Origin of the sequence: Streptomyces sp. MK37H (genome assembly GCF_018035285.1) — a bacterium.
GTDB lineage: Bacteria > Actinomycetota > Actinomycetes > Streptomycetales > Streptomycetaceae > Streptomyces > Streptomyces endocoffeicus.
Window position 1 is genome coordinate 1 of record NZ_JAAAYH010000003.1, and the last position, 57,671, is coordinate 57,671.

43 protein-coding genes, 2 tRNA genes and 2 pseudogenes (1 of these 47 running past the window's edge) are annotated in these 57,671 nt (G+C 70.8%); 11 read left to right on the plus strand and 36 right to left on the minus strand.

Going from position 1 to position 57,671, the window contains the following annotated elements; all coding sequences use genetic code 11:
• Positions 1 to 163 precede the first annotated feature (163 nt).
• The 5 genes from GWI24_RS01105 to proB form a co-directional block, all read right to left on the minus strand.
• Positions 164 to 1,246 carry a hypothetical protein gene (locus GWI24_RS01105; RefSeq protein WP_210943982.1) on the minus strand — a complete coding sequence of 361 codons (1,083 nt, stop codon included), beginning with the start codon at positions 1,244 to 1,246 and terminating at the stop codon, positions 164 to 166.
• A 331-nt stretch (positions 1,247 to 1,577) separates the two neighbouring features.
• Positions 1,578 to 2,204: a hypothetical protein gene (locus tag GWI24_RS01110; RefSeq protein WP_308343298.1), complete on the minus strand. Its 627-nt coding sequence runs from the start codon at positions 2,202 to 2,204 to the stop codon at positions 1,578 to 1,580.
• Positions 2,205 to 2,310: 106 nt separating this feature from the next.
• Positions 2,311 to 3,609 carry a glutamate-5-semialdehyde dehydrogenase gene (locus GWI24_RS01115; protein WP_210943986.1) on the minus strand — a complete coding sequence of 433 codons (1,299 nt, stop codon included), beginning with the start codon at positions 3,607 to 3,609 and terminating at the stop codon, positions 2,311 to 2,313.
• A 91-nt stretch (positions 3,610 to 3,700) separates the two neighbouring features.
• Positions 3,701 to 4,162, minus strand: a complete 462-nt coding sequence (locus tag GWI24_RS01120) for a hypothetical protein (protein WP_210943988.1) — start codon at positions 4,160 to 4,162, stop codon at positions 3,701 to 3,703.
• Between the two features lie 274 nt (positions 4,163 to 4,436).
• Positions 4,437 to 5,639, minus strand: coding sequence for a glutamate 5-kinase (gene proB / locus GWI24_RS01125; RefSeq protein WP_374103251.1), 1,203 nt, complete (start codon positions 5,637 to 5,639; stop codon positions 4,437 to 4,439).
• A 302-nt stretch (positions 5,640 to 5,941) separates the two neighbouring features.
• Between proB and GWI24_RS01130 the strand changes: the two genes are divergently transcribed.
• Positions 5,942 to 8,029, plus strand: a complete 2,088-nt coding sequence (locus GWI24_RS01130; RefSeq protein WP_210943990.1) for a hypothetical protein — start codon at positions 5,942 to 5,944, stop codon at positions 8,027 to 8,029.
• Between the two features lie 177 nt (positions 8,030 to 8,206).
• On the opposite strand, the gene obgE is transcribed toward GWI24_RS01130, so the two are convergent.
• The 17 genes from obgE to GWI24_RS01215 all read right to left on the minus strand — a co-directional run bounded on the left by obgE (position 8,207) and on the right by GWI24_RS01215 (position 33,210).
• Positions 8,207 to 9,640 carry a GTPase ObgE gene (obgE, locus tag GWI24_RS01135; protein WP_210943991.1) on the minus strand — a complete coding sequence of 478 codons (1,434 nt, stop codon included), beginning with the start codon at positions 9,638 to 9,640 and terminating at the stop codon, positions 8,207 to 8,209.
• A 141-nt stretch (positions 9,641 to 9,781) separates the two neighbouring features.
• Positions 9,782 to 10,039 (minus strand): 50S ribosomal protein L27, encoded by a 258-nt coding sequence (gene rpmA / locus GWI24_RS01140; RefSeq protein WP_020871349.1) that lies wholly within the window; start codon positions 10,037 to 10,039, stop codon positions 9,782 to 9,784.
• Positions 10,040 to 10,053: 14 nt separating this feature from the next.
• Positions 10,054 to 10,374, minus strand: a complete 321-nt coding sequence (rplU, locus tag GWI24_RS01145; RefSeq protein WP_164429553.1) for a 50S ribosomal protein L21 — start codon at positions 10,372 to 10,374, stop codon at positions 10,054 to 10,056.
• Positions 10,375 to 10,611: 237 nt separating this feature from the next.
• Positions 10,612 to 14,787 carry an Rne/Rng family ribonuclease gene (locus GWI24_RS01150; protein WP_210943993.1) on the minus strand — a complete coding sequence of 1,392 codons (4,176 nt, stop codon included), beginning with the start codon at positions 14,785 to 14,787 and terminating at the stop codon, positions 10,612 to 10,614.
• Positions 14,788 to 15,009: 222 nt separating this feature from the next.
• Positions 15,010 to 15,786, minus strand: coding sequence for a TIGR03936 family radical SAM-associated protein (locus tag GWI24_RS01155; RefSeq protein ID WP_210944038.1), 777 nt, complete (start codon positions 15,784 to 15,786; stop codon positions 15,010 to 15,012).
• Positions 15,787 to 16,022: 236 nt separating this feature from the next.
• On the minus strand, positions 16,023 to 17,945 hold the full coding sequence (locus GWI24_RS01160) for a TIGR03960 family B12-binding radical SAM protein (protein ID WP_210943995.1): 1,923 nt from the start codon (positions 17,943 to 17,945) through the stop codon (positions 16,023 to 16,025).
• 93 nt (positions 17,946 to 18,038) lie between these two features.
• Entirely contained in the window at positions 18,039 to 19,676 is a 1,638-nt protein-coding gene (locus GWI24_RS01165; RefSeq protein WP_210943997.1) for a CYTH and CHAD domain-containing protein, read from the minus strand.
• A 63-nt stretch (positions 19,677 to 19,739) separates the two neighbouring features.
• Positions 19,740 to 20,942: a rod shape-determining protein RodA gene (gene rodA / locus GWI24_RS01170; protein ID WP_210944000.1), complete on the minus strand. Its 1,203-nt coding sequence runs from the start codon at positions 20,940 to 20,942 to the stop codon at positions 19,740 to 19,742.
• Entirely contained in the window at positions 20,939 to 23,083 is a 2,145-nt protein-coding gene (gene mrdA / locus GWI24_RS01175) for a penicillin-binding protein 2 (RefSeq protein WP_210944001.1), read from the minus strand. The genes rodA and mrdA overlap by 4 nt, the downstream gene beginning before the upstream one ends.
• Positions 23,084 to 23,161: 78 nt before the next feature.
• Positions 23,162 to 23,869: a rod shape-determining protein MreD gene (gene mreD / locus GWI24_RS01180; protein WP_138916133.1), complete on the minus strand. Its 708-nt coding sequence runs from the start codon at positions 23,867 to 23,869 to the stop codon at positions 23,162 to 23,164.
• Positions 23,870 to 23,875: 6 nt separating this feature from the next.
• Positions 23,876 to 24,820, minus strand: coding sequence for a rod shape-determining protein MreC (gene mreC / locus GWI24_RS01185; RefSeq protein WP_210944003.1), 945 nt, complete (start codon positions 24,818 to 24,820; stop codon positions 23,876 to 23,878).
• A gap of 143 nt (positions 24,821 to 24,963) precedes the next feature.
• A complete protein-coding gene (locus tag GWI24_RS01190) occupies positions 24,964 to 25,983 on the minus strand; it encodes a rod shape-determining protein (protein ID WP_037946248.1) in 1,020 nt (339 codons plus the stop codon).
• Between the two features lie 321 nt (positions 25,984 to 26,304).
• Complete coding sequence (ndk, locus tag GWI24_RS01195; RefSeq protein WP_020871339.1) at positions 26,305 to 26,718, minus strand: nucleoside-diphosphate kinase; 414 nt, start codon at positions 26,716 to 26,718, stop codon at positions 26,305 to 26,307.
• Positions 26,719 to 26,792: 74 nt separating this feature from the next.
• Positions 26,793 to 27,146, minus strand: coding sequence for a DUF4233 domain-containing protein (locus GWI24_RS01200; protein ID WP_037945949.1), 354 nt, complete (start codon positions 27,144 to 27,146; stop codon positions 26,793 to 26,795).
• A 1-nt stretch (position 27,147) separates the two neighbouring features.
• A complete protein-coding gene (locus GWI24_RS01205; protein WP_210944005.1) occupies positions 27,148 to 28,653 on the minus strand; it encodes a folylpolyglutamate synthase/dihydrofolate synthase family protein in 1,506 nt (501 codons plus the stop codon).
• 238 nt (positions 28,654 to 28,891) lie between these two features.
• Positions 28,892 to 30,346 (minus strand): penicillin-binding protein 2, encoded by a 1,455-nt coding sequence (locus tag GWI24_RS01210; RefSeq protein WP_210944006.1) that lies wholly within the window; start codon positions 30,344 to 30,346, stop codon positions 28,892 to 28,894.
• Between the two features lie 230 nt (positions 30,347 to 30,576).
• The gene (locus GWI24_RS01215) at positions 30,577 to 33,210 is read right to left on the minus strand and encodes a valine--tRNA ligase (protein ID WP_210944008.1); all 2,634 of its coding nucleotides are present in this window, start codon (positions 33,208 to 33,210) and stop codon (positions 30,577 to 30,579) included.
• A gap of 118 nt (positions 33,211 to 33,328) precedes the next feature.
• On the opposite strand from GWI24_RS01215, the gene GWI24_RS01220 reads away from it, so the two are divergent.
• The 3 genes from GWI24_RS01220 (at position 33,329) to GWI24_RS01230 (ending at position 36,244) form a co-directional block, all read left to right on the plus strand.
• Positions 33,329 to 34,273, plus strand: coding sequence for a hypothetical protein (locus tag GWI24_RS01220; RefSeq protein ID WP_210944010.1), 945 nt, complete (start codon positions 33,329 to 33,331; stop codon positions 34,271 to 34,273).
• 53 nt (positions 34,274 to 34,326) lie between these two features.
• Positions 34,327 to 35,316 (plus strand): hypothetical protein, encoded by a 990-nt coding sequence (locus GWI24_RS01225; RefSeq protein WP_210944012.1) that lies wholly within the window; start codon positions 34,327 to 34,329, stop codon positions 35,314 to 35,316.
• A 76-nt stretch (positions 35,317 to 35,392) separates the two neighbouring features.
• A complete protein-coding gene (locus GWI24_RS01230; RefSeq protein WP_210944014.1) occupies positions 35,393 to 36,244 on the plus strand; it encodes a hypothetical protein in 852 nt (283 codons plus the stop codon).
• Between the two features lie 106 nt (positions 36,245 to 36,350).
• Here GWI24_RS01230 and clpX read toward each other — a convergent pair whose 3' ends face one another.
• The 5 genes from clpX to GWI24_RS01255 form a co-directional block, all read right to left on the minus strand.
• Positions 36,351 to 37,637, minus strand: coding sequence for an ATP-dependent Clp protease ATP-binding subunit ClpX (clpX, locus tag GWI24_RS01235; RefSeq protein WP_210944016.1), 1,287 nt, complete (start codon positions 37,635 to 37,637; stop codon positions 36,351 to 36,353).
• A gap of 181 nt (positions 37,638 to 37,818) precedes the next feature.
• Positions 37,819 to 38,475 carry an ATP-dependent Clp protease proteolytic subunit gene (locus GWI24_RS01240; protein ID WP_059145703.1) on the minus strand — a complete coding sequence of 219 codons (657 nt, stop codon included), beginning with the start codon at positions 38,473 to 38,475 and terminating at the stop codon, positions 37,819 to 37,821.
• Between the two features lie 61 nt (positions 38,476 to 38,536).
• The gene (locus GWI24_RS01245; protein WP_198548849.1) at positions 38,537 to 39,139 is read right to left on the minus strand and encodes an ATP-dependent Clp protease proteolytic subunit; all 603 of its coding nucleotides are present in this window, start codon (positions 39,137 to 39,139) and stop codon (positions 38,537 to 38,539) included.
• Between the two features lie 289 nt (positions 39,140 to 39,428).
• The gene (gene tig, locus GWI24_RS01250; RefSeq protein WP_210944017.1) at positions 39,429 to 40,865 is read right to left on the minus strand and encodes a trigger factor; all 1,437 of its coding nucleotides are present in this window, start codon (positions 40,863 to 40,865) and stop codon (positions 39,429 to 39,431) included.
• Positions 40,866 to 41,020: 155 nt separating this feature from the next.
• Positions 41,021 to 41,097, minus strand: a tRNA-Pro gene (locus GWI24_RS01255).
• A 179-nt stretch (positions 41,098 to 41,276) separates the two neighbouring features.
• Here GWI24_RS01255 and GWI24_RS01260 point away from each other — a divergent pair.
• Positions 41,277 to 41,350: transfer RNA gene (locus GWI24_RS01260), tRNA-Gly, on the plus strand.
• A gap of 133 nt (positions 41,351 to 41,483) precedes the next feature.
• Here the strand turns inward: GWI24_RS01260 and GWI24_RS01265 are convergent.
• Positions 41,484 to 41,678: a hypothetical protein gene (locus GWI24_RS01265; protein WP_037945927.1), complete on the minus strand. Its 195-nt coding sequence runs from the start codon at positions 41,676 to 41,678 to the stop codon at positions 41,484 to 41,486.
• Positions 41,679 to 42,294: 616 nt separating this feature from the next.
• On the opposite strand from GWI24_RS01265, the gene GWI24_RS01270 reads away from it, so the two are divergent.
• The gene (locus GWI24_RS01270; protein WP_210944018.1) at positions 42,295 to 43,476 is read left to right on the plus strand and encodes an acyltransferase family protein; all 1,182 of its coding nucleotides are present in this window, start codon (positions 42,295 to 42,297) and stop codon (positions 43,474 to 43,476) included.
• A 92-nt stretch (positions 43,477 to 43,568) separates the two neighbouring features.
• Here the strand turns inward: GWI24_RS01270 and GWI24_RS01275 are convergent.
• From GWI24_RS01275 to GWI24_RS01290, 3 genes and pseudogenes are all read right to left on the minus strand, one after another.
• Positions 43,569 to 45,186, minus strand: a pseudogene (locus GWI24_RS01275) (FtsX-like permease family protein); the annotation flags it as partial.
• A 16-nt stretch (positions 45,187 to 45,202) separates the two neighbouring features.
• A pseudogene (locus tag GWI24_RS01285) lies at positions 45,203 to 45,721 on the minus strand (ABC transporter ATP-binding protein); the annotation flags it as partial.
• Positions 45,722 to 45,944: 223 nt separating this feature from the next.
• Entirely contained in the window at positions 45,945 to 47,087 is a 1,143-nt protein-coding gene (locus GWI24_RS01290) for a PP2C family protein-serine/threonine phosphatase (RefSeq protein ID WP_044575252.1), read from the minus strand.
• A 128-nt stretch (positions 47,088 to 47,215) separates the two neighbouring features.
• On the opposite strand from GWI24_RS01290, the gene GWI24_RS01295 reads away from it, so the two are divergent.
• On the plus strand, positions 47,216 to 48,448 hold the full coding sequence (locus GWI24_RS01295) for a GNAT family N-acetyltransferase (RefSeq protein WP_210944019.1): 1,233 nt from the start codon (positions 47,216 to 47,218) through the stop codon (positions 48,446 to 48,448).
• A gap of 89 nt (positions 48,449 to 48,537) precedes the next feature.
• Here the strand turns inward: GWI24_RS01295 and GWI24_RS01300 are convergent, their stop codons facing one another.
• On the minus strand, positions 48,538 to 49,347 hold the full coding sequence (locus GWI24_RS01300) for an Fpg/Nei family DNA glycosylase (protein ID WP_210944020.1): 810 nt from the start codon (positions 49,345 to 49,347) through the stop codon (positions 48,538 to 48,540).
• On the minus strand, positions 49,347 to 49,835 hold the full coding sequence (locus tag GWI24_RS01305) for a ribose-5-phosphate isomerase (protein WP_201849549.1): 489 nt from the start codon (positions 49,833 to 49,835) through the stop codon (positions 49,347 to 49,349). Before GWI24_RS01305 ends, GWI24_RS01300 begins: the two co-directional genes overlap by 1 nt.
• Before the next feature lie 181 nt (positions 49,836 to 50,016).
• Here GWI24_RS01305 and GWI24_RS01310 point away from each other — a divergent pair, with 181 nt between their 5' ends.
• Complete coding sequence (locus GWI24_RS01310; RefSeq protein ID WP_210944021.1) at positions 50,017 to 51,489, plus strand: amino acid permease; 1,473 nt, start codon at positions 50,017 to 50,019, stop codon at positions 51,487 to 51,489.
• Between the two features lie 105 nt (positions 51,490 to 51,594).
• On the opposite strand, the gene GWI24_RS01315 is transcribed toward GWI24_RS01310, so the two are convergent.
• Positions 51,595 to 52,428 (minus strand): alpha/beta hydrolase, encoded by an 834-nt coding sequence (locus GWI24_RS01315; RefSeq protein ID WP_210944022.1) that lies wholly within the window; start codon positions 52,426 to 52,428, stop codon positions 51,595 to 51,597.
• Between the two features lie 128 nt (positions 52,429 to 52,556).
• A complete protein-coding gene (locus GWI24_RS01320; RefSeq protein WP_210944023.1) occupies positions 52,557 to 53,675 on the minus strand; it encodes a DUF5937 family protein in 1,119 nt (372 codons plus the stop codon).
• A 152-nt stretch (positions 53,676 to 53,827) separates the two neighbouring features.
• On the opposite strand from GWI24_RS01320, the gene GWI24_RS01325 reads away from it, so the two are divergent.
• The 3 genes from GWI24_RS01325 to GWI24_RS01335 are packed head-to-tail and all read left to right on the plus strand — an operon-like array spanning position 53,828 to position 57,035.
• On the plus strand, positions 53,828 to 54,802 hold the full coding sequence (locus GWI24_RS01325) for a tripartite tricarboxylate transporter substrate binding protein (RefSeq protein WP_308343305.1): 975 nt from the start codon (positions 53,828 to 53,830) through the stop codon (positions 54,800 to 54,802).
• A complete protein-coding gene (locus GWI24_RS01330; RefSeq protein ID WP_247615702.1) occupies positions 54,799 to 55,518 on the plus strand; it encodes a tripartite tricarboxylate transporter TctB family protein in 720 nt (239 codons plus the stop codon). The genes GWI24_RS01325 and GWI24_RS01330 overlap by 4 nt, the downstream gene beginning before the upstream one ends.
• 2 nt (positions 55,519 to 55,520) lie before the next feature.
• Positions 55,521 to 57,035, plus strand: coding sequence for a tripartite tricarboxylate transporter permease (locus GWI24_RS01335; RefSeq protein ID WP_210944025.1), 1,515 nt, complete (start codon positions 55,521 to 55,523; stop codon positions 57,033 to 57,035).
• Positions 57,036 to 57,122: 87 nt separating this feature from the next.
• On the opposite strand, the gene GWI24_RS01340 is transcribed toward GWI24_RS01335, so the two are convergent.
• Positions 57,123 to 57,671: the 3' portion of a class II aldolase/adducin family protein gene (locus GWI24_RS01340; RefSeq protein ID WP_210944026.1), read on the minus strand. The gene runs 234 nt beyond the window's last position; only the last 549 of its 783 coding nucleotides appear in the window; its start codon lies off the right edge, out of view; its stop codon occupies positions 57,123 to 57,125.

Sequence of the window (57,671 nt, forward strand, 5' to 3'; positions counted from 1 at the left end):
GAACGACGGGCCCGGGGACACCCCGCCGCAGCGCTGAGACGGCCCCTGAGGGCCTCCTTGCAGCCTCTTAGGAGTCCTGGAAGCCCCACTCAGGCCCCCACTCAGGGGCCCAGGAGGCCCCCAGGCCAGGCAGGCCCTCTGGGCCCCAGGCCCCTGGCGGCCCTCAGGACCGCCCGTTGACGGCCGGCTGGGTCCCGGGGGCCAGGACGCCGCACAGCGAGACCGTGGTCCGGCCCGTGGTGTACGGGTCGGTGCCCGTCGGGGCGTCGCCCTTGGCGCTCTGGCCGGCGAGCATCGGCCGCAGATAGCCGGAGGCGTTCGCGGCGCATGCCTGCGGGCCCGCCAGCACGGTGCTCTGCACCAGCTCCAGATGGCGGTCGCGCAGATCGTCCCGGTCGAAGCGGAACCGCGTCTCACGGCGCACGGTGAACAGCGAGGCATGGTCCGGTCCGCGCTCATGGGCCGGCTGGAGCGCGTAGACGAAGACGTGGTCGGCGGCGACCTCCAGGGTCGCGGCGCTGCGCTCGATGACCGTAAGGGTGCCGCGGACCCGCACCGGGGTGTCGGCCAGGGTCACCTCGGCCGGGTTGAAGCGGTTCAGCCAGCCGGTGGCCGCATGCCGCCCGTCGTCGACCGGGTGTTGGAAGCTCTGGTCGAACTGGGTCTGCTGGGCCGGGTCCAGCAGCAGCCTTACGGCCTGCACCGGGCCGCCCGTGAGCACACCCGGGTCGATGGCGGACTTGACCAGGTAGTCCTTGGCGGTGGTGAGCGCCGTCATCACCTGGCTCTCGGAGAAGTTCTGGGTGCGGCGGGCGCCGGGCACAGTGACCCCTTCGGCGCCGGTGCGGAACTCGGCGGCCGGGCTGCCACGGAACAGCCGGTCCGGCGGCCCTCCGGGCACCTCACCGCGCGGCGCGAGCGGCACCACGCTGCTGTGCAGCGGCTCCACGGTCTGCGGCTGCGGCGTCTGGTACGGGTGGCGCACCCCCATGTAGACGGCCGCGGCGAATGCGATGGCGATCAGCAGGACGAGCGCGACGGCCTGGCGGGACGCCCCGGCCCTGGCCCAGGCGTGCCGACTGCGCACCGCCCGCGCGTGCTCGCCCATGCGCTCGTCGGCGGAGAACTCCTGGAGCCGGGCAGCACGGACGAACGACTCGTCGAACACGACGGAGCGGTACTCGTCCTCACCACCTCCCGGGACGCCCTCGGGTGTCCCCTCGGGAGGGTCTCCACGCCCGGCCATACCTCAAGAGTAGGTCGCCAGGGGCGACGGTAAACGCGGTGGTACTCCACAACTTGGGAGGCGAGTGCGGAGGAAACGCCCCATAGGCCGCGACGTGCTAGTGCCGCGTCAGTCAAGGTTTGCCCGGTAGCGAGGCGTCCTGGTGCGGTCAGCTGCAAGGCGCCGAATCGGCCTCGAGGGGCACCGCCCGGACGAAGTCCGGGGGAGGGCCTACTCGGCCGGTTCGGCAACGCCGCCGGGGGCACCTCCCAGCGGTAGCTGGGGGCGGCCGTGCCAGGGCGGCGAGCGGGGCAAACCTTGGCTGACGCGGCACTAGCGAGGTCCGAGGACGTCACCGCGACGGCGGTACGGCGGAGGCGGTCGAGCCCTTGGCGCCGGTCGGCTCCGGGGCCGACTCCGACCCCGAGGGCTCCAGGCGCGGCTGCCCCGAGGGCGAGCCGTCGACACCGCTGGTGGCGGGCGGCGGGGCGGGGTCCTGGCGGTTGCCCGAGGCGCCCCGGTAGACGGCCGTGAAGGCCAGGGCGACCACGCCGATGCCCATCAGGACGGCCAGCAGCCAGGCCACCGGGCGGTGCCAGCGGGCATGGCCGCGGTAAGGGCGCCCCGCGCTGCCGTAACGCCCATAAGGGCCGTAGGCGTCGTCCCCGTCCCGCCCCGGGCCGAAGCGCCCGTCGGGGTCGTCCGCGCCGTAGAAGTCGGCCTCCGCGCCGTACCCGTCGTCGAAGAGCTCGTCCTCGGGCGGGACCCCGGCCCTGCGGCGCCGGGACGCCTCGGCCTCGGCACGGGCCTCGGCTGCGGCCAGCATCCGCTCGATGGCGGTGGGCTCATGGATCGGGGCCGACCGTACGAAGTCCTCGTCGAAGACCACGGCGGCGAACTCGTCGTTCGTCTCGCCGTGGCTGCGGTCGTCGGGCTCGTCGCCGTCCGGGAACGGCTTGCCCCCCACGTCGTCCGGCACCCATTCAGAGTAGACCGGACGGGTCAATTTGGGCAGGGTGAAATGGTATTCGGGGGAAGATCCACCCCAGCGGCGCCGGAAATCGACCATCCCCCGAACGGGTGAGTCAGCGGGTGTGGCCGTCGCCGGTGACGATGTACTTCGTCGAGGTCAGCTCGGGCAGCGCCATGGGCCCCCGGGCGTGCAGCTTCTGGGTGGAGATGCCGATTTCGGCGCCGAAGCCGAACTGCCCGCCGTCGGTGAACCGCGTGGAGGCGTTCACGGCGACCGTGGTGGAGTCCACGAGCTGGGTGAAGCGGCGGGCGGCCTGCTGGGACGACGTGACGATGGCCTCGGTGTGCCCGGAGGACCACAGGCGGATGTGGCTCACCGCGGCCTCCAGGGAGTCCACGACGCCCGCCGCGATGTCGTACGAGAGGTACTCGGTCTCCCAGTCATCGACCACCGCCGGGACCACGGTGGCCTTGGAGCCCTCCGCGAGCGCCATCACCCGCTCGTCCGCGTGGACCGTGACCCCGGCCTCGGCCAGCGCGTCCAGGGCGCGGGGCAGGAACCGGGCGGCGATGTCCTGGTGCACCAGCAGCGTCTCCGCCGCGTTGCACACGCTCGGCCGCTGGGCCTTGGAGTTCACCAGGATCTCGACCGCCATGTCGAGATCGGCCTCGGCGTCCACGTACACATGGCAGTTGCCGGTGCCGGTCTCGATGACCGGGACCGTGGACTCCTCGACGACCGTACGGATGAGGGACGCGCCGCCACGCGGGATCAGCACGTCCACCAGACCACGGGCGCGCATCAGCTCGCGCACCGACTCCCGGCTCTCGCCCGGCACCAGCTGCACCGCGTCCGCGGGCAGCCCCGCCCCGCCGACGGCGTCGCGCAGGACCTTCACCAGCGCGGCGTTGGAGTGGGACGCCGACGAGGAGCCACGCAGCAGCACCGCGTTGCCCGACTTCAGGCAGAGCGCCGCGGCGTCCACCGTCACATTGGGCCGGGCCTCGTAGATGATCCCGACGACGCCGAGCGGAACGCGCACCTGGCGCAGGTCGATCCCGTTGGGCAGCGTGGAGCCGCGCACCACCTCGCCGACCGGGTCGGGCAGCGCGATCACGTCGCGGACGTCGGAGGCGATGGCCCGCACCCGCTCGGGGGTGAGCGTCAGCCGGTCCACGATGGCGTCGCTGGTGCCGGCCTCGCGGGCCCGCTCCACATCGGCCGCGTTGGCCTCCACGATCTCCTTGGTGCGCACCTCCAGGGCGTCGGCCATCGCGAGCAGCGCGTCGTCCTTGACGGCGCGCGGCAGCGGCGCGAGATCGGCGGCCGCGACCTGGGCCCGGTAGGCGGCCTGGAGGACCGGGGACTTCGGCCAGGGGTCGGTGAGCGGCGACGTGGGTGCGCTGGTCATGCCCGAAGCGTACTGAGCCGGGAGCGGAGATCCACGCCCTATTCCGCGATTCGAGATGGCATTCTCACATCTCGGCACCGCACATCCGTCCTCAGAACGGATGCACGCCCACCGGGGAGGCCGGTGGCGGCCCGTACCCCTCCGCGACCCGCTGGTGATACGTATCACGGTCGATGACCTCGAGCCCCACGATCTCCCAGGGCGGCAGCTTGGCCGAGGCCCGGTGCTCGCCCCACAGCCGCAGCGCGACCGCCGCGGCGTCGTGCAGATCACGGGCCTCTTCCCAGTAGCGGATCTCGGCGTGATCGTTGGCATAGCGGCTGGTCAGCAGGAACGGATGGTCATGGGCCAGCTGCTCGAGCGCCCTGCGGACCTCTGGCAGCGGCGCCTCGCTCCCCGAGACGCTGAGGGTGATGTGCCACAGCCGGGACGCCTCGCCACGCCCGGCATGGTGCGCCACGGCGTCGCCGGACCCGGCGTCGCCCGCTCCGACACTGGTCAGGGTGCGCTCCGCCGCCCCTCTGGGCGACGCCCCCGGGCGCCCTCGTCTCACCGGCGGCCTCCTGTAACTCGCTGCTCCGCTCACGCGCGGGCGGAGCATCTCGTGACGGTGCCATGGCCGCGGCCTTCCGCTCGGACTCCGCCGCGTCTCCCACAGCCGGCGCGCTGCCCCGCGCGACCCCGTTGAACAAAGTTGACCAGCCCACGCCCGCCCGCGGGGCGCTTTTGAGGTTTTTCGGAGGGGGGTTATTTTCCGGCGGCTCGGTTGTCCCCCCAGCTACCGCTGGGAGGTGCCCCCGCGAGGGTGCCCGTGCCGTCGGAGCGGCTCACTCCAGGACGACGAGGTCGTCGCGGTGGACCACCTCGCGTTCATAGGCCGGGCCGAGCTCGCGGGCCAGGTCCCTGGTCGAGCGGCCGATCAGCTGCGGGATCTCCTTGGCGTCGAAGTTGACCAGTCCACGGGCCACGGGGCGGCCCCCGGTGTCCCTCAGCTCGACCGGATCACCGGCGGTGAATTCGCCCTCCACGGCGGCGATCCCGGCGGGCAGCAGCGAGGTGCGGCGCTCCACGACGGCCCGTACCGCGCCGTCGTCCAGGGTGAGGGCGCCGCGTGGCGCGGAGGCGTGGGCGAGCCAGAGCAGCCGGTTCGCCGAGCGGCGGCCGGTGCGGTGGAAGAACGTGCCCGTATGGCGGCCGAGCAGGGCGTCCCCGGCCCGGCTGGCGGAGGTGAGCACCACCGGGACCCCGGCCGCGGTGGCGATCCGGGCCGCCTCGACCTTGGTGACCATGCCACCGGTGCCCACCCCGGAGCGGCCCGCGCTGCCGATGGAGATGCCGTCCAGGTCCTGAGGGCCCCGGACCTCGTCGATCCGGGAGGTGCCGGGAGTCCTGGGGTCCCCGTCGTACAGACCGTCCACATCGGAGAGCAGCACCAGCAGATCCGCCCGGACGAGATGGGCGACCAGGGCCGCGAGCCGGTCGTTGTCGCCGAACCGGATCTCGTCCGTGGCCACCGTGTCGTTCTCGTTGACGATCGGCAGCGCCCCCATGGCCAGCAGCTGGTCCAGGGTGCGGGTGGCGTTGCGGTAGTGGGCGCGGCGGCTGGTGTCGTCCGTGGTGAGCAGCACCTGGCCGACCCGGCGCCCGTAGCGCGCGAATGAGGCCGTGTAACGGGCCACCAGGAGCCCCTGCCCGACACTCGCGGCCGCCTGCTGGCGGGCGAGGTCGCGGGGGCGCCGGTCCAGGCCCAGCGGCGCCAGCCCGGCGGCGATGGCGCCGGAGGAGACCAGGACTATCTCCTTGCCGTTCGTGCCGCCCTTACTGTCGCCGCCCTTACCGTCGCCGTCCCTGCCGCCGTCGCCCTTACCGTCACCGTCGAGCACCTTGGCGAGCACGTCGACCAGCGCGTCCACGCGGTCCGCGTCCAGGCCCCCCGCCGCGGTGGTGAGGGAGGACGAGCCGACCTTGACCACGATCCTGCGGGCGGCGGCCACCTCGTCCCGTACCGCCGACCCGTCCTGCTCCGCCACGCCGCTCCCTCGCTCGTCCCCGGCCCATCACACGCCCCGAAAAACGCATGCCTTACACACTCATCATGACAAGGGGGCAATCTACGACAGCCGGTCCTCGCCCGCCTCGGCATTTCACCCCCCGGACACCGCCCGCGCACATCGCCTCACGCACCGCCATCAGCGCCCCGCGGACACCTCTCGGGGGACCTTTGACACCGATTGCGACCGGTTGGCACCGGCGCGGATTGTCACCGGGCGGGGCGTCGGCATACGGTCAGGGGTCCCCCCAGTCCGTTGCCCTCCTGCCAGGAGCCCTCCCCGTGCCCTCTGCCGGAATCGCCCCACGCCGGGTCGTACAGCTGACGGCGCTGCTCGCGATGCTCGTGTTCTTCGCCACACAGCTCGTCGGCGCCGTGCTTCCGAACGTACCGCTTTTCATCGCCGCCTCGGCGTGCGGTCTCGCGCTCGATCTCTTCCTGCAGCACAAGCAGCCCGGTCTGCTGTCGCTGCTGGGGAAGATCCGCCTCGACGTCACGGTGCGCCAGCTGTTCCGCGACATGCTCATCATGGTCGGGCTGCTGCGCATCGAGGGCATCAATCCCCTGCACGAGCAGGCGCCCCTGACCGTGGGGCTGCTGCTCTTCTACCTGGTGCACTTCGCCTGCCAGGCGGCGGCCATCCTGGTCCGCCGGAGCCGCCAGCTGCCGTTCGTCACGCGCAACATCGACGCGTCCGCGCTGCGCCTGAGCGAGGCCCCGCCGCGGCTGTTCGCCCGCCAGCACGGGCGTCGTCTGCTGCGGCTGGCCGCGCCGGTCACCGCCGGTCTGCTGGTCACCGCCGCCACCAAGAACGCCGTCTGGGGCGGCGTCGGCCTGACGATCGCGCTGGTGATCGGCATCGGCGGCACGGCCCACCTCGCCGGCTGGCTGCTGCCGCGCAAGCGCGTGGCGAACGAGGCCACGGCCCTGCGCTGGCTGGACCAGTGGCTGGCCGACTACCAGCCGACCGTGGGCATGTACTTCTCCGGCGGCAACTCCTCCGCGTACCAGGCGAACATGTGGCTCTCCACGCTCGCCGCGCTCGACGGCAAGCCGATCATCGTGCTCCGTGAGCGGTTCATGGTGCAGAAGGTGGAGGCGACGGACGTGCCGATCGTCTGCCTCCCCAAGGTCGCTCATCTGATGCGGCTGGAGCACTCGACGCTCAAGGTGCTGCTGCACCCGGCGAACTCCGGCAAGACCTCGCAGGTGCTGCGCATCCCCTCGATCAAGCACGCGTTCATCAACCACGGCGAGAGCGACAAGCTCTCCAGCTGCAACCCGTACGCCAAGGCGTACGACGAGGTGTGGGTCGCGGGCCCGGCGGCGCGCGAGCGCTACCAGCTCGCCGACATCGGCGTCGAGGACAAGGACGTCGTGGAGGTCGGCCGGCCGCAGCTTGCCCCGATCCGCCCCTACGCGGGCGTGCCCACCGGTGAGTTGACGACGGTGCTGTACGCGCCGACCTGGGAGGGCTGGGACGGGAACCCCGGCAACACCTCGGTGATCCTGGCCGGTGAGAACATCGTCCGCGAGCTGCTCGCCGACCCCAAGGTGCGCCTGCTGTACAAGCCGCACCCGATGACCGGCTCCGTGGACCCGCGCGCGGGTCGTGCCAACGACCGCATCAAGGCGATGATCGCCGAGGCGAACACCAAGCGCACCGGCGACCGCCCCGGCGCGGAGGCCGCCGCCGAGCTGGCCCGGTGCGCCGATGAGCTCAACCGGCTCACCAGCACCTCCTTCCGCCCCAGCGCGGACGAGATCGAGCGCATGAAGCTCCAGGGGGCCCCGGACGGCGACCGCGCGGCGGCCGTCGCCGCGGCCACCGCCGCCTGGGAGAGCGCCTACTGGGCCTCGCTGCCGGTCTGGGAGCACCAGATCATCACCGGTCCGCGTCCGGCGATCTTCACCTGCTTCAACCAGGCCGACGTGCTGATCAGCGATGTCTCCAGCGTGGTCTCGGACTACCTGACGAGCGAGAAGCCGTACGCCGTGGCGAACACCAGCGGGATGACGGAGGAGGAGTTCCGGGCGGGCTTCCCGACCGTGCGCGCCGCCACGATCCTCACGCCGGAAGCCGCGGGCGTGACCGGACTGCTGGAAGCGGTCCGCGACCCCGAGAAGGACACCCTCGCGGGCGCCCGCGCCGAGCTGAAGGTGCATCTGCTCGGCCCGTCCGACCCGCCGTCGCTGGTGCGCTTCGACCGGGCCACGCAGGACCTGTGCCGCAAGGCCGACGAGCGGCGGGCCCGGATGGCCACCCGGCTCACCGACGAGATCCCCTCGCAGCGTGAGGCCCGGGACGCGGCGGAGGAGATGGAGCTGGAGGCCGGCTCGCCGGAGCCGGAGGAGACCGCGACGGTCTGACGTCCGACGGTCCGGGCCGACGGCAGGCACCGAGAGCATGACGAAGGGCCCGGGAGATCCCTCCCGGGCCCTTCGTCATGCCACCTGCCGGGCGGCGCCGAGAAGCGCGCTCAGAGCCCGCGCAGGGGTCCCGGAGCAGACATGGCGCCCCAGGCCCCCGCTACGGCCGCGCGGCCCTCAGAACGGTTTGAACGTGTCGAACTCCTCGTCCGCCTCGTCCCGCTCGGCGTCCCGGTCCCGCCGCCGCTGCGCGGCCGGGCGCGGGGTGTCGAAACGGTGGTCCTCGCCACGGCGGCCCAGCATCTCCGCGCCGGTCGCGAGGCTCGGCTCCCAGTCGAAGACGACCGCGTCGTCCTCGGGGCCGATGACGACCTCGTCGCCCGAGTGGGCGCCCGCCTTCATCAGCTCCTCCTCGACGCCGAGGCGCGCCAGGCGGTCGGCGAGGTAGCCCACGGCCTCGTCGTTGGCGAAGTCGGTCTGGCGGACCCAGCGTTCGGGCTTCTCGCCCAGCACGCGGTAGAAGCCCTCCTCGACGACGACCCTGAAGCCCGCGTCGTCCACGGCCTTCGGCCGGATGACGATCCGGGTCGCCTCCTCCTTCGGCTTCGCCGCCCGCGCCTCCGCGACGATCTTCGCCAGGGCGAAGGACAGCTCCTTGAGGCCGAGATGGGCAACCGCCGAGGCCTCGAGGACCTGGTAGCCGCGGGCCTCCAGATCGGGCCGGATGATGTCGGCGAGGTCGTTGCCGTCGGGGATGTCGACCTTGTTGAGCACGACGACCCGCGGCCGGTCGTCCAGACCGCCGTACTGGGCCAGCTCCGCCTCGATGACATCGAGGTCGGTCAGCGGATCGCGCTCGGACTCCAGCGCCGCGGTGTCCAGCACGTGCACCAGCACCGAGCAGCGCTCGACATGGCGCAGGAACTCCAGGCCGAGGCCCTTGCCCTGGCTGGCGCCGGGGATCAGGCCGGGGACGTCGGCGATGGTGTAGACGGTCGAACCGGCCGTGACCACACCGAGGTTGGGCACCAGCGTGGTGAACGGATAGTCGGCGATCTTCGGCTTGGCCGCCGAAAGCACCGAGATCAGCGAGGACTTGCCGGCGCTCGGGTAGCCGACGAGGGCCACGTCCGCGACGGTCTTCAGCTCCAGGATGACGTCCCCGGAGTGACCCGGCTCGCCCAGCAGCGCGAAGCCGGGGGCCTTGCGGCGGGCTGAGGCGAGCGCGGCGTTGCCGAGGCCGCCGCGGCCGCCCTGGGCGGCGATGTAGGTGGTGCCCTCCCCGATCAGATCGGCCAGGACGTTGCCCCGCTTGTCGAGGACGACGGTGCCGTCCGGGACCGGCAGGACCAGGTCGGTGCCGTCCTTGCCGGAGCGGTTGCCGCCCTCGCCGGGCTTGCCGTTGGTGGCCTTGCGGTGGGGGCTGTGGTGGTAGTCGAGCAGGGTGGTGACGGACTGGTCCACGACCAGGATCACATCGCCGCCCCGGCCGCCGTTGCCGCCGTCCGGTCCTCCGAGCGGCTTGAACTTCTCGCGGTGCACGGAGGCGCAGCCGTGGCCTCCGTTACCCGCGGCGACATGCAGTTCGACGCGGTCCACGAAGGTGGTCATGACGGGTGCCTCCAGTTACATACGGGTTCAGGGGTGTTCTGATGTGCCTCACGCTCGTAACGCGCCGAGGGCGGACCCGCTTCCCGTCACGGGAAGAGCGGTCCGCCCTCGGAAAAGGCTGTGCGATATCGCCCGGGCTGATTACTCAGCGACCGGAACGATGTTCACGACCTTGCGGCCACGGCTGGTGCCGAACTGCACCGCACCGGCGGCCAGCGCGAACAGCGTGTCATCGCCGCCGCGGCCGACACCCGTGCCCGGGTGGAAGTGCGTGCCGCGCTGGCGGACCAGGATCTCACCCGCGTTGACGACCTGGCCGCCGAAGCGCTTGACGCCGAGCCGCTGGGCGTTGGAGTCGCGACCGTTCCGAGTGGACGATGCGCCCTTCTTGTGTGCCATCTCTCCTCAGTCCCTTACTTCGCAGCCGAGTCGATGCCGGTGATCTTCAGCGCGGTGTGCAGCTGGCGGTGGCCGATCCGCTTCCGGTAACCGGTCTTGTTCTTGTACTTCAGAATGTCGATCTTGCCACCCTTGTGGTGGTCGACGACCTCGGCGTGAACCTTCACACCGGCCAGGACCCACGGGTCGCTGGTGACGGCATCGCCGTCGACAACGAGCAGAGTGGAAAGCTCGACGGTGTCGCCGACCTTGTTGCCGGCCAGACGGTCGACCTCGATGACATCGCCCACGGCCACCTTCTGCTGGCGGCCGCCGGTGCGCACGATTGCGTACACGCGGTTCTCACTCTCTCGCTAGAAATCGGGACCTCTGATGCCAGCCGCCCAACACGGCCCACGAGGGTCGTGACAACCGAGTGATCATGCGATTCAGCATCGGCCGAACGGCCTCTTCCGGCGAAGCGGAAGGGATGTGCTCAGGGGTTTGGCGTACAGACGCCAAGCGTCAAGGTTACCAGAGCCTCGAAGGGCGCCTGCGCGGGTACGCGGGCGCCCCTCGGGGGCCGGGTGCCGTCAGTCGTCGGCGGCGGCCGAGACCGACTGCGGAGTCTGCTGCTCCGCCGCCGCGGTCTTCTTCGCCGCCGACTTCTTGGCGGTCGTCTTCTTGGCCGTGGTCTTCTTGGCGGCCGTCTTCTTCGCCGCCGTCTTCTTCTCGGCGGTCTTCTTGGCCGCCGCCTTCTTGGCGGGAGCCTTCTTGGCCGCCTTACGGGCGGTCTTCTTCGCCGGTGCCGCGGTCTCGGCCTCGCCCTCGGCGGACGCGCTCTCGGGCGCCGCCTCCGGCTCGGGCTTCGACCCGGACTCCGGCTCCGACTCCGCGGAAGACCCGCTCACGACCACCACGGCCGCCTCCTCGGAGCCCGTCGGCGAGCCCGCGGGGGCGCTCACCTTACGGGTCGCACGGCGGCGCGTACGCGGCGCGGGCACGCCCTCGAGCGGGGCCGGCTCCTCGGCGGGAGCGGCGGCGGGGGCCTCGGCGGCCGCCCCCGGCTCCGCCTGGGCCGCCTCCCGACGCTCGTCGGCCACCACGACCACCACGCCCTCCGGCTCCTTGGCGGCCTTCGGGGCGCCCGCCGGGGCGGACACCTTACGGGTGGCACGGCGGCGCGTACGCCCACGGGTCGCGGCGGCCTCGGCCTCCGCGGCGCTGCTGTACAGCTCCTCGTCGGCCGCGAAGACCGGCTCGGGCAGCGGCTTGGGCTGGGTGGCCTCCGCCGCGATCTCGGCCGCCGCCTCGGTGACGTCCTCGGACTCCGCCTCGGCTTCGGCCTCGGCCTCGGCCGCTGCGGCCCGCTCCTGCTGCTGAGCGCCACCGGCAGCGGACTTCTTCTTCTTGCGCTTGCCGCCACCGCCGCCGGCGGACGACGCCAGGTCCATGTGGACGATCACGCCGCGGCCGTTGCAGTGCACACAGGACTCGGAGAAGGACTCCAGCAGCCCCTGGCCGACCCGCTTACGGGTCATCTGGACCAGGCCGAGCGAGGTGACCTCGGCCACCTGGTGCTTCGTACGGTCCCGGCCCAGGCACTCCAGCAGCCGCCGCAGCACCAGGTCGCGGTTGGACTCCAGCACCATGTCGATGAAGTCGATCACGATGATGCCGCCGAGGTCGCGCAGCCGCAGCTGGCGCACGATCTCCTCGGCCGCCTCCAGGTTGTTCCTGGTGACCGTCTCCTCGAGGTTGCCGCCCTGGCCGGTGAACTTGCCGGTGTTGACGTCGATGACGACCATCGCCTCGGTCCGGTCGATCACCAGCGAGCCGCCGCTGGGCAGCCAGACCTTGCGGTCCAGCGCCTTCATCAGCTGCTCGTCGATCCGGTAGGTGGCGAAGACGTCGACGTCCGAGGTCCACTTCTGGAGCCGGTCCGCGAGGTCGGGCGCCACGTGCGAGACATAGCCGTGGATGGTCTCCCAGGCGTCGTCACCGCTGACGATGACCTTGGAGAAGTCCTCGTTGAAGATGTCGCGGACGACCCGGACGGTCATGTCGGGCTCGCCGTAGAGCAGCGACGGGGCACTACCGCTCTTCGCCTTCTTCTTGATCTCCTCCCACTGCGCCTGCAGCCGGGCGACGTCGCGGGACAGCTCCTCCTCGCTCGCGCCCTCGGCGGCGGTACGGACGATCACGCCCGCGTCCTCGGGAACGATCTTCTTGAGGATCTGCTTCAGCCGGGCCCGCTCGGTGTCGGGCAGCTTGCGGCTGATGCCGGTCATCGAGCCCTCGGGCACGTACACCAGGTAGCGGCCGGGCAGGGAGACCTGGCTGGTCAGCCGGGCGCCCTTGTGGCCGATCGGGTCCTTGGTGACCTGCACCAGCACGGACTGGCCGGACTTCAGGGCGGTCTCGATGCGACGCGGCCCGTTGGAGAGCCCCAGCGCCTCGAAGTTGACCTCGCCCGCGTACAGCACGGCGTTGCGGCCCTTGCCGATGTCGACGAAGGCGGCCTCCATCGACGGCAGCACGTTCTGGACCTTGCCCAGATAGACGTTACCGACGTAGCTGGTGGCCTGCTCCTTGTTCACGAAGTGCTCGACGAGGACGTTGTCCTCCAGCACGCCGATCTGGGTGCGATCGCCGTTCTGCCGGACGACCATGACCCGCTCGACCGCCTCGCGGCGGGCCAGGAACTCGGCCTCGGTGATGATCGGCACACGGCGGCGGCCCTGCTCACGGCCCTCGCGGCGGCGCTGCTTCTTGGCCTCCAGACGCGTCGACCCCTTGATCGACTGCACCTCGTCGGCACCGGACTCGGCTTCCTTGCCGCGCCGCTCCCGGGGCTCGCGGACCTTGACGACCGTGCGCTCCGGGTCGTCACCGGCCGCATCGGTCTCGGCGGCGTCGCCGCTGCGACGGCGCCGACGGCGACGACGACGGCTGCTGCTGGAGCCGCCGGGCTCACCGGCCTCGGCGCCCGACTCGTCCCGGCCCTCGCCCTGCTCCTCGGCGCCCTCGCCCTCGGCGGCCGACTCGTCCTCGTACCGCTCACCGGTCTCGGAACGCCCCTCGGCGCCCTCGGCCTCGGCGGTCTCGCCCCGGCGGCGACGCCGTCCGCCACGGCGGCGGCGACGGGCCGGACGGTCGCCGGACTCCTCCTCGCCGGACTCGCCCTCGGGCTGACCGGCCTCGGCCTCGGGCTCGCTCTCGCTCTCCTCGGCGGCCTCGGTCTCCTCGGCCTCCGGCTGCTCCTCGGCGGGCGCGGCGCCACGGCGGCGGCGCCGGCGGCGGCCGGCGGGCGCCTCGGGCTCGACGGCCTCGGCCGTCGGCACGGCCTCGGCCGTCGGCTGCTCCTCGTCCTCCTCCTCGGGCTCCTCCAGCGCGGCGGCGGCCTCGGCGGCGGCGCTCTCCGGCGTCTGGAAGACCGGCTCGGTGAAGACGGGCGCCTGGAACACGGCCGTCGGCGGGCGGACCGCCCGGCGCCGCGAACGGGGCGCGGGCTCCTGCTCGGCGGGGGCCTCGGCCTCGGCGGCCTGCGGCTCCTGATCCTGAGCGCCGCTCGGCTCCTCGGCGGCGGGGGCGGTGCTCCGGGTGGCGCGGCGGCGGGTGCGGCCGCGCGGCGCCTCTTCCTCGGCCTGCGCGGGGACGGGCTCCTCGGCGCTCTCGGTCCGCCGCTCGGCGGCGGGCTCCTCGGCCTCGGCCTCCGCGGGCGCTCCGGCGGGAGCGGTGGCCTTACGGGTCGCACGACGGCGCGTACGGGCAGGCGCCGGGGGCACGGTCTCGGCCTCGGCAGCCGCCGTGGGCTCCTCGGTCTCCTCCGGTTCCACCGGCTCCTTCGGCGGCACGACCTCCGCGGCCTCCGCCTCCGCCGGGGCACCGGCCGGTGCGGTCGCCTTACGGGCCGCACGGCGGCGCGTACGGGTACGCGGGGCCTCGTCGGCCGGGGCATCGGCTGCGACTGCGGCTGGGGCCGTGGCCTCGTCACCACTGCCACCAGCGGCCGCCGCAGACGACGCGTCCGCGTCGGCGGCCTCCGCCTGCGGCGCGCCCTCGGGGGCAGTGGCCTTACGGGTCGCACGACGGCGCGTACGGGCGGGGGCCGGAGGCACGGCCTCGGCCTCGGCAGCCGCCGCGGACTCCTCGGTCTCTTCGGTCTCCTCCGCCGCCTCCGGCTCCTTCGGCGGCACGACCTCCGACTCGGCGGGGGCACCGGCGGGAGCGGTCACCTTACGGGTGGCACGGCGCCGCGTACGGGCGGGCGCAGCGGCCTCGGCGGCGGCCTCCACCACGGGCTCCGCGACAGGCCCGGCGGCGGCCTCGGTCTCCTCGCCGCCATGCCCGGCGTCGGCCGGGACCACGGTCTCCGCGGCCTCCGGCGAACCCGCCGGGGCGGTCGCCTTGCGAGCGACCCGGCGCCGCGTACGGGCGGGCGGAGCGGCGGATTCGGTGTCGGATCCGGATACGGATCCACTCGCGGTGGCCATGGCGGCACCGGCGGCGACGGGCTCGGAAGCGGCCTCGGCGGCGGCGAAGACACCGGTCCGCTCAGCGGCTATGGCCGGTACCGAGGGCGTGGTGACCTCGGCCTCGCCCACCGCGCCGGGCGGCGGACCGGCCGGGCGGGAGGCCGCGCGGCGGCGGCGCGGCGGCAGCGTGTCGCTGGGCGTGTTCTCGATGGATTCCCCGGGCACCGCGGCACGCGGCGCGGATGATCCCAAGGGCTGGACAGGTTGGGTCGGCTCAATAGGTTCGAGCATGCGGGCGTTTCTCCCGTCACGCTCCCGGGCGCCGCGCCTGCTTCCGGCCGGCCACCCGCGCACTGTGCGCGGGTGCCGCCGTCCGGGGCGCGGTCGCCGCACGGGAGCTGTCGTCTCGCTCGCCGGGACCGGATCTGTCGGCACCGGCGAAAGTCTTCTGGTCAGTGCGCCGGCCGGACCCGGGTGGCTCCCAAGTGCATCGGCGGCGCATCGACGGCGGCCCTACGCGGGACCTTCCGGCGCCATCGCGGCGGTCAGCTCGGCGGCCGTGGATGGAGCGGCCTGAGCTGCCTCGCGATCGGGCGCGAGCGGGTCGGTCACCGTGCCGGACTCCTCATCGAGCAGCCCCTGCGCCAGCCTGGTCACCGCTGCGGGGACCGGCGGCGCCAGGTCGGCCGTAGCGCGGAGACCGGACAGGACGTCGTCGGGTCGCACGGCAGGTGTCAGATGCCGTACCACCAGCCGCAGTATCGCACAGCCACCGTCGCCGGGCCTATCTGCCCGAGCCGGAAGGGTCTCCAGCCGGGCCACCGCGGCACGGGCGTCGAAGGTTCGCAACCCGTTTTTCGTCCGGCGTTCCACCTCGACCGTGTCGGCCTCCAGGAAGGCCGCGACGGCACGCTCGGCGTCCGCCGGGGCGACCTGGTCGAGCCGGATCTCCCATACGGACGCCTGCAGCCGGTCGGCGAGCCCCGAGGTGTGGGCCTCCACGGACTCGATCACATCGAGCCCCTCGGGCAGCGACTCGTCGAGGACCGCCCCCAGCTTCTCGGGGTCGCGCGCCTCGGTCAGCTGGATCTCCAGGTACTCCGCCTCGCTGCCGGTGCCGGTGGGTGCGGCATTGGCGTAGGACACCTTCGGATGCGGAGTGAAGCCCGCCGAGTACGCCATCGGCACCTCGGCGCGGCGCAGCGCCCGCTCGAAGGCGCGCTGAAAGTCGCGGTGGCTGGTGAACCGGAGGCGGCCGCGCTTGGTGTAACGCAAACGGATGCGCTGCACCGCGGGTGCGGGCGGCGGGCCTTCGGGCTGTCGCTTGCCCAGGGGACTGTCTCCTTGTACTTCCTTGCCGTCGAACACCAGGGCCACGGGGGCCCTGATGTCTTCCAGCCTACTTTGTGGGCGACGCGGACGGCCCGGTGACGGAGGGCCGCCGGACGGCTACGTCACCGCCCGACCGGCTACGTCACTGTCGGACGGCTACTTCACCGCCCGACCGGTACGTCACCGCCGGACGGCTACTTCACCGACAGCGGCAGCAGCTTCCGTCCGGTGGGGCCGATCTGGATCTCGGTCTGCATCTGCGGGCAGACGCCGCAGTCGAAGCAGGGGGTCCAGCGGCAGTCGTCCACCTCGGTCTCGTCGAGGGAGTCCTGCCAGTCCTCCCACAGCCAGTCCTTGTCGAGGCCCGAGTCGAGGTGGTCCCAGGGCAGGACCTCCTCGTAGGTGCGCTCGCGCGTGGTGTACCAGTCGACGTCGAGGCCGAAGTCGGGCAGGGTCCGCTCGGCGCACTCCATCCACCGGTCGTAGCTGAAGTGCTCGCGCCAGCCGTCGAAGCGGCCGCCGTCCTCGTAGACGGCGCGGATGACCGCGCCCACCCGGCGGTCGCCGCGCGAGAGCAGGCCCTCGACGATGCCGGGCTTGCCGTCGTGGTAGCGGAAGCCGATTGAGCGGCCGTACTTCTTGTCGCCGCGGATCTTCTCGCGCAGCTTCTCCAGCCGGGCGTCGGTCTCCTCGGCGCTCAGCTGCGGGGCCCACTGGAAGGGGGTGTGCGGCTTGGGGACGAAGCCGCCGATGGAGACCGTGCAGCGGATGTCGTTCTTGCCGGACACCTCACGGCCCTTGGCGATGACCTTGGTCGCCATGTCGGCGATCTGGAGCACGTCGTCGTCGGTCTCGGTGGGCAGACCGCACATGAAGTACAGCTTCACCTGCCGCCAGCCGTTGCCGTACGCGGTGGCCACCGTACGGATGAGGTCCTCTTCCGAGACCATCTTGTTGATGACCTTACGGATGCGCTCACTGCCGCCCTCGGGGGCGAAGGTGAGGCCCGAGCGGCGCCCGTTGCGGGTCAGCTCGTTGGCGAGGTCGATGTTGAAGGCGTCCACCCGGGTCGACGGGAGGGACAGACCGATCTTGTCCTCCTCGTACCGGTCGGCGAGGCCCTTGGCGATGTCGCCGATCTCGGTGTGGTCGGCGGAGGACAGCGACAGCAGGCCGACCTCCTCGAAACCGGTGGCCTTCAGCCCCTTGTCGACCATCTCGCCGATCCCGGTGATCGACCGCTCGCGCACCGGGCGGGTGATCATGCCCGCCTGGCAGAAGCGGCAGCCCCGGGTGCAGCCGCGGAAGATCTCCACCGACATCCGCTCATGGACGGTCTCGGCCAGCGGCACCAGCGGCTGCTTGGGGTAGGGCCACTCGTCGAGGTCCATGACGGTGTGCTTGGACACCCGCCACGGCACGCCCGAGCGGTTCGGCACCACGCGCGAGATCCGCCCGTCGGCCAGGTACTCCACGTCGTAGAACTTCGGGACGTAGACGCTGCCGGTGCGGGCGAGGCGGAAGAGCAGCTCATCGCGGCCGCCCGGGCGGCCCTCGGCCTTCCAGGCGCGGATGATCCCGGTCATGTCGAGCACGGCCTGCTCACCGTCGCCGATCACCGCGCAGTCGATGAAGTCGGCGATCGGCTCGGGGTTGAACGCGGCGTGGCCGCCCGCGACCACCACTGGGTGGTCCTCGGTGCGGTCCACGGCGTCCAGGGGGATGCCGGCGAGGTCCAGCGTGGTGAGCAGGTTGGTGTACCCCAGCTCGGTGGAGAAGGAGACGCCGAGGAAGTCGAACGCGGAGACCGGGCGGTGCGAATCCACGGTGAACTGCGGCACCTTGTGCTCGCGCATCAGCTCCTCGAGGTCCGGCCACACGCTGTAGGTGCGCTCGGCGAGCACGCCCTCGCGCTCGTTGAGGACCTCGTAGAGGATCATGACGCCCTGGTTGGGGAGCCCGACCTCGTAGGCGTCCGGGTACATGAGCGACCAGCGTACGTCGCAGGAGTCCCAGTCCTTGACGGTGGAATTGAGCTCACCGCCTACGTACTGGATGGGCTTCTGCACATGCGGCAGCAGGGCCTCGAGCTGTGGGAAGACCGACTCGACAGACATCGCGGACTTTCGTGAAGCTGACAGGGGTGACCCTCAAGCGTACCTGCCCCGCCGGGCGCCCTCGCCACGGATCAGGCCTCCAGGTCCGCCCGGTCAAGCCGCCAGGTCCGCCCGGTGCTTCTTGCGCGAGATCTCGGCCCACAGGTCCGGCAGCTCACGCTCGCGGGCGGCCGCCCGCTCCTCCTCCCTGCCGTACAGCAGCCCGAAGGTGAAGTCGCTCTCCCCCGCCACATGGGCCTGGGTGGCCAGCTGCCGCAGCGCCTCGCGCGCGACGACGCTGTCCTGGTGGTCGCCGAGCACGTCCTGCACGGCCTGCATACGGCGGGCGAACCGCTTGGCGGACTTGCCCAGCGCGGGCCGGGCCGTCTCGGCGGCGTAGCGGACCCGCTTGGCGGCCTTACGGGCCTGGTGGATGGCGATGTCGCGGTCCGGCCCCGGGGGCGTCTCCAGCGCGGTGGCCATACGGCCGGCGAGCCGCTCGTAGTCGCGCAGCACGGCCTTGGCGACCACCGGCGCGGCCGGCTTCGCGGCGTCGCGGCGCAGCGGCGGATCGGCCGCCAGGGCGTCGAGGGTGTCCAGGAGCGTCAGATAGCGCTCGCTGTCCAGCGCGCCCAGGACGGTGGCGCGGGCGCCGTCACGCCGCCCGTGCGACCAGTGGTGCAGCCGTTCGCACACCGGGCCGCGCCGGAGCTCCTCCGGCAGCTCGGCGAGACGGCCTTGGAGCCGCTCGGTGAGCACCTCACGGTCGCGTTCCACGCCGAGCTCACCGGCCAGCCACTTCAGCTCGTCGCCGATCGGATCGGTCACCGAACGGTCCAGGACGTTGCGGTAGGAGCGGAACGCGCTGCGCAGCCGGCGGGTGGCGACCCGCATCCGGTGCACCGCGTCCGGCACGTCCCCGCGCACGGCCGGGTCGAGCCGCACCAGGGCATCGATCTGACGGCGTATGTAGTCCAGGACGACATCGTCGGCGCCGAGCGGCCGCCGGGGCTCCGACGCGGCCTGTGCGACCTGGCGGGCGGTCTTCGCGGGCTTGCCGGGCTTGGCGGGCTTGCCGGGCCCGCCTCCGCCGCTCTCGACCGCGCCCGCGGCCTGCTCCGTCTCGGCCAGGGCCTTGGCGAGCTTGGAGGGGGTGTCGGCCCGGTGCAGACCGCCGTCGCGCAGCCGCCCCTCGACCGCGTCGAGCAGCCGCTGATCGTGGCCCCGGCCCTCGGCGAGCTCGACCTCGACCTCGGTCCACCGGACCGGCTCGCTCTCCTCGGGCGCCAGCCGCCGGGCCGTCACGCGGTCGACGGACACCTCGGCGAGCACGGTGCCGTCGGCGTCCACCAGATCCTTGCGGTCCCGCTCGGTGTGCAGATGGGCGAGCGGGCGCAGCGGATCGTGGCGGACCCGCGAGCGCAGCAGCGTGGCCATCTCGGCGGGCACCTCGTCGCCGAGCGGCGCCCGCAGCTCCTCCCGGGTGTCCGGCCCGACGGGCAGCTTCAGATGCCAGCCCTCGTCGTCGCCGCCGGTGCGGTGGCGCAAGGTGATGCCGTCGGCCAGCAGCCGCCGCCCGGGGGTGTCGTAGTACGTGGCGTCCAGGGTGGCGACTCCCCGGCTCACCACGGTCGCGACCGGCCCCGCTCCGGTCAGTTCGGGCAGGCCCGGCAGGTCGGGCCGCCCGGACGGACCGGCTTCCTCGGCGGTGGCCTCGTACTTGCGTTCTATCTCCTGCTTCGTGTCCACCATGTGAGTCACCTACCCGAACTCGGGCTTATCAGCCCCAAGCGGAGACTCGACGCCAAGCGGACTCTATGCGGAGACGGGCCTCTGCACCCGGATGGACTGGAGCAGTCCGATCGCGATCCATACGGCGAACATCGAGGATCCGCCGTAGGAGACGAACGGCAGCGGCAGACCGGCCACCGGCATGATGCCCAGCGTCATCCCGATGTTCTCGAACGCCTGGAAGGCGAACCAGGCGATGATCCCGGCCGCGACGACGGTCCCGTACAGCTCCGTGGTGTCGCGCGCGATCCGGCAGGCGCGCCACAGCACGACCCCCAGCAGCAGGATGATCAGGCCCGCGCCGAGGAAGCCGAGCTCCTCCCCCGCGACCGTGAAGACGAAGTCGGTCTGCTGCTCGGGGACGAACTGACCGGTGGTCTGGGTGCCGTGGAAGAGCCCCTTACCGGTGAGCCCGCCCGAGCCGATCGCGATCCGTGCCTGGTTGGTGTTGTAGCCGACCCCGGCCGGGTCGAGCGCGGGGTTGGCGAAGGCAGCGAATCGGTCGATCTGGTACTGGTCGAGAACGTGCAGCTGCCAGACGAGCAGCGCGCCCACCACGGCCGTGAGGATGAGCCCCGCGATCCAGCGGTTGGACGCGCCGGAGGAGAGCAGCACGGCGAGCACGATCATCGCCATGACCATCACCGAGCCGAGGTCCGGCATCAGCAGGACGATCGCGATGGGCAGCCCGGCCAGGCCGAGCGCCTGGACGACGGTGCGGTGGTCGGGGTTGAGCCGGTCGCCCGCGTCCACGCGCGCGGCCAGCAGCATCGCCATCCCCAGGATGATCGTGATCTTGGCGAACTCACCCGGTTGCAGGGAGAATCCGCCGCCGACCACGATCCACGCGTGGGCGCCGTTGATGGTCGAGCCCAGCGGGGTGAGCACGGCGAGGACGAGGATGACGGACAGCCCGTAGAGGACCGGGACCGCACCGCGCAGGGTGCGATGGCCCAGCCAGACGGTGCCGATGGCGAGCAGCAGCCCGATGCCGGTGTTGAGGGCGTGCCGGACCAGGAAGTAGTACGGGTCGCCCTGGTTCAGCTCGGTGCGGTTGCGGGTGGCGGAGTAGACGAGCGCCCCGCCGATCGCGGACAGGGCCAGCGCGGTGAGCAGCAGCACCCAGTCGAGGCGGCGGACGACCGAGTCGCGCGCCATGAGCTTGCTCCAGGCGCCGCGCTCGGGGGTGAAGCGGCGGACGGAGTACCCATGCGTGGACGCGCTCATGAATCAGCTCCCCGCCGCCGCTCCCGCGCGGCCGCCTCGAACTGCTTGCCGAGCGGCTGGGACTCGATGGAGCCGTCCGACGAGATCTTCGGCAGTTTGGCCTGCGGCTGGGGCAGCAGCGCCTTCTTCTTGTCGATGCCGCCCTTGGCGTCGACCCCGTACAGCGCGTTGTAGATCTTGCGCACGGCGGGGCCGGAGGCGCCGGAGCCGGTGCCACCCTGGGAGATCGTCATGACGACCGTGTAGTCCTTGGTGTACGTGGCGAACCACGAGGTGGTCTGCTTGCCGTAGACCTCCGCGGTACCGGTCTTGGCGTGCATCGGGATCTTGTTCTGTGGCCAGCCCTGGAACCGCCAGGCGGCGGTGCCCCGGGTGGCCACGCCGGCGAGCGCGCTGTCGATCTTCTTGTGCAGTGCGGCGCTGATCGGCAGCTTGCCGTGCGCCTTCGGCTTGATCTCCTGGATGTCCTTGCCGTCGGGGCTGACGATCGCCTTGCCGACGGTCGGGTCGTGGAGCGTGCCGCCGTTGCTGATGGCCGCGTAGATGGTGGCCATCTGGATCGGGGTGACCAGGGTGTCGCCCTGACCGATGGAGTAGTTCACGGAGTCACCGGCGCGCATCTTCATGCCCTCGAGGCAGTTCTCGTAGGCGATCCGCTGGCCGTAGGACCCGTCCTTCTTGCCGGTCTTGCACCAGGCGTCCTTGTTGGCCTTCCAGTAGTCCTTCTTCCACTGGCGGTCCGGGACCCGGCCGGTGACCTCGTTGGGCAGGTCGACTCCGGTCTCCTTACCGAGGCCGAACTGGTGGGCGGTCCGGTAGAACCAATCCCCCGGCTTCTTCTTGGGCTTGTTGCCGCCGTCCTTCTTCCACTCGTCGTAGGCGATCCGGTAGAAGACGGTGTCGCAGGAGACCTCCAGAGCGCGGCCGAGGCTGATCCCGCCGTAGTTCTCGGACTCGAAGTTCTTGAAGACCTGGCTGCCGATGTTGAACGAGCTGGTGCAGGCGTAGGGGCCGTTGAAGTCGTAGCCGGCGTTGACCGCGGCGGTCGTCGGGATGACCTTGAAGATCGAGCCGGGGGCCGCCTGGCCCTGGATCGCCCGGTTGAGCAGCGGGTAGTTGGACTTCTTGCCGGTGAGCTGCTTGTAGTCCTTGCCGGAGATGCCGCCGACCCAGGCGTTGGGGTCGTACGTCGGGTTGGACGCCATGGCCACCACCCGGCCGGTCTTGGCCTCCATGACCACGACCGCGCCGGAGTCCGCCTTGTAGTTGGTGCCGGTGTTCCGGTCGTGCTGCTTGCGGGCGTCCCGCATCGCCTGGTCCAGCTCCTTCTCCGCGACGGCCTGGACCCGGGAGTCGATGCTGGTGACGACGTTGGCGCCGGGGCGGGCCCGCTGGCTCTCCCGCTGGCCGATGACCCGGCCGAGGTTGTCGACCTCGTAGCGGGTCACCCCCGCCTTGCCGCGCAGCTCGCTGTCGTACTGGCGCTCGAGGCCGTTGCTGCCGACCTGGTCGGAGCGGAGCAGGGGCGACTTGGTGCGCTCGGCCTCCTTCACCTGCTCATCGGTGACCGGGGAGAGATAGCCGAGCACCTGGGCGGCGTTGGAGCCGGCGGGCGCGGCGTAGCGGCGCACGGCGGTGGGCTCGGCGCTGATGCCGGGGAAGTCCTCTTCGCGCTCGCGGATCTGGAGCGCCTGCTTGGCGCTGGCCTCGTCGGTGATCGGGATGGGCTGGTACGGGGAGCCGTTCCAGCAGGGCTGCGGGGTCTTGGCGTCGCACAGCCGGACCTTGTCCATGACGTCCTTGGGCTTCATGCCCAGGACGTCGGCGAGGCGGGTGAGGACGGCCTTGCCGTCGTCCGGCATCTTCATCAGCTCGGTGCGGCTGGCGGAGACCACCAGACGGGTCTCGTTGTCGGCCAGCGGCACCCCGCGGGCGTCCAGTATGGAACCGCGCACGGCGGGGTGGACGACCTGCTGGACGTGGTTGTTGGCGGCTTCGGCGGTGTACTCGTCGCCGTTGCGGATCTGGAGGTACCACAGGCGTCCGCCGAGGGTCAGCAGCAGCGAGAAGACCAGGATCTGGAGGCCGACGAGCCGGATGGTGACCCGGGAGGTCCGTCCGGTCTCAGGAATATTACTCATGGCGTCCCCTGAGGGCGGAGGCGGGAGACGGGCGGGCGGCGGGCGACGGGAGGACGGCGGGCGACGGGAGGGCGTTGCTCACAGGCGCTTGACCCCCTTGATGCGTGCCGTCCTGTTCTTCCCCGTGCGGGCCAGCAGCCCGCCGCGCTGGCTGCCGATCCGGGGCGCCCGGCCCGGGCGCCTGAGCCGGCTCATCCGGCCGATCCGGCCGGTGCTGACGCCGCCCGCCGTGCTGATCCAGCGGGACGGGCTCTCGCCGCCGCCCGCGCTGTCGGCCATCGGATCGTTCTCACTCCGTCTGGCGAGCCCCATGATCAGCGGCACCGTGAAGGGGGCCAGCAGCAGGTCGTAGAGGGCCGCGGTGAACAGCAGCTTGCCCAGGCCCACCTGACGGGCCGCGTCGTCGCCGACGAGGATGCCGACCCCGGCGTACAGCAGTGTGGCGCCAATGGCCGCCGCCACGACCACCAGCATCGGCCCGGTGGCCGACCTGAGCTGGCCGCTCTCCGGCTTGGCGAGCCCGGCCAGATAGCCGATGACGCACAGCACCAGGGCATAGCGGCCCGCGGCGTGGTCGGCGGGCGGGGCGAAGTCGGCGAGCAGCCCCGCGCCGAAGCCGATGAGCGCGCCACCGGTGTGGCCGTAGACGAGCGCGAGGCCGAGCACGACGAGCAGCAGCAGGTCCGGCACGGCGCCGGGCAGTTGGAGGCGGGCCAGTACGCAGATCTGGACGACGAGGGCGAAGACCACCAGGCAGGTCGACAGGACGATCCGGTTGAGGTGCAGCATCGGTCAGCTCCTGTTGGCGGCCGGGCTGGTGGCGGTGGCGGAGGGGTTGGCCGTGACGGTGACCGTGGGCGTCGGCTTGGGCTTCGCGGGCTTGGGCGGGAGCACGCTGTCCCGCGGACTGACGCGCGGCGGCTGGACGACGACTCCGACGATGTCCAGCTTGCTGAACTGGACGTACGGGCGCACCTGGAGGGTGCGGGTCAGATCGCCCCCGGTGGGATCGACGCGGACGACCTTGCCGACCGGGACGCCGGGGACGAACGGCTTGTCCGCCTGAGAGCCGAAGGTGACCATCCGGTCGCCCTTCTTGATCCGGGCCTTGCCGTTGAGGAGCTGCACATGGAGCGAGCGGTCGCCGCGCCCGGTGGCGAAACCGAGCTCGCCCGATCCCTCCATACGGGTGCCGACGGTGAAGTCCGGGTCGATGGCGAGCAGCACGGTGGCCGTCGAGGAGCCGACGGTGGTGACCCGGCCGACCAGCCCGTCGCCGTTGATGACGGTCATGTCGCGGCGGATGCCGTCGCCGCTGCCCATGTCGATGGTGACGGTCCAGGAGAAGCCCTGGGCGGCGCCGATGCCGATGACCTGGGCGCCCTTGATGCCGTATTGACCGGCGCCGGCGGTCTTGAGCAGCTTGTCGAGCTCGGCGGAGCGGGCGCGATCGCGGGCGTTGTTGCCGAGCCGCTGCTTGAGCTTGGTGTTCTCCTCCTCCAGCCGGCGGACCCGGTCATGCCGGTCGCCGGATTCCCGTACGGCGGCGACCGCGTTGCCGACCGGGTCCACGGCGGAGGCGACGCCGTCCTCCACGGGCCCGAAGACGGAAGCGGCGGCGTGCCGGGCGCCGTCGAGGGGTGAGTCCTCGCCGCCGCGGATATCCACCGTGATCAGCGCGAACGCGATGGCGACCAGCAGCACCAGGAGCAGCCGGCTCTCTCGTGTGTCCCTCACGTGCGGCGACGTGCCTTCCTCGTCGAAGTCGGACCGGTGCCGGGGATGTGGTGACCCGGTCGGTCCTGGGGAGCCTTATGCCTGTATATCAGCGTTCCGCCGCACGGGCAGCCAACCACCCGTACGGCCGGTCCGCCGGGTTGTCATCTGCGGGGCTGGGCGTCCAGCACCTGCTGGAGCGCCTCGAACTCCTCCACGCACTTGCCGGACCCGAGTGCGACGGAGTCCAGCGGGTCCTCGGCGATGTGGATCGGCATCCCGGTCTCGCGGCGCAGCCGCTCGTCCAGGCCGCGCAGCAGCGCGCCGCCGCCGGTGAGCACGATGCCGCGGTCCATGACGTCGCCGGAGAGCTCCGGGGGGCACTTGTCGAGGGTGGTCTTGACCGCGTCGACGATCGAGTTGACCGGCTCCTCCATGGCCTTGCGGACCTCGGCGGCGGAGATCACCACGGTCTTGGGGAGGCCGCTGACGAGGTCACGGCCGCGGATCTCGGTGTGCTCCTCCTCGTCGCCCTCGTACGCCGAGCCGATGGTGATCTTGATGTTCTCGGCGGTGCGCTCGCCGAGCAGCAGGCTGTACTCCTTCTTGATGTGCTGGATGATCGCGTTGTCCAGCTCATCGCCCGCCACCCGGATGGACTGCGCGGTGACGATGCCGCCCAGCGAGATGACGGCGACCTCGGTGGTGCCGCCGCCGATGTCCACGACCATGTTGCCGGTGGCCTCGTGGACCGGAAGGCCGGACCCGATGGCCGCCGCCATGGGTTCCTCGATGATGTGCACCTGACGGGCGCCTGCCTGGGTGGACGCCTCGATGACGGCACGGCGCTCGACCCCGGTGATACCGGACGGCACACAGACGACCACACGGGGCCGGGCGAGATACCGTCGCTTATGGATCTTGAGGATGAAGTACCGCAACATCCGCTCGGTGATCTCGAAGTCGGCGATAACGCCGTCCTTGAGCGGACGCACAGCGACGATGTTGCCAGGGGTGCGGCCGATCATCTTCTTCGCCTCGGCGCCCACGGCGAGAATTCCGCCGGTGTTGGTGTTGATGGCGACGACGGATGGCTCGTTGAGGACGATCCCGCGGCCCCTGACGTACACCAGCGTGTTGGCGGTCCCGAGGTCGACAGCCATGTCACGGCCGATGAACGACATGTTGTTCCCCATGAGGATACGTCAGGCCTTCCCTGCTGGAGCGATTGCTTGCTTGAGGTCGGCAGGATGGGTGTGCGCTGCGAGGCGCGGAGGCTTCATCGTAGTCACGCCCGCTCGAACACGCTGCGGGGGTCCTCCGCCATTGTCAGCAGAACACGACCCCGCCTCCTCTAATGGTGACGTCGTGTCGCGGAGATGCGTTCCCCCGATCGGCTCGCATATGCCGAAGGGCGGCCGGGTAATTCGGCCGCCCCCAGGTCAGCAGGGGTGTGGCAAGCTGATGATCAAACTGATGGCCGATCAGTAACGATCGGATCGGGATCAGGCCAGCCCGGGAAAGAAAATCTTGATTTCCCGTTCGGCGGACTCCGCCGAGTCGGAGGCGTGGATCAGATTCTCCCGAACGATGGTGCCGAAATCGCCACGGATGGAGCCCGGCGCCGCGGCGATCGGGTCGGTCGGCCCGGCCAGCGCCCGGACGCCCTCGATCACCCGCTCGCCCTCGACCACCAGCGCCACGGCGGGACCGGAGGCCATGAACTCCACCAGCGGCTCGTAGAACGGCTTGCCGACATGCTCGGCGTAGTGCTGCTCCAGGACCTCACGCTCCAGCTGACGCAGCTCGAGGGCGCTGATCGTCCAGCCCGCCTTCTTCTCGATCCGCCCCAGAATCTCGCCCACCAGTCCGCGTCGGACGGCGTCGGGCTTGAGCAGGACGAGCGTGCGCTGGCTCACGGTGCGGGCTCCTTTGGGAAAAGACATGCGGCGGGGCTGTGAGGCAGAGGCTACATGGGTGAACGAGGGCCACGTCACGCAGTGTCAGGCGAGGCGGCCGAGGACGCGGCGAACCGCGCCTTGGCCTCGTCGACCTTGCGGCCGAAGTGGACCGAGGCCCACCACAGCGCGGCGAAGACCGCCCCGAGGAAGAACATGGTGGGCACCACGAAACCGCTCAGCACCAGGCCGATCTGCAGGGCCCAGCCGATCTGCACCGCCCCCGGACGGCTCAGCAGCCCGCACAGCAGCACACACAGCCCCATGGCGATTCCGCTGACCGTCCAGACAGTGCCCGTGGACAGCCCGGACGTCTTCATCGCGACCAGCCCGGCGAAGCCGATCACGAAGAACTCGCCGATGAGGGTGGAAGCGCACAGCGTTCGCATATCAGCCCTTTCCCAGGAGGAGCCGGGCCTCGCCGACCGTGATCACCGACCCGGTCACCAGAACGCCCGCTCCGGCGTATTCGCCCTCTTCCTCCGCCAGGGTGATGGCGGCCTCCAGAGCGTCGTCCAGCCGCGGCTCGACCTGGACCCGGTCGGAGCCGAAGACCTCGACGGCGATCGCGGCCAGCTTGTCCGGGTCCATGCCGCGGTGGCTGGAATTGCCGGTCACCACGACCTCGGCGAAGATCGGCTCAAAGGCTTCCAGCAGACCGCGGACATCCTTGCCGTCACTCGCCCCGACCACACCGATCAGCCGGCTGAAGTCGAAGGACTCGGTGACCGCCGCGGCGGCGGCACCGGCACCCGCGGGGTTGTGCGCGGCGTCCAGCACCACGGTGGGGCTGCGGCGCACGACCTCCATCCGGCCGGGCGAGGTCACGGACGCGAAGGCGGAGCGGATGGTGTCGATGTCGAGCGGACGGGCGTGCTGGGAGCCGACGCCGAAGAACGCCTCCACGGCCGCCAGCGCCATCGCCGCGTTGTGCGCCTGGTGGGCACCGTGCAGCGGGAGGAAGACATCGGTGTACTCCCCGCCGAGGCCGCGCAGGGTCAGCAGCTGACCGCCGACCGCCACCTCCCGGGACAGCACACCGAACTCCATGCCCTCACGGGCGACCGTGGCATCCACCTCGACCGCGCGCTTGAGCACCACGGAAGCGGCCTCCACCGGCTGCTGCGCGAGCACCACGGTGGCGTCCTGCTTCACTACGCCGGCCTTCTCGACGGCGATCTGCTCCGGAGTGGTGCCGAGCCGGTCGGTGTGGTCCAGTGAGATCGGCATGATCACCGCGACGCCCGCGTCGATCACATTGGTGGCGTCCCAGGAGCCGCCCATGCCGACCTCGACCACCGCGATGTCCACCGGCGCATCCGCGAAGGCCGCGTACGCCATTCCGGTGAGCACCTCGAAGAAGGACAGCCGGTGCTCCTGCTGGGCATCGACCATCTCGATGTACGGCCGGATGTCCTGGTACGTCTCGATGAACCGCTCGGCGGAGATCGGCGCCCCGTCGAGGCTGATCCGCTCGGTGATCGACTGGACATGGGGGCTGGTGTAGCGGCCGGTGCGCAGCTCGAAGGCGCCCAGCAGCGACTCGATCATGCGGGCGGTGCTGGTCTTACCGTTCGTACCGGTGATGTGGATCGACGGATAGGCCCGCTGCGGCGAGCCCAGGATGTCCATCAGCGACTCGATCCGCACCAGCGACGGGTCCAGCTTGGTCTCCGGCCAGCGCCGGGCCAGCTCGCCCTCCACCTCCCGCAGGGCGCGGTCCACCTCGGGGTCGGCCGGGCGGGCCGGGATGCCGTCCCCCTGCGGCGGCCCGGACTGCGCACGCAGCGTCCGGCTGCCGGCCTCGATCACCGCCAGATCGGGGTCGCGGTCGGTCTCGGCTCCGACGATCTCTTCGAACTCGTCGGACTCGTTCTGGGGGCGCTCCTCGCTCACGCCGACCAGTCTACGAGGGAGGGGTGACAACCCGGCCCAGCGCCATCCGCACCCAGGTCACGAGCCGGTATCTGTGACAAGGCGGCTCGCCTCCGGGGCGCCTATGCCTCCCCCAGCTACCGCTGGGAGGTGCCCCCTGTCGACGTGCTCGGTCGCCCACGCGGCGGAGCCGCAGATCAATCGCAGCCCTCGCTCCCTGCGCGCGCTCTCCCTTTCGACAGCGACGCGCCCCTTCGGCTCACTCGCCGGCCAGCGCCGCCTTCATCATCGACTTGGCGATCGGCCCCGCCAGACCGCCGCCGGAGATGTCGGCGCGGGCCGCGTCGCTGTCCTCGACCACCACCGCGACCGCGACCTTGTGGCCGCCGCCGGCGTCCGCGTAACTGATGAACCACGCGTACGGATTGGCGCTGTTGTTCTCACCGTGCTGGGCGGTGCCGGTCTTGCCGCCCACCGTCACCCCGGGGATCTTCGCGTTGGTCCCGGTGCCCTGGTCCACGACCGTCCGCATCGCGGACTGCAGCTCGGACGCCGTGTGCCGGGACATCGCCTGGCTGTAGGTCTTGGCCGAGGTCCGGTCCAGGGCGGACGCGCTGCCGTCCGTGGTCCGGTCGATCTCGTACGGGGTCATCAGCTTGCCGTCGTTCGCGATAGCCGAGGAGACCATCGCCATCTGTAGCGGAGTGGCCGTCACATCGAACTGCCCCATACCGGTCAGGGCCGTCTGCGAGTCGTTCATGCCGCTCGGGTAGGTGCTCTTCGCGGCGCGCACCGGGATGTCCAGCTCGGCATTGTCGAAGCCCAGCTTCTTGGCCTCCGCCGCCACCTTGGACTGGCCGAGGTCCACGGCCATCTTCGCGAAGACCGTGTTGCACGAGTACTGCAGGGCGGTGCGTATCGTCGCGTTCTCGCAGGGCGCCGACCTGTTCTCGTTGTGCATATCGGTGACCGTGCCCGGCAGCCGGTACGGATCCGGACTCTTGGTCGGCTCGTCCACCGACGAGTACAGCCCGTTCTCCAGCGCCGCGGCGGCGACCAGGACCTTGAAGGTCGAGCCCGGCGGGTACGTCTGGCGCAGCGCGCGGTTCAGCATCGGCTGCTTGTCGTCCTTCTGGAGCGCGGTCCACGCCTTCTGGTCCGCCGTGGAGGAGCCCGCGAAGGTGCCGGGGTCGTACGAGGGGGTGCTGGCCAGGCCCAGGACGGCGCCGGTGGTGGGGTCGATCGCCACGGCCGCGCCGGTCTTGTTCCCCAGCCCCTCGTAGGCGGCCTTCTGCACGGCCGGGTTGATCGTGGTGACCACGTCGCCGGGCTTGGACCGCTCCCGCGTCACCGCCTCGAGCGGGTTCTTCAGCCGACTGTCGGAGCCGTCGAGCACCTGCCGCTCCAGGGCCTCCACCTGAGTGCTGCCGTAGGACTGGGAGGCGTAGCCGGTGATCGGCGCCCAGAGCTTCCCGTCCGTGTAGGTGCGCTTGTACTTCAGGTCGCCCTTGGTGGCGGCCGAGCCGGTGACCGGCTTGCCGCCGGCGATGATGTCGCCCAGCGGTCCGGCGTACTCGGAGATGGCCACCCGGGCGTTGCGCGGGTCTTCCCGGAGACTGTCGCCTCTCGCCAACTGCACATAGGTGACCCAGGCGAGCAGGGCCAGCACGAGCAGCAGCGAGAACACGGATGCCCTTCTCAGCGGCTTGTTCATGGAGGGGGAGCTCCTTCCGGGACGTACGGCCGGATAACTCCCTGAAGGCAGTGTTTGGTTCCCGGTGGGGCTTTGCTGTGTGGTGCCTGTGAGGCGTCTGTGGGGCTTCTCCGGGGGCCTGCGAGGCTTCCTCCGGGGCGTCTGTGGCACATCGCACACACCTCACGCACAAGCGCCCCCCGCCGGATTCCGGCGGGGGGCGCTGTGGTGCGATCGGTACTCCTCGGTGGTCAGCCCTTGGGGAGGGCCGCCAACTGGGCGGTGATCCGGGCGATATCGGCCTCGGCGGTCGCCTGCCGGGTGCGGATCTTCTCCACGACATGGTCGGGGGCCTTGGCCAGGAAGCCGTCGTTGGACAGCTTCGCGGTCGTCTGCGCCTTGTCCTTCTCCGCCGCGGCGAGGTCCTTGGCCAGCCGCTTGCGCTCGGCCTCGACGTCGATGGCGCCGGACAGGTCCAGCGCCACGGTCGCGCCCGCGACCGGCAGCGAGGCGGTGGCCGTGAAGTCCTCACCGGCCGGCTGGAGGCGCAGCAGGGAGCGCATCGCGTCCTCATGGGCGGCCAGCGAGGTGCCGGACAGCTCCAGCCGGGCGGGGACCCGCTGACCGGGCTGAAGGCCCTGGTCGGCGCGGAACCGGCGGACCTCGGTGACCACCTGCTGGAGGTTCTCGATCTCCCGCTCGGCCGCCTCGTCCCGGAAGCCGCTGTCGCCCGGCCAGTCCGCGATGACGACGGACTCCTGGCCGGTCAGCGAGGTCCACAGCTTCTCGGTGACGAACGGGACCACCGGGTGCAGCAGCCGCAGCGTGACGTCCAGGACCTCGCCGAGGACGCGCCGCGCGGCGTCGGCCTCCGCGCCGCCCTTGGCGAAGGTGGTCTTGGACAGTTCGACGTACCAGTCGAAGACCTCGTCCCACGCGAAGTGGTAGAGGACGTCGGAGAGCTTGGCGAACTGGTAGTCCTCGTAGTACGCGTCGACCTCGGCGACCACCGCGTTCAGCCGGGACAGGATCCAGCGGTCGGTGGCGGACAGCCGCTCGGGGGCGGGCAGTTCGCCCTCCACCGTGGCGCCGTTCATCAGCGCGAAGCGGGTCGCGTTCCAGATCTTGTTGGCGAAGTTGCGGGACGCCTGGACCCAGTCCTCGCCGATCGGGACGTCCACACCGGGGTTGGCGCCGCGGGCCAGGGTGAAGCGGACCGCGTCCGATCCATAGGTGTCCATCCAGTCCAGCGGATTGACCGCGTTCCCAAAGGACTTGGACATCTTCTTGCCGAACTGGTCACGGACCATGCCGTGCAGCGCGATGGTGTGGAACGGCGGGGTGCCGTCCATGGCGTACAGGCCGAACATCATCATCCGGGCGACCCAGAAGAAGAGGATGTCGTAGCCGGTGACCAGGACCGAGTTCGGATAGAACTTCTCCATGCTCTCGGTCCGCTCGGGCCAGCCGAGCGTGGAGAACGGCCACAGGCCGGAGGAGAACCAGGTGTCCAGGACGTCGCTGTCCTGGTGCCAGCCCTCGCCGCCCGGCGGCTGCTCGTCCGGTCCGACGCAGACGACCTCGCCGTTCGGCCCGTACCAGACCGGGATCCGGTGGCCCCACCACAGCTGGCGCGAGATGCACCAGTCGTGGAGGTTGTCGACCCAGTCGAAGTAGCGCTTCGACATGTCCTCCGGGTGGATCTTCACCCGGCCGTCGCGGACCGCGTCGCCCGCGGCCTTGGCCAGCGGGCCGACCTTGACCCACCACTGCATGGACAGCCGCGGCTCGATGGTGGTCTTACAGCGCGAGCAGTGGCCCACGGAGTGGGTGTACGGGCGTTTCTCGGCCACGATCCGGCCCTCGGCGCGCAGGGCGCCGACGACGGCGCTGCGCGCCTCCAGCCGGTCCAGGCCCTGGAAGGGGCCGTGGGCGGTGATGACCGCGTGCTCGTCCATGACGGTCAGGTTCGGCAGGCCGTGCCGCTGCCCGATCTCGAAGTCGTTCGGGTCGTGGGCCGGGGTGACCTTGACCGCGCCGGTGCCGAACTCGGGGTCGACGTGCTCGTCGGCGACGACCGGGATCCGGCGGCCGGTGAGCGGCAGCTCGATCTCGATGCCGACCAGGTGGCGATAGCGCTCGTCGTCGGGGTGGACGGCGACCGCGGTGTCGCCCAGCATCGTCTCGGCACGGGTCGTCGCCACGACGATCGAATTGTCGCCCTCGCCGTACCGGATCGAGACGAGCTCGCCGTCATCGTCGTCGTACTCCACCTCGATGTCCGAGATGGCCGTAAGACAGCGCGGGCACCAGTTGATGATGCGCTCGGCGCGGTAGATCAGCTCGTCCTCGTAGAGCCGCTTGAAGATCGTCTGGACGGCCTTGGAGAGCCCCTCGTCCATGGTGAAGCGCTCGCGCTTCCAGGCCACGCCGTCGCCCAGGCGCCGCATCTGGCCGGAGATCTGCCCACCGGACTCGCTCTTCCACTGCCAGACGCGCTCGACGAACGCCTCGCGGCCCAGGTCGTGGCGGGAGACGCCCTCCTTGGCCAGCTCGCGCTCGACCACGTTCTGCGTGGCGATACCGGCGTGGTCCATCCCCGGCTGCCAGAGCGTCTCAAAGCCCTGCATTCGCTTGCGCCGGGTGAGCGCATCGATGATCGTGTGCTCGAAGGCATGGCCGAGGTGGAGCGAGCCGGTCACATTGGGGGGCGGGATGACGATGGTGTAGGGCTCTTTGTCGCTCTTCGCGTCCGCCTCGAAGTAACCGCGCTCTACCCAGCGCTCGTACAGCGGCCCCTCTACATCGGCCGGCGCGTACTGGGTCGGCAGTTCGGGGTGGCTGTTCGGCCCGCTCGTGGGGCGCTGCGAAGAGTTCTCGGTCACGCCCGCAGTCTAAAGGGCCGCGGCCTTCCGTTACGAACCCGTTGTGGCCCCGGCGCCAAGGCGCCCGAGGGCGTCGGGAAGGATGTTTGGTACCTGTCATGCGCATAAGGAGAGGCACATGAGCCATCAGCAGCCGCCGCCGCAGCCCGGCCCCTATGGGGGCCAGCCAGGGCCGTACGGCGCCGGTCAGCCTCCCGTGCCCAATCCGTACGCGCAGCAGCCTGGTCCCTACGGACAGCCGCCGCAGCCGCCCCAGCAGGGCTACGGCTACCCCGGGCAGCCGCAGGGCCGGCCAGGCCCGTATGGACAGCCCGCGAACCCTTACGGTCAGCCGCCGCAGCCGCCGCAACCCGGCCCCGCGCCCCAGCAGGGCCCGGGCTACTACGGCGGGCCCCAGACGCCGCCGTCCCCGGGGCCGGCGGCCGGTGGCAACGGTAAGGGCAGGAAGGTGGGTCTCGCGGTCGGCGCGGTGGTGGTCGTGGCGGCGCTGGGGGCGGGGGCGTTCGCGCTGTTCGGCGGCGGCAGCGGCGGCCCGTACAAGCTGACCACGCCCGACACCGTGGCCTCGGACTACGAGCGCCAGGGCTCGGGCACGGACGACAGCGATCTGTCCGCGGCGGGCCGGAAGGACCTCCAGCAGGTGCCGGTCGTCAAGGACCCGCATCTGGTGGCGGCCGACTACCAGACCTCCGGTAAGGAGATGCTGAAGTTCACCGGCGTCTGGGGCGATGTGACCGACCCGGAGCGGGGCGCGGACCTCGCGCTGGCGGTCATCGTCAAGACGCTGCAGGACAACGGCACCGCGCAGGCCAAGGGCAGCCCCCAGACGTTCTCCCCGGACGGTTTCGACGGGGACGTCCTGAAGTGCCAGTCCATGAAGTTCACCTCGAATCAGGGATCCATGGAGGCCCCCGCGTGCGTCTGGGGCGACAAGGACACCCTGGGCGTCACGGTCATGGCGGATCCGGCGGCCGCGGTGCTCGGTGGTGGCATGTCCCTTGAGGACGCCGCCGGCATCACGGCCAAGGTGCGCAAGGACGCGCGCGTCGAGATCGACGGCTAGCCCGCGGCCGACGCAGAGCAACACAACAGCACGTTTTCTAACGAGGGATACAGATGAGCTACAACCAGCCGGGCCCTTACGGCCAGCAGCCCCAACAGCCGGGTCCCTACGGGCAGGGTGGAGCGGCCGGCCAGCCCGGCTACGGCTACCCGCAGCAGCCGGGTCAGCCGGGTCCCTACGGCCAGCCGCAGCAGCCGCCCCAGCAGGGCTACGGCTACCCCGGGCAGCCGCAGGGCCAGCCGGGCCCCTACGGCCAGCAGCCGAACCCGTACGCCCAGCAGCAGCCGTACGGCCAGCCGGGCATGCCGGGGCCGTACCAGCCGGGCCCGGGCCAGGGCGGCGGCAACAAGAAGGGCCTGGCGATCGCGATCGGCGCGGTGGTCGTGGTGGCCGCGGTCGTCGGCGGTGTCCTGATGTTCAAGGGCGGGGACGACAGTGGTGGCGGCGGTAAGGTCGCCGACGACGGCAAGCGGTACAAGCTCACCACCCCCGCGACGGTGGCCGGCGACTACACCAAGAGCTCCTCCGGCGGGGGCGGGCTCACCTCCTCGGACGCGGACGACTTCGAGAAGTTCGGCGTCACCAACCCCAAGACCGAGAGCGCGGAGTACAAGTCCGGCGAGGGCATGAGCGCCAAGCAACTGCAGCTCAACGGCGTCTGGGGCGAGGTGAAGGACCCCGAGGCGGTCGTCGACGGCGCCTTCTCGAAGATCGCGCAAGAGGCCGAGAAGGACCCCTCCACCAGTGGCGGGATGAAGGCCGAGCTCGTGGGCAGCCCGGAGACCGTGACGCCCAGCGGCTTCGAGAACGCCGTGATGAAGTGCCAGAACACCAAGTTCACCCCGACCGGGGACTCCGGCTCCAGCGGCATACCCACCAAGGGCTTCTCGATCCCGATCTGCATGTGGGGCGACAACAGCACGGTGGCTTACGTGGTCGTCTCCGACGCGGCCGCGGCGCTGTCCGGCAAGAGCATGTCGCTCGACGAGGCCGGTGAGATCACCGCGAAGGTCCGCAACGACGCGCGCGTGGAGATCAAGTAGCGCGTGGAGATCAAGTAGTCGAGCGGGCCGCGCAGTTCACAGGCCACAGCCGATCCGGAGGGGGACCCCCACAGCCATGAGCCACAACCAGCCACCGCCGCCGGGGCCCTACGGCGGCGGACCCGGCCCGTACGGGGGCGCCCAGCCCAATCCGTACGGCGGGGGGCAGCAGCAGCCCGCGGAGCCCAACCCGTACGCGCAGTCGCCGGGGTACGGCTATCCGCAGGCGCAGCCCCCGCAGGGCTACGGCTACCCGCAGCAGGCGGGTCCCTACGGCCAGCCGCCCTATCCCGCGCCGCCCGCGGCCGGCGGGGGCGGCGGGGGCGGCAACCGCACCAAGATCATCGCGGTGACGGTGGCCGGGCTCGTGGTGGTGGGCGCGATCGTCACCGGCGCCGTGGTGCTGTCCAGCGGTGACGACGGCCCGAAGGCGATGAAGCTGGTCACCCCCAAGACGCTCGCCGACGACACCTACACGCTGGACAAGGGCACGGACGACCTCGACAACGAGGGCACCAGCGTGCAGGGCAGCATGCCCGAGGGCGCGACCTCGGTCCTGGCCCAGTACAAACGGTCGGACGACGACAATTCGGGGCTCGCCTTCTCCGGTATGTACGGCGACATCAGCGACCCGGACACGGTCCGCGACGAGATGTTCAAGGGTTTCGCGGGCGGCGACGGCTCCCCCACGGTGGAGCGGAAGCGCAAGCGGTTCCAGCCGAAGGGCGCTGACGGCCCGTCGGTGGAGTGCGAGGTGGTCAAGCTCTACGACCGGATCTACGCCCCGGCCTGCGTCTGGGCCGAGGAGACGGACGCGGCGATGGTGCTCGACGTCAACGCGGAGAACACCTCGGTGTCCGACGCCGACATGGAGTCCTTCGCCAAGGTGACCGCGGGCATCTACCAGGACACCCGCAAGCCCGCCTGAACCACCTGTGAAGCGGCCACAGGGCGCGTACGACACGAAGAGGGCCCCGGGAGACCGGGGCCCTCTTCGTACGCTCTCAGCGGGGCGGCTACGCGTGCGGGTGCGGCTACGCGCTCTTCTCGTGCCGCTCGCCCGGCTCGGTGCCGCGGGTGCGGGGCACCAGCGTGGGGTTCACATTGGAGTGCACGACGTCCTCGGTGATGACGACGCGGGCCACGTCCTTGCGGGAGGGCACCTCGTACATCGCCGACATCAGCACCTCCTCGATGATCGCGCGCAGGCCCCGGGCCCCAGTGCCGCGCAGGATCGCCTGGTCGGCGATGGCCTCCAGGGCCGGGCGGTCGAAGTCCAGCTCCACCCCGTCGAGTTCGAACAGCCGCTGGTACTGCTTCACCAGGGCGTTCCGCGGCTCGACGAGGATCTGCAGCAGCGCCTCGCGGTCGAGGTTGTGGACGGAGGTGATGACCGGGAGACGGCCGATGAATTCCGGGATCATTCCGAACTTCACCAGATCCTCGGGCATGACCTCCTGGAACTGGTCGCTCGCCTCGATCTCGCGCTTGGAGCGGATCGTGGCGCCGAATCCGATGCCCTTGGCGCCCGCCCGCGCTTCGATGATCTTCTCCAGACCGGCGAAGGCGCCGCCCACGATGAACAGCACATTCGTGGTGTCGATCTGGATGAACTCCTGGTGCGGGTGTTTCCGGCCGCCCTGCGGCGGCACCGACGCCGTGGTCCCTTCCAGGATCTTCAGCAGCGCCTGCTGAACGCCCTCGCCTGATACATCGCGGGTGATCGAGGGGTTCTCGCTCTTGCGGGCCACCTTGTCGATCTCGTCGATGTAGATGATGCCCGTCTCGGCCTTCTTGACGTCGTAGTCAGCGGCCTGGATCAGCTTGAGGAGGATGTTCTCCACGTCCTCGCCGACATAGCCCGCCTCGGTGAGCGCGGTGGCGTCGGCGATGGCGAAGGGCACGTTGAGCATCCGGGCGAGGGTCTGCGCGAGCAGGGTCTTGCCGGAGCCGGTGGGGCCGAGCAGCAGGATGTTGGACTTGGCCAACTCGATGCCGTCGTCGCGGCTGTGGCCGCCGTTCTCGCCCGCCTGGACCCGCTTGTAGTGGTTGTAGACGGCGACCGAGAGGGCCTTCTTGGCGGCCTCCTGGCCGACCACATAGCCCTCGAGGAATTCATAGATCTCGCGCGGCTTGGGGAGTTCCTCCCAGCGCACTTCGGAGGTCTCGGCGAGCTCCTCCTCGATGATCTCGTTGCAGAGATCGATGCATTCATCGCAGATGTACACGCCCGGGCCCGCGATGAGCTTCTTCACCTGCTTCTGGCTCTTCCCGCAGAACGAGCACTTGAGCAGGTCGCCGCCGTCACCGATGCGTGCCACGAGGTGCTTCCCCTTCGCCTTGGATCCGCTTTGCTCCGCGGAACCGGGTGCTTGCGCTGCGCTTTCTGCTTCTTTCCCGTGGGCCGGGGCCCTCAGCCCTCTACGACGGTACCTTGCCGGGCCCCCGGTTCGGGCCCCCCTTGGACCTACTCGGTCCAAGGGGGGTGTTTCCACCGAAGATTCAGCCGAGACCGACCGAGGTCTTACGGGTGGAGACGATCTGGTCGACAAGACCGTACGACAGGGATTCCTCGGCCGTGAGGATCTTGTCCCGCTCGATGTCGTCGCGGATCTTCTCGATGGGCGTCGTGGAGTGCTTGGCCAGCATCTCCTCGAGCTGCGAGCGCATCCGCAGGATCTCGTTGGCCGCGATCTCCAGGTCGGAGACCTGACCGCGCCCGGTCTCACTGTACGGCTGGTGGATCAGGATCCGGGCATTGGGCAGGGCCATCCGCTTGCCCGGCGTACCGGCGGCGAGCAGCACGGCCGCGGCGGACGCCGCCTGGCCCATGCACACCGTCTGGATATCGGGCTTGACGAACTGCATCGTGTCGTAGATGGCGGTCAGCGCGGTGAACGAGCCGCCGGGAGAGTTGATGTAGACCGAAATGTCGCGGTCCGGGTCCATCGACTCCAGGCACAGCAGCTGCGCCATGACGTCGTTGGCCGAGGCGTCGTCGATCTGGACGCCCAGGAAGATCACGCGCTCTTCGAAGAGCTTGGCGTACGGGTCGTACTCGCGGATGCCCTGGGAGGTGCGCTCGACGAAGCGCGGAACGACATAGCGGGATTCGGCCATCGGGCCGGTGTACAGGCCGCTGCCGGGGAAGTTGCTCATCTGGGTCTTCACCATCCTGTGGCGATCTGGGGGCTGGAGGTCGGCTACGGGACGGCGGGCCTCAGGCCCCGGTGCCGCCCCCGCCCGGAACGCTGGAGGCGGACGTCATGACGTCGTCGACCAGGCCGTACGCCTTGGCCTCGTCGGCGGAGAACCAGCGGTCGCGGTCGGAGTCACGGACGATCTGCTCAACCGTCTGGCCGGTGTGGAAGGCGGTCAGCTCGGCCATGCGCTTCTTGGTGTGCAGCAGTCGCTCGGCGTGGATCTTGATGTCCGAGGCGGAACCCGCCAGACCCGCGGAGGGCTGGTGGATCAGGATCTCGGCGTTGGGGAGCGCGAAGCGCTTGCCCGGGGTGCCCGCGCTCAGCAGGAACTGGCCCATCGAGGCGGCGAGGCCCATGGCGATGGTGACCACGTCGTTCTGGATGTACTGCATGGTGTCGTAGATCGCCATGCCCGCCGAGATCGAGCCGCCCGGGGAGTTGATGTAGAGGTAAATGTCCTTTTCCGGATCGGCGGCGAGCAGGAGCAGCTGAGCCGTGATCTTGTTGGCGATGTCGTCGTCGACCGGCTGGCCGAGGAAGATGATCCGCTCGCCGAGCAGCCGGTTGTAGACCTGGTCGCCGAGGCCACCGACGGTCGGCTCGCCGGCGGCGGAAGGCATCGTATTCGTCACGTATCCACCTGCTCGTCTCTGACGGCTGACTGGCCGTCTCAGCGTCTTCTTCTGGGGTGTGGGGGCCTGGCCGCCAATGTGGCCGGCGGGTTCGCGAGACTCCCCTGCCCTCGTATCTACGGACCCTAACGCGCTGGTCGGCGGGCGCCATCCCGCATCAGGAACTGTTCGCTCTGAGCGCATGTCCCGGCGCCGGACCGGCGTCGCGGAACACGAACGGGCCCGGACGCGTGCAGACGTTCGGGCCCGTTCGTACGGGCTGTGGAGCGGACCGGGATCAGCTCTCGGCCTTGTCCTGCTTCTCCTCGGCCTCCGCGGGCGCCTCGGCGGCCTCGGCCTCGGCCGCGGCGGGCTCCTCGGCGGTCTCGGAGGTGGCCTCGACCGTCTCGCCGGTCTCGTCCTCCTCGTCGTCCAGGTCCACGGTCTCGCCCTTGTCGTCGACGACCTTGGCGGCCTCGACCACCACGGCCAGCGCCTTGCCGCGGGCGACCTCGCCGACGAGCATCGGCACCTGGCCGCCCTCGACGACGGCCTGGGCGAACTGGTCCGGGCTCATACCGGAGGACTGCGCACGGCGCATGAGGTGCTCGGTGAGCTCCTCCTGGCCGACGGACAGCTGCTCCTTGTTGACCAGCTCGTCGAGGACGAACTGGGTGCGGATGCCCTTCTCGGCCTGCTCCTTGAGCTCGGCGTCGAACTCCTCGGCGGTCTTGTCCTGCATCTGCAGGTACGACTCGAGGTTGAGGCCCATCTGGCCGAGCTGGTGGTGCTCGAGGTTGTGCTTACGGGTGTTGATCTCGTCCTGGAGGAGCTTCTCCGGGATCGGCACCTCGACCAGCTCCAGCAGGGCGTCCAGCACCTTCTCCTGGGCCTGGGTGGCCTGCTCGAACTTCTTCGACCGCTCCAGGCGCTTACGGCTGTCGCCGCGCAGCTCCTCGAGGGTGTCGAACTCGCTGGCCAGCTGGGCGAAGTCGTCGTCGAGCTCGGGCAGCTCACGGGCCTTGACCTCGGAGACCTTGACCGAGACCTCGGCCTCCTTGCCCTGGGCGGAGCCGCCCTTGAGCTCGGAGGTGAAGGTGGCCTCGCCACCCGCCTCCAGGCCGGTCACGGCCTCGTCGATGCCGTCCAGCAGCTCGCCCGAGCCGATGGTGTAGGTGACGCCGGTGGCGACACCGTCCTCCAGGACCTCGCCGTCGACCTTGGCCTCGAGGTCGATCACGACGATGTCGCCCTCGGCGGCGGCGCGCTCCACCGGGCTGGTGGTGGCGAAGCGCTCCCGCAGCTGCTCGACGGACTTGTCGATGTCCTCGTCCGAGACCTCGACGGAGTCGACGGTGACCTCGATGCCGGAGTAGTCCGGGATCTCGATCGCCGGGCGGATGTCCACCTCGGCGGTGAAGGTCAGCAGCTCGTTGTCCTTGAGCTCGGTGATGTCGACCTCGGGCTGGCCAAGCGGGTTCAGCTCACCCTCGTTGACCGCGTCGGTGTAGAACTTCGGGAGCGCCTCGTTGACGGCCTCCTCCAGCACGGCGCCACGACCGAACCGCTGGTCGATGATGCGGGCCGGGATCTTGCCCTTGCGGAACCCAGGCACCGTGACCTGCTGGTTGATCTTCTTGTACGCCGCGTCGAGGCTGGGCTTGAGCTCCTCGAAGGGCACCTCGACAGTGAGCCGAACCCGGGTCGGGTTCAGGTTCTCCACGGCGCTCTTCACGGTTCGGTCTCCTTGGGGGCTGACGTGTGGTGTTCAGCTGCGGTGCGCTGTCGCGTCGCAGCGGATTCGCGTCCGGTTAAAAAGACACAGACACGCAGCTTGCATAGTAACCGCAAGCATGACGGGCCCCACAACGCGATCTTGACGCCTGTGGATGGTCGGGGTGGCCGGATTCGAACCGACGACCTTCCGCTCCCAAAGCGGACGCGCTACCAAGCTGCGCCACACCCCGTCGGTGCGACACGTAGGGTACATGCCCGCGGACGCCCCGGCTGCCGGTTATTCGACTGGTGGGCAAGGGTGTGCGGGGAACGGTCGGGAACCGCTACGATGCATGCCGTGCCGCGAACCGGGTGATCATGCCTGGGCGGAGGTGTCCGGGAGACCGGTGCATCCGTGTACGCGGCGCGTGCGGGCGTAGCTCAATGGTAGAGCCCCAGTCTTCCAAACTGGCTACGCGGGTTCGATTCCCGTCGCCCGCTCCACTGCTTTCGGCCCGGCCCGGGGAGTTCCCCGGGCCGGGCCGTTCGCTTTTGCGCACACTCGCACGCGTCCGGGCACCCGCTCCCCGGGACATGGGGGCGGGTGACTGCGGGAGTCGATACCAGGGGTCGGCGATCAGGGGTTGATGTCGGCGATGGCCTCGGCGGCCGAGTCGAGGAACTTCTGGATGTCCGGCGCGACATTGGACGAGGCGAGCAGGAACCCGAAGAGGATCGCGACCAGGGCCGGCCCCCACTTGACCCGGCCATTGCGGATCATGAACACCAGGATGATGCCCACCAGCAGTACCAATGACAGGGAAATGGCCACAACATCCCACCCTCGGTCGCACACGTCTCACAGGCCCCGGAAGCACGCGACCCCGCACACCCCCGCAGCCACCATCGTGCCATCAACTCCCGCCGCTCAGCAGTGGGGTGGAGCGATAAACGGTCACATGTGCACACGACACCCCCCGCTCCGGTACCCGTCCGGTAACCGTTCATTCAAAGGGTTACGGGTGATGCTCCCCACAACTCCGCGAGCCGCCCGACCGGTGAATTCCGATCACCCCGGATGACCTCAGGCAGGAATTCGGAATTCACTCGGCGGTCACTCGACAGGGTGACAAAACATCAATGAATCAGACATTCCGCCAGAGCCTCCCGCGGGGCATATGCCCCAATTAAGCGGGATGAAAGCCATCAGAACGGACAGCCTCTGCCCGGATATCGAATGATCGCATCGCTTTGTCGACTCCTCGGTCGACTTACCGGGAGCGACTATCGGCCGCGATGCGGAGACTATGAACGGAAAGCAAACTGAACGAGGTTTTACGCAATACAGGTTTCGGCGCTATCGTGCCTCAGATGTTTCACGCTGCCATGACTCCCCCACGCGCAGTGAGGTCCCGGGTACTCTCCCCCAGTTCCTGGTGGGAGGGCCTGTGACCAACTCCCTGCGCCCGCACGGTTATCAGCGGACCCCGCTCCCCCAGGAGGCGGCGCCCACTCCCCCCTCACCGCGGGCCGACGAACCAGGGCAGCAGGCGACCACCCCGCCAGCCGCCTCCCCCGCCGGGCAGAAGCCCAAACAGCGGGACGCGTTCTTCGACAACGCGAAGTACCTCGCGATCGTGCTGGTCGCGATGGCCCACTCCTGGGAGCCGCTCACCGACAGCAGCCGCACCGCGGAAGCGCTGTACATGGTCGTCTACACCTTCCACATGCCGGCCTTCATCGTGATCTCCGGCTACTTCTCGCGCAGCTTCGACATGCGGCCGGACCGGCTCAAGCGCCTGATCACCGGCATCGCGGTGCCCTATGTGATCTTCGAGGTCGCGTACACGCTGTTCAAGCGCTGGGCGGACGACGATCCGACGTACGACTTCAGCCTGCTGGACCCCTGGTACCTCACCTGGTTCCTGGTCGCGCTGTTCGTATGGCGGCTGACCACTCCGATCTGGAAGCTGGTGCGCTGGCCGATCCCGCTCGCGCTCGCCGTCGCCACGCTCGCGGCGGTCTCGCCCGACATCGGCGACGACCTGGACATGCAGCGGCTGCTGCAGTTCCTGCCGTTCTTCATCCTCGGCCTGTGCATGAAGCCCGAGCACTTCCAGATGATCCGCCGCCGCTCGGTGCGGATCGCGTCGGTGCCGATCTTCGCGTGTGCTCTCCTGTTCGCCTACTGGGCGGCGCCGCGGATGAGCTCGGCGTGGTTCTACCACCGCGACAGCGTCCAGGAGCTGGGTGCGCCGCCGTGGACCGGCCCGGTGATGACGCTCGCCCTCTTCGGCTGCTCGGTCGTGCTCGTCAGCTGCTTCTTCGCCTGGGTGCCGCGGCGCCATATGTGGTTCACGGTGCTGGGCGCCGGGACGCTGTACGGCTATCTGCTGCACGGCTTCCTCGCCAAGGGCTCCCGGTTCTGGGGCTGGTACGACAAGTACGAGTGGCTGCACAAGCCGCTGGGAGAGATCGCGGTCACGATCATCGCCGCCACCGTGGTCACCGTGCTGTGCACGCCTCCCGTTCAGCGCGCATTCCGCTTCGCCATGGAGCCGAAGATGGCCTGGGCCTTCCGTAAGGACCCCGCCGAACAGGCCCGCAGCCGTACGACGACGGCGGCCTAGCGCGCCAACGGCCGCCACGACGCGAAGGGCTGGACCGCGGATCCCCACGGGCCAGCCCTTTCTCGGCTCTTCCACGGCTCAACGCTTACGGCTCACGGCTTCGGCGTCGTGCGGCGCAGCGCCGCACGGGCCGGGAGCGCCGTCGCCGCCAGGCCCAGCACCACGGCCGTGCCCGCGAAGCCCGCGTAGGTGAGCGGCGGGACGTACGGGTCCTCGCCGGTCAGGCCGCTCATCATCGGCACGAGCGTGACCAGGGCGATCGCGGTGCCCAGGCCGATGCCCGCCGTGGCCACCAGCAGCGCCTCCCAGCGCACCATCCCGAGCACCTGCCGCCGGGTGGTGCCGATCAGCCGCAGCATGCCCAGCTCACGGCGGCGGTCCAGCACGGTCATCACCAGGGTGTTGACGGCGGCGACGGCCGCGAAGCCGCCGGGGACGCCCGCCATGACGGTGTTGGCCCAGGCGTTCGGCTTCCGCTCCTCGTCCTGGGCCGCCGCATAGCCGTCCCGGTCGGTGATGTCCTCGCCGAGCCGCCGGCCGAGCGCCGCGGCGACGGCCTTACGGTCGGCGCCTTCGGCGTCCCGCACCAGCACATCGCTGTCGAACGCCGACGTCACATGGCCGGACAGCGCCGTACGGGGCAGGGTGAGCTCGGCGATCCCCAGCCCGCGCCCGTAGATCGCGACCACGGTGGGCGAGATCGTCGTGCCGTCCGGGAGGTGGAGGGCGAGCCGGTGGCCGATCCGGGCATGGGCCGCCTTCGCCAGCAGCCCGTCCACGGCCACCCGGCCCGGCCCCCCAGGGCGTCCAGGCGCCCCTTACGGACGTCCAGGTCCTGTACGGCCGCCAGGTCGCGGCCGCTCCCGGAGACGCCCTGCGCCGACGCGGTCCGCAGCCAGCGGCCGTCGCCCGAGCCCACCGGGACCAGCACCCCGGTGCGCAGCAGCCCCACGGACGCGGCCACGCCCCGTACGGAAGCGGCGCGGGCCGCCGTACCGGACGGCAGCCCCTCCGGAGCGGAGATCACCTGGTCGGCGACGATGCCCGCCCGCCGCTGGCGGGCGCCCGTGTGGTCCTCACTGGTGTGCATGAAGACGAGGGTCGAGGCGAAGGCCATGGCCAGCACGATCGAGGTGATCGCCGAGGCCAGGCGGCGGGCATTGGCCCGGCTGTTGGCCGAGGCCAGATGGGCCGGCGCCGGTCCGGCGCGCAGCGGCGGCCCGATCAGCCAGGCGCACAGGCGGGCGATGACCGGGCCGAGCAGGGCCACGGCGAGCATGAAGAGCATCACGACCCCAAGGGCGGCGTTGGCCGCGTCGTCGCCGGAGGCCGAGGCGGCGACACCGGTCCCAGCCGCTCCACGGCCGCCTCGCCGAGCGCCCGCCCCGGCGGGATCCGCGCCGGGCGGCGGGCGGCCATGAGGCCCGCCAGGAGCGAGGTGAAGAAGCCCGCGCCGACGGCGACGAGGAGCGGAATCCAGGAGATCGAGAGCTCCACGGGCCCCGGGACGGCGCCCTTCTCCTTGAGCTGCCCGACCCACCAGCGGGCGAGCGCCCATCCGGGCAGCAGGCCGACCGCGCCCGCGAGCGGGGCGACCAGCAGCGCCTCGGCCGCGACCGAGCGGCGGATCTGACGTGGAGTGGCGCCGATCGCCCGCAGCAGGGCCATCTCGCGGCCGCGCTGGCCCACGGAGAGGGCGACGGTGCCCGCGATGGCCACCCTCCCCCAGCCTTCGGCCGGGAGGTGCCCCCTGCTGCTGCCCACCCGAGAGCTCGCCGGGCCGCCGCCTGGCCTGGTCCCCCAGGCCGACCTGGGCGAGCACCTCATGGGCCCGGTGGCGGTTGGGTCGGGCGCCCGCGAGCCGCATGGGGAGCAGCACGTTCTGCTCGACGGTCAGGGAGGGGAGGAGGTTGAAGGACTGGAAGACGAAGCCGAGGCGGGCGCGGCGCAACGCGGTGAGCTTGTTCTCACTCATTCCGGTGATTTCGGTGCCACCCAGTTTGACGGTCCCTGCGGTCGGCCGGTCGAGCCCGGCGGCGCACTGAAGGAATGTCGATTTGCCGCAGCCGGAGGGGCCCATGACGGCGGTGAAGCTGCCGTGCGGAAGGGCCAGGTCGATGCCGCGCAGAGCGTGGACGGCGATGCGGCCCCGGCCGTAGCGGCGCTGGACACCGTGGAGTTCGATGGCATGGGCGTGGTGCGGGGCCGGTGCCGCCGCTGTCTGTCGCCGCTTGCGCAGCCCCATGGTGGTGACCCTTCCGAGGAGTTCGCCCGATTCCCCTCGAACGTACGGATCACGGCCCCTCGGCAGCCATGACGGCCACCGGCTAACCCCCGCCGGGCGGGCCGATCGGGCCGTAAGGCGCCGCGGGGCAGTCCGGTGCGGCCGTAAGGCGGCCGTACCGGCTGCGGAGAGGCGTCCCTACCGGCGGTCGCGAGGCGCCTCTGCCGACGACCGCGAGTCGCCCTTACTGACGGCAGATCAGCAGCAGGGCGCGGTCGTCGTTGACGTCCTTCGCGACCGTCTCGATCAGGTGCCAGGCCGCGCCGTGGAAGCCGGAGCCGACATAGCGGTCCGCCTCGCCGGTGAGGCGGTCGATGCCCTCGCTGATGTCCCGGTCGGCGGTCTCCACGAGGCCGTCGGTGAAGAGCATCAGGACGTCGCCGGGCCGCAGCGTGCCCTTGGTGGGGTCGAATTGGGCGCCGTCGTAGACGCCCAGCAGCGGGCCGTCGGCGGACTTCTCCTCCCACTTGCCGGTGCCCGCGCTCAGCTGGAGCGCGGGCAGATGTCCGGCGGAGAAGAGCTCGAAGTCGCCGCTGTCGAGGTCGAGGACGAGATGGATGGAGGTCGCGAAGCCCTCGTCCCAGTCCTGGCGCAGGAGATAGCCGTTGGCGGCCGGGAGGAAGCCATGCGGCGGCAGGGAGCCGAGGAGGCCGCCGAAGGCGCCGGAGAGCAGCAGGGCGCGCGAGGCGGCGTCCATGCCCTTGCCGGAGACGTCGGTGAGGACGACCTCGAGAGTGCGGCCGCCGCCGGTGCGGGCGGCCACGACGAAGTCACCGGAGAAGGACTGCCCACCGGCCGGGCGCAGCGCCATCTCGCGGTGCCAGCCGCGCGGCAGGTTGGGCAGCTTGCTCTGGACGCGGATGCGCTCGCGCAGGTCGAAGAGCATGGTGCCGCCGCGCCGCCAGGGCACCCCGACGCGGCTGCGGAACTGGGCGATCAGCAGGCCGAAGAAGCCGACGGCGGCGACGACCAGGATGGTGCCGGGGGTGACCCGGGAGGAGGCGTCCTCCTCGGTGTACGGGCCGAGCACGGCGGACTCCACGATCAGGGCCGTGGCGGCCGCCGCGTACAGGGCGAGCAGGCTGGCGGGGCGCAGCAGCAGCCCGCCCGCGACGATGGGCAGGACGAGGGCGGACGGGGAGCACCAGTCGGGCTGGGCGATGGTGCCTCCGGCGATGGCGGGGACGCCGAGGAGCAGCGCGGTCAGGGCGAGCCGGTCGGAGCCCTCACCGCGGAAGTAGTCCACTCCGGCTTTGCGCACGCCTGTGCGAGCCCGGTGCAGAACTCTGCGCATCCGGGCCCACGGAGTGTCCACGCCGCCAGTCATTGCATCGGGACCCTACCCACCCGTTCGGACGCGCGTCGATTCGTGGCGCGTTGAACCACCCAGCCAGGGGGGCAATCGTAAGCGAAATTCGTTCGCGTGTACGGGAAACGGCTGCTAGGGATGGGAATATGAGGACTGAGCTGCGCGTGCTCGACCCATCGATTTGGGATGATTGGTACGGAAAACTGCTACTCGCATTCGGCGGAGTTCCCGAAGCGCCCGAGGAATCCACGCTCTGGCGGGAGTTGACCGAATGCGAGCGCTCGATCGGCGCCTGGGACGGCGCCGACATCGTGGGCACGGCGGGGCTGTTCAGCTTCCGGCTGTCGGTCCCGGGCGGCGGGATCGTCCCGGCGGCCGGGGTCACGATGGTGAGCGTGCAGGCCACGCACCGGCGGCGCGGGGTGCTCCGGGCCATGATGCGGCGCCAGTTGGAGGACATCCGCGCGGCGGGCGATGAGCCGCTGGCCGTTCTGACCGCGTCGGAACCGGATATCTACGGACGGTTCGGCTATGGCGCGGCCACGCAGACCGCCTACGCCGAGATCGACACCACCCGGGTGCGGCTGACCGCCCCCGAGGGCGTGGACGACGTACGGCTGCGTGCCGTGCCCCTGGAGTCCGCCGTCGAGGCGTGCGAGGCCGTCTACGCCCGGCAGGTGCGCACCCGGCCGGGCATGCTGGAGCGGATCCCCGGCTGGGAGCGGGTGCCACTGCTGGACCCGCCGGGCGACCGCGAGGGGGCGTCCCCGCTGCGCTGTGTGCTGGCCGAGTCGGGCGGCGAGGTCAGCGGCTACGCGCGGTTCGCGGTCAAGCCCGAGTGGGATCTGGCCGGGCCGAAGGGCACGGTCGTCCTGCGCGACCTGGAGGCCCTGGACCCGGCGTCCTACGCGGCGCTGTGGCGCTTCCTCTTCGACCTCGACCTGACCTCGGTGATCCGGACCGGCCCCCGCCCGGTGGACGATCCCTGGCAGCTCCTGGTCTCGGACATCCGGCGGTGCGCCGTAAGGCTGCGCGACTCGCTGTTCGTCCGCCTGGTGGACGTGGGGGCCGCGCTCGAGGCGCGGACGTACACCACGCCCGTGGAGACCGTCCTGGAGGTCACGGACCCCTTCTGCCCCTGGAACGAGGGGCGCTGGCGGTTGAGCGGCGACGCCAAGGGCGCCTCCTGCGAGCGCACGGACGACGCTCCCGATCTCCGGATGGGCGCGCGGGAGCTGGGAGCGGCGTATCTCGGTGGCATCTCCCTGACCGCGCTGGCGGGTGCGGGGCGTGTCCAGGAGGCCCGTCAGGGCGCCCTTACGGAGGCCACGACCGCGTTCGCGACCCCGGTCGCCCCGTGGCTGCCCCACGGCTTCTGACGGCTTCGGGGCGGCGGGCGGCCCCTTCGGGGGGACCGTAAAAGGCCCGGTGGCCGCCTTAAGACGGCCACCTCAGGGCCGTCGGCGCCTTACGGCCGCTGGCAGTCAGGGCACCAGAAGAGATTGCGGGCGGCGAGATCGGCGGTGCGGATCTCGCCACCACAGATGTGGCAGGGCTGTCCGGCGCGCCGGTAGACATAGACCTCGCCGCCGTGGTCGTCCACGCGCGGCGGGCGGCCCATCGCCTCGGGGGTGTGCTCGGGGCGGACCGTATCGATCCGGTTGTTCCGCACCCCCTCGCGCATCAGCGCCACCAGGTCGGCCCATATCGCGTCCCATTGGTCGCGGGTCAGCGCACGGCCGGGCCGGTAGGGGTCGATCCCGTGCCGGAAGAGCACTTCGGCTCGGTAGACGTTCCCGACCCCGGAGATCACCTTCTGGTCCATGAGCAGCGCGGCCACGCTGACCCGGCTGCGGGAGATCCGGGCCCAGGCCCGCTCGCCGTCGTCCGCCGGGCGCAGTGGATCGGGGCCCAGCCGGTCGTGGATCACCTGCTTCTCCCCGTCGGTGATCAGGGCGCAGGCGGTCGGGCCGCGCAGATCCGCGTACCCCTCGGGATTCGCCAGCCGCAGCCGGACGGTGTCGGTGGGCGGCGGGGCGGGGGCCGGGCCGAAGGCGTACGTACCGAAGAGTCCCAGGTGGACATGGACCCAGCCGGTGGCCGCGAAGTCCAGGAAGAGGTGCTTGCCGTGCGCCTCGGCGTGGCGCAGCGGCTGGCCGTCGATCAGCCCGGCGCCGTCGGCGAACTTTCCCTGTGGGCTGGTGGCCCGGACGGGCCGGCCGCCGAAGGTCTCGAGGTGATCGGCGGCCAGCCGGTGGATGGTGTGCCCTTCGGGCATCAGTCGCCTTGCGGATGGTGGGCCGGGATGGGCGGCAGCTCGCCGGTGGTCTCGTAACCCGTGAGCATCTCGATACGGCGGGTGTGCCGCTCCTCGCCCGAGTACGGGGTGTTCAGGAAAATCTCGACAAACTTGGTGGCTTCGTCCTGGGTGTGCATCCGGGCGCCGACGCTGATCACATTGGCGTTGTTGTGCTCACGGCCGAGGGCCGCGGTCTCCTCGCTCCAGGCCAGCGCCGCGCGCACCCCCTTGACCTTGTTCGCCGCGATCTGCTCACCATTGCCGGATCCGCCGATGACGATGCCGAGGCTCCGCGGGTCGGCGGCGGTCCGCTCCGCGGCGCGCAGGCAGAACGGCGGGTAGTCGTCCTGGGCGTCGTAGATGTGCGGGCCGCAGTCGACGGGCTCGTGGCCGGCCGCCTTGAGCCACTCCACGAGGTGGTTCTTGAGTTCGAAACCGGCATGGTCGGAGCCGAGGTACACGCGCATGTGCCGAGTGTGTCATGGCCGTGTGGCCTTCGCCGCTCAGGGTAGGCATCGCAGAAATCCCTGTAATGCCAAAGAACCTCATGAAAACCTCAAGTAACAATCTGGATTCAAAGGTTCAACTGGCCGACCTCCTGAGATTCACTGGCGTCGCTCGTAACGCGAGAGCAAAGGAATCGAGCACATGAGCGCACAACCTGCGACCACGCCGGAGCAGCAGCGGGCCCCCGGCGACCCGGGCTCGCCCGACGGCCTCAAGGCGGGACTCAAGAACCGCCATCTTTCGATGATCGCGATCGGCGGCGTGATCGGCGCCGGCCTCTTCGTCGGCTCCAGTGCGGGTATCGCCAAGGCCGGCCCCGGCATTCTCATCTCGTATGCGCTGGTCGGCCTCATGGTCGTCTTCGTCATGCGGATGCTCGGCGAGATGTCCGCCGCCAACCCCACCTCCGGCTCCTTCTCCGCCTACGCCGACCGGGCGCTCGGCCGCTGGGCCGGTTTCTCCATCGGCTGGCTGTACTGGTTCTTCTGGGTCGTGGTGCTGGCGGTCGAAGCCACCGCCGGCGCCAAGATCCTGGAGGGCTGGTGGCCGGCCGTCCCGCAGTGGGGCTGGGCGCTGATCGTGATGGTGGTGCTCACCGCGACCAACCTGGTCTCGGTCGGCTCCTACGGTGAGTTCGAGTTCTGGTTCGCCGGGATCAAGGTCGTGGCGATCGCCGCGTTCATCGTGGTCGGCGGGCTCGCGGTGTTCGGGCTGCTGCCGCATTCGGACAACGAGGGCGCGGGCCTGGCCCACCTCACCGACCACGGCGGCTTCCTGCCGAACGGGCCGGGCGCCATTCTCACCGGTGTGCTGCTGGTGGTCTTCTCCTTCATGGGCAGCGAGATCGTCACCCTCGCGGCCGGTGAGTCCGAGGACCCGCAGCGGGCGGTCACCAAGGCCACCAACAGCGTGATCTGGCGTATCGCGGTCTTCTACCTGGGCTCGATCTTCGTCGTGGTCACCCTGCTCCCCTGGGACTCCAAGGCGATCGCCGACAAGGGCAGCTATGTCGCGGCGCTCGACTCGGTCGGCATACCGCACGCCGGCGACATCATGAACGTGATCGTGCTGACCGCCGTGCTCTCGTGTCTGAACTCCGGCCTCTACACCGCCTCCCGCATGGCCTTCTCGCTCGGCCAGCGCGGCGACGCCCCGGCCGCCTTCGCCCGCACCAACTCCCGAGGCGTCCCGCAGGCCGCGATCCTCGGCTCGGTCGTCTTCGGCTTCGTCGCGGTGTGGTTCAACTACCAGTGGCCGGACACCGTCTTCACCTTCCTGCTGAACTCCTCGGGTGCGGTCGCGCTCTTCGTCTGGCTGGTGATCTGCTTCAGCCAGCTGCGGATGCGCGGGATGATCCTGCGCGACAACCCCGAGAAGCTGATCGTCCGGATGTGGCTCTTCCCGTACCTGACCTGGGCGACGATCGCGATGATCTCGTTCGTCCTGGTCTACATGCTCACCGACAAGGACGGGCGCGAACAGGTGATCCTCTCCGCGCTGGTGGCCGTACTCGTGGTGGCCCTCGCCCTGGTCAAGGACCGCCTCACCGCGGGCCGCGGCACCGCCCCGGCCGCCTCCTCGGACCCCGCCACGAAGGAGCGGGCGACCCCGTAGGAACGCGCTCCGCTGATTCTGATTCGCCTGTGCCCCTGGGTGGCGGCCGATGTGTCGCCGCCCGGGGGCGCGGCCGTGTCGGTGGGCGTATCGGGCCCACAGGGCTCAGACGACGCGCGGAAGGACTCGCTCCGCGAAGCGCCGGACCGCGTCCAGCACCCCCATCCCCCGGTGCCCGACCCCGGGCACGATGTCGAGGGTGACGTCGATGCCCAGCTCGGTGTAGTTGTCCCGGAGCGCGGTGAGGCGCTCCACGCGGGTGCGCCCGACGGCGTCGGCGCCGTCCATCCAGTTGGAGTCACCGGGGTTGTTGATCTCCCAGGTCTCGGTGTCCTCCGCCCCGACCACCATGTGCACCGGCACCTTACGGATGTCCTCCAGCCGCAGCGGGGCCCCGAAGCGCTGCTCGAACCCCTTCGTGCCCAGCCACCACTCGCGGTCCGGGTCGATCAGCGTGACCCGGCCGGGCGCGCCGATGGACACTCCGCTGAGCCGGTCGGGGTGCAGGTACAGGAAGCGGTGCGCGAACTGCCCGCCGCCCGAGAAGCCCTGGAGCAGAAAGCGCTCGGTGTCGATGTGGAACCGCTCCCCCGCCTCGGCCACGATCGCGAGCAGCTGCTCGTCGTAGCGGATGCCGCGGTACTCGATGAACTTGAAGTTGTGCAGGTCCTCCGGGTCGTCGATGCCCGCCGGGAACATCGGGGTGAGCACGACACAGCCGTGCCGCTCGGAGAACTCGGCCATCGCGTCCCGGTACTGGGACGCGGTGCGCCCGGTGCCGTGCTGGATCACCATGAGCGGCAGCGGGGTGTCGGTGGTCTCGTGGACGGACGGGATGTGCAGGCCGTACGAGAACCGCTGGTCGTGCCGGGAGGCGAACCAGGTGGTGGAGCCGGTGCGGTAGAACGCCTTGGTGGTCTTGACGCGGGGGGTGGTCACGTATCGCTTCCTTCTGCCGTCGCGGGTGCCGCCACGATCCGCAACGGTCGGCGCACGCTCAAGATGATTGCCACCTGAGCGTCAATACCTCCGTCGATACTTCCGTCGATACTTCCGTCAGTGCTTTCTCATCGGTGCAGCGCGGAGAGCAGGTCGACGCCGAGATTGCGCACCGCGGCCTCGTCCAGCTGGTAGTGCACCCGCGCCCCCTCCCGGTGGGTGTGCACCATTCCGGCCTCCCGCAGCTTGCGCAGATGCCGCGACATCTGCGGCGGCGTCATCTCGAACTGGGTGGCCAGCTCCGTCGTCGTCATCGACTGCCGCAGCAGCGCCCGGCACATCCGGATGCGCAGCGGCTCGTCCAGCGCCCGCAGCCCGCGCATCACCACGTCCAGGGCGGTCGGCTCCGCACCCGCCGCGTCGCGCACCGGGTACTGCACCACGACCGGGTGGCCGGGGTAGTGCTTGATCGCGAGATGCGGGTTGATGTGCAGCGACGGCACCAGCAGACAGGGGCTGTCGGCGAGGCTGGCCCGCGCGTTGTAGAGCTTGTCGAAGACCACCCGGGGCGGGTCCTGCTCCATGCGGGCGGTGGGGAATCCGGCCAGCACCGCCGCCCCGTAGCGGGAGTGTTCATGGGAGCGGACCCGGGCGTCGGCCTCCAGGGTGGGGCGCAGCCGCGTCCACTCCGCCTCGAAGACCTCCTCGGCCACGGCGGACAGGAAGGCGAGGAGGCCGTCGCGGAATCCGGAGGGATCGGCCAGCAGCCGCAGCCCCAGGGCGAACCGGCGCTCGGAGAGCTGCCGCAGCCGGGCCAGGAAGCGCTCCGGCGCGCGGCCGGCGCGCCGGGACCCGGGGCCCAGGCCGTGGCTGGAGCCCGGGCCGTGTCCGGACCCCGGGCCGTGGCCGTTCTTGCCGACGAGCGCCTGCTCGGTCATGGTCGTGAACGTCTCCTCGTCCAGCCGCGCGACCTCCGCCAGCTCCTCCTCCAGCTCGCGCTCCGGGCCCGGGGTGAGGGGAAGCAGATAGCGGGCGCGGAAGGCGCCCCACAGCGGCGCCCACCCGCCGGCCCGCTCCAGCAGCCGCTCGTCCGCGCCTTGCAGGACCGCGCCCACCCAGCGCCTGCTGGCCGGATGGTGGCGTGGCCCGTCCAGCGCGTGCAGACAGGCGCACAGCTCGGCGAGCGGGGACAGACGGGTGCTGATGCGGTGCTCCGGGGCGGACCCCAGTTCGATCACGACTGGCATCCGGGCAGCGTCGGCCATTGATGCCTTCGAGTCAATCGTCTTGTACGGGCCACTGGGGGAGGCGCAAGCTCCAGCCCACTTCGGCTTCCCCTCCCTCGCCTGGAGCGTCCCCAATGCCTCCTCTCCTCAGGAACGGCCCTCGTCTGCCAGTGGTGGTCGCCCTCGTGGCCACGGTGAGCAGTGCGTGCACCATCGGTTCGCTGGACGACTCGGGCGCCGTCGCCGACTATCCGTCCCGGGGTCTTTCGATCCTCGCTCCCGGGAGCGTCGGCGGCGGCTGGGACTCGCGGGCGCGCGGCATCGGTTCCGCGCTCACCAGCTGCAAGATCATCGACGAGGACGTCACGGTCACCAACGCCCCCGGCGCGGGCGGCACCATCGGGCTCGCCCGGATGGCGGGGCGGAAAGGCGATCCGTACCAGCTGATGACCATGGACACGGTGACCATGATCGGCGGCGCCATCCAGAACCACTCCCCCGTGAAGCTGTCCGAGCTCACCCCCGTTGCGGGGCTCACGGTGAGCACCTCCGCGATCGTGGTGCCCGCCCGCTCCCCCTTCCACGACCTGCGCTCGGTGCTGGCCGCCATGCGGAAGGACCCCAAGCGGACGTCCTGGGTGGGCGGTTCACTGGGCGGCCCGGACCACATCACGGTGGCCGGGCTCGCCAAGGCCGAGGGCATCCCGGCGCGCAAGGTCACGTATGTGCCCACCGGTGGCGGCGGGGAGGTGCTCAACCTGCTGCTGAGCGGGGCCTCGAAGGTCGGCCTCTCCACACTGACGGAGGTCCGGCCGCAGATCGAGGCCGGGAAGCTGCGGGTCCTCGCGGTCAGCGGCGACAAGGCTCCCGAGGGCATCGACGCTCCAACCCTCGGCGCACTCGGCTACGGGGACGAGTCCGTGGTGAGCGTCGGCGGGGTGATGGCCCCGCCCGGGCTGAGCGACAACGAACAGCGGGCGATCGTAAGGGTGGTGGACCGGATGCGCCGGACTTCGTGCTGGAAGCGGGCGTTGCGGCAGAACGACTGGAAGGACGTGTGGGTGCCGGGGAAGAAGTACGGCGCCCTGATCGACAAGCAGCAGCGCCAGGTCGGCCAGGCACTCACGTCCGTGGGGCTCAGCTCATGAGCGCGCACGACGAGGCGGTGAGCGCCCGGGACGAGGCGGTGAGCGCGCACGACGAGGCGGCGCACCCGGCGCAGGACGCCGCGACGAACCCGGCGGAGGGCAGCGCGGCGAACCCGGCAGAGGGCAGCGCGGCGAAACCGGCAGAGGGCAGCGCGGCGAAACCGGCAGAGGGCAGCGCGGCGAAACCGGCAGAGGGCAGCGCGGCGAACGATGCCGCTGACAGCACGGCCCCGCCCGACGAGCGGCCCTGGAGCCCGCGGATAGCCGCGCTGCTCTTCCTCGCGGCGGGTGTGGCCGTGCTGGGCTGGGCCTTCGCCATCCCCGAGGGGGCCATCGACCAGGACGTGGGCCCCCGGGCGTTCCCCCTGCTGGTCGGCGTGGGGCTGTGCGTCGCGGCTTCGGTCGCCGTCGTCCAGGCGTTCCGCGGCAGCGACCCGGCGCTGACCGAGCAGGCGCGCGAGGAGGCCCGGCTGACCGAGTGGCGTCCGGTGGCGGCCCTGCTCGCGCTGCTGGTCTGCTATCTGTTCGCGCTCGCCCCCTGCGGCTACTGGCAGTCGACCGCCGTGCTCTTCGCCCTGGTCGCGCGGGTGCTCGGCAGCCGCCGGATACTCCGTGACGCCCTGATCGGCCTGGTGCTCGCGCTGGCCGTGTACTTCCTCTTCGACCGTCTGCTGGGCATCCATCTGCCGCCCGGCATCGTCCGATTGGCGTTCTGACCATGGATGTCCTCAACGACCTCATGGGCGGTTTCGGCAGCGCGTTCAGCCCCCTGCACCTGCTGCTGGCGTTCGCGGGCTGCACGCTCGGCTCGCTGGTCGGCGTGCTGCCCGGCCTGGGCCCCGCCACCACGGTGGCGCTGCTGCTCCCGCTCACCTTCGTCTTCGACCCCACCGGCGCTCTGGTGCTCTTCGCGGGCATCTACTACGGCGGGATGTACGGCGGCTCCACCACGGCCATCCTGCTGAACGTGCCCGGCGAGACGGCATCCGTCCCCACCACCCTGGAGGGCCATCCGATGGCCCGCTCCGGGCGCGCCGGGGCCGCGCTCGCCACGGCCGCCATCGGCTCGTTCGTGGCGGGCACGATCTCCACCGTCGGGATCACCTTCGCGGGCCCGGCCATGGCGCAGATCGCCGAGAAGATCCAGCCCGCGGAGTACTTCGCGGTGATGGTCCTCGCCTTCGCCACGGTCACCGCGGTCGTGGCCGACGCCCCGGCGCGCGGGCTGTGCAGCCTCTTCCTGGGCCTGGCCATCGGGCTCGTCGGCATCGACAGCCTCACCGGCCAGGCGCGCTACACCTTCGGGGTGCCGGAGCTGTACGACGGCGTCCAGATCGTGGCCGTCGCCGTCGGCCTCTTCGCCATCGGGGAGGCGCTCTACACCGCGGCCCGGATGCGACGGGCGCCCGAGGAGCAGATGCTCCCGGTGGGCGGCAGGATCGGGATGAGCCCGGAGGACTGGCGGCGGTCCTGGAAGCCGTGGCTGCGGGGTTCGGCGATCGGGCTGCCGATCGGCGCCCTGCCCGCGGGCGGCGCGGAGATCCCCACATTTCTGAGCTACAACGTGGAGAAGCGGCTGTCCCGGCACAAGAAGGAGTTCGGCAAGGGCGCCATCGAGGGTGTGGCCGGCCCCGAGGCCGCCAACAACGCCGCGTTCTCCGGGGTGCTGATGCCCCTGCTGACGCTGGGCATCCCCACCTCGGCGACGGCCGGTGTGCTGCTGATCGCGTTCCAGATGTACAACGTGCAGCCCGGCCCGCAGCTGTTCGAGACCCAGTCGGCGCTGGTCTGGACGCTGATCGCCAGCCTCTACATCGGCAATGTGATGCTGCTGGTGCTCAACCTGCCGCTGATTCCGCTGTGGGTGAAGCTCCTCCGGCTGCCCCGCCCCCTGCTCACCGCGGGCATCCTGGTCTTCGCCGCCCTGGGGGTGTACGCCCTCTCCCAGAACGCGGTCGACCTCGGCATCGCGGTGCTCTTCGGCCTCCTGGGCTTCGGCATGCGCCGTACCGGCTATCCCGTCGCCCCACTGATCCTGGGCGCCGTACTGGGCCCGATGGCGGAAACCCAGTTCCGCCGCGCGATGGCCTTCAGCGAGGGCGATTGGACGATCTTCTTCACCCGTCCGCTCTCCGCGGCGATCCTGTGCCTGTCCCTGATCGCCCTGGCCGGCCCGATGGCCGCCCGCGCACTACGCCGCACGCGAGCCCGCGAGCCGAAACCGGCGGGCTGACCCCCGCAAGCTCCCGCCGGGCCCCCGCGCGAGCCATCCGCGCGGGGGCCTTGCCGTGGCGGCTGCTTTCGGCCCGATCCGTCGGTTTCAGTCCCCGTAGTCGGGCGCGACGCGCTCCACCAGGCGGAGGAGGGCGGACCAGGCGAGGTCGTACGCCTCGTCGTCCTGGAAATCGGAGCCGTGGTCCTCGCCCGACAGCTGGCGGGCGGTGAGCTCGCAGATGTCCGGGTGGGGCGTGATGAGCTTCGCGCCGCCGGCCATGGCCGTGGTCTGGATCTCGCACGCCTTGTCCAGGTAGTACATCCGCAGGAATGCCTGGCCAGGGGTTTCGCCGACGGTCAGCAGGCCGTGGTTGCGCAGGATCAGCGCGGGGTGGCCGGCGAGGTCGGCGACGAGGCGGCGCTGTTCGGCGAGGTTGAGGGCGACGCCCTCGTAGTCGTGGTAGCCGACCCTGCCGTAGAACTCCATGGAGATCTGGTTGAGCGGGAGCAGACCGTCCTCCTGCGCGGCGACGGCGCAGCCCGCCTTGGTGTGGGTGTGCAGCACGCAGTGGGCGTCGGGGCGGGCGGCGTGGACGGCGCTGTGGATGACGAAACCGGCGGGGTTGACGGGGTGCGGGGTGTCCTCGACGGGCCG

Coding starts and splice junctions, on each gene's coding strand:
- mrdA (WP_210944001.1), bottom strand. CDS start 23,083: ATGAGTAATATTCCTGAGACCGGACGGACCTCCCGGGTCACCATCCGG.
- GWI24_RS01240 (WP_059145703.1), bottom strand. CDS start 38,475: ATGAGCAACTTCCCCGGCAGCGGCCTGTACACCGGCCCGATGGCCGAA.
- GWI24_RS01220 (WP_210944010.1), top strand. CDS start 33,329: ATGAGCCATCAGCAGCCGCCGCCGCAGCCCGGCCCCTATGGGGGCCAG.
- GWI24_RS01230 (WP_210944014.1), top strand. CDS start 35,393: ATGAGCCACAACCAGCCACCGCCGCCGGGGCCCTACGGCGGCGGACCC.
- GWI24_RS01160 (WP_210943995.1), bottom strand. CDS start 17,945: ATGTCTGTCGAGTCGGTCTTCCCACAGCTCGAGGCCCTGCTGCCGCAT.
- GWI24_RS01200 (WP_037945949.1), bottom strand. CDS start 27,146: ATGCGAACGCTGTGCGCTTCCACCCTCATCGGCGAGTTCTTCGTGATC.
- GWI24_RS01225 (WP_210944012.1), top strand. CDS start 34,327: ATGAGCTACAACCAGCCGGGCCCTTACGGCCAGCAGCCCCAACAGCCG.
- GWI24_RS01210 (WP_210944006.1), bottom strand. CDS start 30,346: ATGAACAAGCCGCTGAGAAGGGCATCCGTGTTCTCGCTGCTGCTCGTG.
- rodA (WP_210944000.1), bottom strand. CDS start 20,942: ATGAGCGCGTCCACGCATGGGTACTCCGTCCGCCGCTTCACCCCCGAG.
- GWI24_RS01115 (WP_210943986.1), bottom strand. CDS start 3,609: ATGACCAGCGCACCCACGTCGCCGCTCACCGACCCCTGGCCGAAGTCC.
- GWI24_RS01165 (WP_210943997.1), bottom strand. CDS start 19,676: ATGGTGGACACGAAGCAGGAGATAGAACGCAAGTACGAGGCCACCGCC.
- GWI24_RS01300 (WP_210944020.1), bottom strand. CDS start 49,347: ATGCCCGAAGGGCACACCATCCACCGGCTGGCCGCCGATCACCTCGAG.
- GWI24_RS01190 (WP_037946248.1), bottom strand. CDS start 25,983: ATGTCGTTCATCGGCCGTGACATGGCTGTCGACCTCGGGACCGCCAAC.
- GWI24_RS01150 (WP_210943993.1), bottom strand. CDS start 14,787: ATGCTCGAACCTATTGAGCCGACCCAACCTGTCCAGCCCTTGGGATCA.
- GWI24_RS01320 (WP_210944023.1), bottom strand. CDS start 53,675: ATGCCAGTCGTGATCGAACTGGGGTCCGCCCCGGAGCACCGCATCAGC.
- GWI24_RS01310 (WP_210944021.1), top strand. CDS start 50,017: ATGAGCGCACAACCTGCGACCACGCCGGAGCAGCAGCGGGCCCCCGGC.
- GWI24_RS01290 (WP_044575252.1), bottom strand. CDS start 47,087: ATGACTGGCGGCGTGGACACTCCGTGGGCCCGGATGCGCAGAGTTCTG.
- GWI24_RS01245 (WP_198548849.1), bottom strand. CDS start 39,139: ATGCCTTCCGCCGCCGGCGAGCCGACCGTCGGTGGCCTCGGCGACCAG.
- GWI24_RS01335 (WP_210944025.1), top strand. CDS start 55,521: ATGGATGTCCTCAACGACCTCATGGGCGGTTTCGGCAGCGCGTTCAGC.
- GWI24_RS01330 (WP_247615702.1), top strand. CDS start 54,799: ATGAGCGCGCACGACGAGGCGGTGAGCGCCCGGGACGAGGCGGTGAGC.
- obgE (WP_210943991.1), bottom strand. CDS start 9,640: ATGACCACCTTCGTGGACCGCGTCGAACTGCATGTCGCCGCGGGTAAC.
- GWI24_RS01305 (WP_201849549.1), bottom strand. CDS start 49,835: ATGCGCGTGTACCTCGGCTCCGACCATGCCGGTTTCGAACTCAAGAAC.
- rpmA (WP_020871349.1), bottom strand. CDS start 10,039: ATGGCACACAAGAAGGGCGCATCGTCCACTCGGAACGGTCGCGACTCC.
- GWI24_RS01295 (WP_210944019.1), top strand. CDS start 47,216: ATGAGGACTGAGCTGCGCGTGCTCGACCCATCGATTTGGGATGATTGG.
- GWI24_RS01105 (WP_210943982.1), bottom strand. CDS start 1,246: ATGGCCGGGCGTGGAGACCCTCCCGAGGGGACACCCGAGGGCGTCCCG.